This window comes from Chlorobaculum sp. 24CR (assembly GCF_004118635.1).
Taxonomy (GTDB): domain Bacteria; phylum Bacteroidota; class Chlorobiia; order Chlorobiales; family Chlorobiaceae; genus Chlorobaculum.
Window position 1 is genome coordinate 55,562 of record NZ_SDGU01000026.1, and the last position, 56,254, is coordinate 111,815.

Below are 56,254 nucleotides of genomic sequence, written 5' to 3' on the forward strand. Positions count from 1 at the left end.
ACGAACCGTGGCTGAAGCAACTCCTCAAGCGCATCGACTACACCAACGTCAAGACCATCTACGAAGACGAATGGCTCTCGGCCCTGATCGAACCAAAAGACTGATATTCACCTATTCGTCCTATTCGACCTATGAGTCCTATTCTTAAAACCATGCCCAACGCAACCGAACGCATCGCCTGCATCGACGTCGGCACCAACACGGCGCTCTTGCTGGTCGCCGATCTCGAACCCGCCACCGGCAAGATCGTGACCGTCGATCACCGCCAGACCATCGTGCGCCTCGGCCAGAAGGTCGATGAGCACCGGATGATCCACCCCGAAGCGCTCGAACGGCTGACCGCCTGCATGACGGAGTACCGAAAGCTGTGCGACGAGCTTGGCGTGCAGCGCATCCTCGCCGTCGGCACCAGCGCCCTGCGCGACGCGGCCAACCGCGACGAAGTGATCGCGGCGGTGAAAAGCGCGACCGGCATCGAAATCAGGTGCATCAGCGGCGAGGATGAGGCCGCGCTCACCTTCTTCGGCGCGGTGGCCGGACTGCCGGAGGCGCCGGAGCCGTTCACGGTGATCGACATCGGCGGCGGCAGCACCGAGATCATCATGGGCACCGCCAACGCGCTCGAAAGCGCGGTCAGCATGAACGTCGGCTCGGTGAGAATGACCGAGCGCTTCTGCACCTCGCAGCCGCCGTCGCCGGAGGAGTTCGAGGCGGCGCGCGAGGAGATCGACCGGCAGCTCGCCGCCGCGCTGCCGCCCTTCTTCGCGGGTCGTCAGCAGGTGTTCGGCGTGGCGGGCACGCTGAACACCATCGCGCAGGTCTGCCTCGGTGACCGGCAGTTCGACGCCGGGCGGGTGCAGGGTTTCCGGCTTGAGTACGACGCGGTGCATGAGCTCGTCGAACAGCTCCGCGCGATGACGATCGACGAAATCGTGGCATTCGGCATTCCCGAAGGCCGCGCCGACGTCTTTACGATGGGCGTGCTGATTTTGCACCAGTTCATGCGGATGCTCGGCGTTGGCAGCCTGACGGTCAGCATCCAGGGCCTGCGCTACGGCGTGGCGCAACGGGAGCTTCAGAAGCTTCGCCGTCGGAGCTGAGAGTCACGGCTTGCGGCACGACAGCCAGACGAGGTCGCCCGACGAATCCTTCGTGAAGAATAGAAACCGCTCGCTGCTCTCGCCGAGCTTGCAGCGCTTGCGCAGCTCTTCGACGGAGAGCGGAAAATCGCGCCGCTGAATGGCCGCATTCGTGATTCCCAGTTCCGCAAGCTCTTTCCGGAAGCTCTTTGGCCTGAACGGGCGACACGCCTCGATCCGAAAACTCCGTCCGGGAAACGATTCAACAAGCCGATCCGACGTGAGATAATCGACCGTGCGATTCAGGAATTCGAGCTGCATTTGCCGCGCAAGTTCGCCGGTGAGTCGCGCCTTGATGATGGCCGCATCCGGCTCGTAGAGCCACGCGCCGGGCGTTTCCGCGACAACACGAGCGGGAGGCTCGCCACCGGATGAGGCGATCTCGAACGGCTTGTCGCCCAGACACGCCGCGCGAACCTCCGGCGTCCGGCCAGCTTCGCGCCCGCGATCCAGCAGCAGCAGCACCTCCTTGCACTCGCCCTCGACCGACACCGCGATAACCGTCGAGAGCGACGGAAGCGACCGCTCAAGCCCGCTGATCTCCAGCGCGGGCGACGCCTTGATGCAGACCTGTCGCGCCTTGCGCAACATCAGGTCGTGCAGCCGCACCACATCGGGACTCGACGCCACGAGGCTCGCTGAGCGCCCGCCATGCTCCCGCCGCGCCGGATCGACCAGCAGGCAGTCGAACGAATCGTCGTCGTATCCGTCGAGCAGCTCCGCGCTGTCGCCGACGTGCGTCTCGACGTTCGTCACGCCCATCGTTCGCCGGTTCGCCTCCGCCAGCCGCGCCAGCGCCTCGCTTCGCTCGCACGACACCACCTCGCCGAAGCGCCGGGCCAGGAAGAGCGTGTCGATGCCGAGGCCGCCGGTCAGCTCAATCGCCCGCCGCCCCTGCATGAGCGAGGCTTTCCACGCCGCCGCCCGCTCGCCCGAAGCCTGTTCGAGCGCGAGCCGCGTGTAGAGCAGCGGAAAGCGCGACAGCGACGGCAGCTTCACGGCGGCCTTCTTGCGGCAGGCAATCTGCTCGGCTATCGCCCGTACCGGCAGATCGCTCCGCCCGTGAAAGCGCAACGCAAACGCCGCCGGATCGTCGCTCGCGTGAGCATCGATCAAGGCAAGCACCTGCGGATCGAAGAGGCTGTGGAGTTCATCGAGGGTCATGGGGGGAATGGGACAGTTCGGCTACTCGAACTTATCGAGATATTCGCTGAAGGCAAAAATCCGGTAACGGGTCTGGCCGCTGACCTCTTTCAGAATGCCTTCGTCATGAAAAAAGGTAACCAGATCGTTGGCGGATTTTGCGCTCAAACCGCAGATTTGCTGCACCTGCTTGACGGTGACGACCGGGTTGACGAACAGATGAGAAAGCAACGTCAAGGCCGTTTTTGCTCGCCTGCCGCTGGATTCGGTAAGATGCCGCTCGGTATCCTGTTTCAGGACAAGCACTTCCGACAAGGTTTGCGCAGCCTTCCGCGCCGTTTCATCGACGCCGACGAGAAAGTATTTCAGCCAGTGAAGCAGGTCGTTTTTTTCTCTCACCCGCGTCAGGTTTTCGTAATAGAGCATCCGGTTTTTCTCGAAAAACGAGGACAAATACAGCAATGGCTTGTGAAGGATTTTTTCACTCACCAGATACAGGGTAATCAGAAGCCTCCCGATACGGCCATTGCCATCGAGAAAAGGATGAATGGTTTCGAACTGGTAATGAGCTATGCCAATACGAACCAACGAAGGAACGACAATCTCCCGGTTATGCAGGAAATTTTCGAGGTCGCCCATCAATGGATCGATATAATGGTGGGCTGGCGGAATAAACGCTGCGTCTTTCAACGACGAGCCGCCAATCCAGTTCTGGCTCCGGCGAAATTCTCCGGGCTGGCGGTGCTGGCCACGGACGCCAGACAGCAGCAATTCATGCGCCTGACGGAGCAGCCGCGAGGATAGTGGCAGATGCTCCAGTTGTTGAATCGCGCCATTCATCGCCGCCATGTAGTTCCTGACCTCAAGCCAGTCATTGCGCCGTTCAGGCAGCACCTCTTCTTCCGGCAAAAGCGCTTCATCGAGCTGGGTCTGCGTACCTTCAATTCGGCTTGAAATAACCGCCTCCTTGGTGACGTGCAACTGAATGAACAACTCAGTGTTTGGAACCAGACGGGCGTATGAGTTCAGCTCTCCGAGGCTGATGGACGCCTTTTCAAGCAACACACCCAACTGCACATCTTTCCATTGCCACTGAACATTGACCAGCTCAGGAACAAAATAGAGATATTCAAGTCCTTTTTCTTTTCTTCCAGCAAGGAATGCCTCGATGTCTCGAACAGGATTGGACATAACAAGAAGCCTCCAAGAGATTCTAAGTTTACTTTCAGGCTCAAAAGTAAACTTAAGAAATTCTAAGTTTACTTTCCTTCCATTTCCATCCATCTGCCTCCAACCGTCACCCCGCGTTATGCTCCCCGGCGAGCACGCGGCGTAGTACTTTGCCTACCGCCGACTTCGGCAGCGTGTCGCGGAATTCGATGTGTTTCGGGACTTTGTAGGCGGCGAGTTCCTTGCGGCACCAGGCTTTCAGGTCGGCGGGGTCGAGCGTCTGGCCCTCGCGCAGCACGATCCAGGCTTTGACCGCTTCGCCCTGGTAGTCGTCCGGCACTCCGGCTACGCCGGTTTCGAGCACGGCGGGGTGCCGGGCGATCACCTCCTCGACCTCGCGCGGCCATATCTGGAAGCCGCTCGCCTTGATGACATCCTTCTTGCGATCCACCACGAACAGGTAGCCCTCCTCGTCGAGATAACCGAGGTCGCCGGTGTGAATCCAGCCGTCGCGCAACACGGCGGCACTCTCATCGGGATTGTTCCAGTAGCCGCTCATATTCTGGGGCGAGCGGATGAGAATCTCGCCGACCTCGCCCGACCCCAGCGCCTCGCCGCCCGCTTCGGCATCGACGATGCAGAGTTCGACGTCGGGCGCGGGCAGGCCGACCGAGCCCGGTTTCTGGCGGCCCCGCGCCGGGGAGAAGACGGGCGAGACCAGCGCTTCGGTCAGGCTGTAGGCCTCGATGATGCAGCCGCCGGTGAGCTGCTCGAAGCGGTTCCGGGTCTCCTGATGCAGCGAGGAGGCTCCGGAGACGATCAGCCGCAGCGAGCGCAACGCCTGCGGATCGCGCTGGAGCCGGGGGTGCGCGACGAGCGCGTTGAAGAGCGTCGGCACGCCCGGCAGCATCTCCACCTTGTGGCGCTTGATGGTGGCGATCAGCGCTCCGGTGTCGCGCGGGTCGGCCATGAGCACCATCGGCGAGCGTCGCACGAAACCGCTCGCCATGATGCCGACCTGCGAATAGACATGGAAGAGCGGAAGGTTGAGCATGATGACAATCCGGTCGTCGCCGAGGGTGGTGCGGAACCAGGCGTTGGTCTGCATGGCGGTCATGATGAGCGCTTCGTGCCGCCCGATGACGCACTTGGGGCTGCCGGTAGTGCCGCCGGAAAAGAGAAAGAGCGCCGGATCCGGGGGCGCAACCGTCACCTCCGGCGCTGCCGAATCGCGATGCCTTTCGATCACGTCGGCCATCGACAGGTCGCCGGGGCGCAGCTCGACGCGGTGACCGCCCTGCCGCTCCTTGAGCGCGGTGAACAAGAGGCGCTTGAGCGTCGGCAGATACTCCTTGATGGAGGTGGTGACGACCCGTTTGAGCGGGGTGCTGGCGCGGATGCGGTTGAGCTTTTCATAGAACGGGGTGAGCAGCACGAGCGTTTCGGCTCCGCTCTGGCAAATCGCCCGTTCGAGTTCAGGTTCCGTGTAGAGCGGGTTGAGCGGCACGGCGATGCCTCCGGCCTTCCAGACGCCGAACTGGGCCACGATCATCTGCGGCGAGTTGGGCATCAGGAGCGCCACCCGGTCGCCTTTTACGACGCCCAGCTCCCGCAATCCCGCCGCGAAGGCCGTGCTTTGCTGATCGAGTTGCTGATAGCTGAGCGAGCGCCCCATGAAGAGGAAAGCGTCGTCGCCGGGAAGCTCCCGCGCGCAGTCGCGCAGAATATCAAGCAGGGTGATCGCCGGGTAGGGCACCAGGGTGTGCGGCACGCCATCGTCGTAGTGGCGGAGCCAGGGCCTGTCGGACATGAAAAATCCTCCGGAAGTTATCGAGCGTCTCGCGGAGCCACAGGCTGCGACAACCAACCGCGCATGAGATAAACATCAGAATCCATCGACGAATATAAGGCTTTCACCCCGATTCTGTCTGGATAACGCCACCCGCCGTCGCTGCCGTGGCGGGAGGGAGAAGAGAACGCCTTCATGCGTTATCGATGAGCTACATTTTTGTAATTTGCGCCTTTCGTCACAAGCCTCTTCGATCATCCGAATTTTTCATCATGAGCGCAGACCCGATCACCATCTTTCGCAAAACCTGGGGCACCTACCAGAAAGTCATCAGCCACAACCTCATGTTTCACCGGGAGATAACGGCTGCCGTGGCGACGGTGTTCGAACGCCGCTCCGGCCCGCTGCGCTTCATCGACCTCGGCTGCGGCGACGCTTCGCACATTCTGAAGCTCCTCAAGCCCGATCAGCTTGCTGAATACTGCGGCTGCGACCTTTCGCAATTCGCCCTCGACGAAGCCCGCAAAAACCTCGAACCGTTCGGCGCGGTCATCAATCTGTGCTGCAACGACATGCTCTCAGTCTTGCGGCAAGCAACTGCAAACCATTACGACATCGTCTATTCGAGCTACGCCCTGCACCACCTGCCCACTGAAGCCAAGCAGGCGGTCTTCACCGAGTGCCGCCGCGCCCTTGGCGACAACGGCGTTCTGATTCTCGTGGATGTGATGCGTGACGAGGAGCAGGCGCGGCAGGAGTATCTCTACCGCTACAACAGAGCCGTCAGAACGCAGTGGGAGGCGCTTACGCCCGACGAACGGAATCAGGTGCAGGAGCACATCCGCAACTGCGACTTCCCTGAATGCGCCTCAACGCTTGAACAGTTTGCTCGGAATGCGGGGTTCACGACCTGTCGGAGGCTGGAAAAACAGACCTGGCACGAAGCCTGGCGTTTCGAGGCGTAACGCTCGAAAGCGCTTCATCGGGCGTTGGGCAGAGCTTTTGCGGCTGTCGGGCGCGGCCCTGGCAAAAAAAGCAATGCCTGCGCATGTTGACGGTCGATGCGCAGGCATTGCTGAAATCAAACGGGCTGAGCCAGCCGGTTATTCGAGATCAATGGAGCCTCTGGTCTTTTCGCGGCGGTTCTGCTCTTTGCGGTTGTACTGATCCATGCAGCCGCTGTTTTTGCCCTCCACGAGCGAGCATTGCAGATAGTCGGTGATTTCGATGATGCAGGCGCGGATCGCTTTGCCGACAGGGGTGTTCTTGTACTCGCTCAGGTGGCCGCCAAAGCCGTCGCGGTAAACGCCGACGCTGACGCCGCTCGACTTCGAGGTCGCCTCGACCGTCCGTGCGTCGTAGATTTCGCCGGTCTCCACGTCGATCACCTTCAGATCGACCGCCATGTAGGCCTTGTCCTGCCTTCCGCCAAGACTGATCCCGCGGAAAGAGAGTCCGCCGCCGCCACCGCTCGTGTTTTGTTCAAATGCGGAAACCGTCGCGGCCACAAGGTACTGGGCGCCGGTGATTTTGCCCAGTCGGGCGCGTGTTCTCGGATTGATCCGGCCAGACCTGCCGAGATCCTGCTCGTCGAGCACCGCATCGAGTTCCCGCCTTTCGAGTACGCGGAAGCTGTTGGTCGATGCAAGTTCCGAAATGAGCATGTCTTGCAGGTCGGCGCCGACGCCGCCGTTCCACCATGCCGCACCGGAGTGGTTGGTGAACCTCAGGACGCCGATCCGGGGTTTTCCGGCGGCCAGTCCATCCTGGACGAGGGCGATGGTGCAGAAAAGCAGAAAAAGCAGCAGTGCTTTGATCTTCATAATAGAATCTCCTTGAGCGTTATGGTGATGGTTATGTTTCAGAGACGACAAAATACAATACGAACCGGAGTGACCTTTTCCCGGCCTGGCCTTCAGGCGTCGCGCCATATACAAAAATTGGCAATGAACCTGTACGGGGCTAAGCACAAGTAAAGTATCACTGTAAAGAGTAAAAGCAATGGCTGCAAAGTTACTCCGGTAAACTTGCTCCTCGCTTTTTCCGTTCCGGATCGTGAGGTTGCCAGGCGTCGGTTTTCGCAGGCGCGCAGGACAAACGGAGGGATATTGGTATATTGGTCAGCAAATTACCGGGCATGACCGCCACCCTTGCCGTTTCATGAACGCCTGAAACAACGAAGATCATCATGAGTCAGCAGCTCGTCACGAGGGACGAAACGCGGGAAGACTTTCGCGCGACGGGCGACGTGACCGTCGCGGCTTTCGCGACGCTCGAAATAAGTCGGCATACCGAACAGTTCGTCATCGAGGCGTTGCGCGCCGCCGGAGCGCTGAGTGTTTCGCTCGTCGCGGAGATGAACGGGCGCGTGGTCGGCCACATCGCCTTTTCGCCGGTGAGCATGTCTGATGGAACCACCGGCTGGTTCGGTCTCGGCCCGGTGTCGGTGCTGCCGGAGTTTCAGCGGCAGGGCATCGGCAAGGCGCTCGTCCGCGAAGGCCTCGCCCGGCTTAAGGCGCTCGGCGCGAAAGGCTGCTGCCTGGTGGGCCATCCGGAGTACTACCGGCAATTCGGCTTCACGAATCCGCAGGGGCTGGCGCACGAAGGCGTGCCGCCGGAGGTCTTTTTCGCCCTCTCGTTCGGAGGGCAGGTTCGGCAAGGCGCGGCGACGTTCCACGAAGCGTTCATGGCGAGCGGCCCCGCGTCGTAAATCGATAACTTTCATCAGAGCAAACTATGGCTGACAATTTTCATTACAACGCCAACAACGAACTGACCACGCAGGAGTACGAAGAGCTGGAGGATTTCCTGCTGCACGAATCCGGCCTGAAGCATCCGATGAACCTCGATGCGCTCGACGGCTTCCTGACCGCGCTCGTCATCGGGCCGGACACGATCGCCCGTGACGAATGGCTGCCGTACGTCTGGGGTTCGGCTGGCTCCGCCGAAGCGCCGGTTTTTCAGTCCGGCAAGCAGGAGGAGCGGATCGTGGGGCTGATCGTGCGGATGATGAACGCGCTTGCGCATCAGTTTGAAGAGAGTCCCGCCGACTACGCGCCGCTGCCGAACCTGACCACCTTCGACAACGACGAGGCGCAGCGCCACGCCGCCAGATCGTGGTGCCTCGGTTTCATCGAGGGAGTGAACGTGAGGCCCGCCTCCTGGCAGCCATTGCTGAGAGACGAAAAAGGCTCCAAGACCATCTTCGCCATCTCCGCGGCCTCCGGCCTGTTGCGCGACAAGCTCGGCCTGGATGAGGAGAAGGAGTACGAACTCTGGAAACTGATCCCGGAAGCCGTGCTTGAAATCAAAAGCTTCTGGATGCCCGCGCGGAACCAGGCGGCGGAAAGCGCGAAACAGCCCAAAGCCGAAGACCCCGGCAGAAACGACCTTTGCCCCTGCGGCAGCGGCCAGAAGTACAAAAAATGCTGCGGAAAGTGAGGAGAATGACGAATGATGAGTTATGAGTGATGAATGCTGAATTGAAGAAGGGGGATCAAGAGACTACTGTTTGTGGGGGGGTTTTTCCGCATTGAGCTGACTTGACGATGCTGGTCAGAATGCGAACCAGCTCGTCTGACTCTTTGAGCAACTCGTCGATTTTGGATTGCTGAACGACATCCGATGCGACAAGCACGCGAAGCCAGTAATGGGTTTCGCGCGCCTCTTTGCGGGCAATGGACATTTTGGCGGTGAAATCCGATTTGCTTTGCCCGGCTTGCGCCTCCTCGACATTGGCTCCAATCGATGTCCCCGATCGCAATAACTGGCCAGCCAGCGTACGAGAAACACTGCCCTGCTGTTCAAGAAATCGGCAGAACCGAACGATACGAACAGCAAACAGGAACGACCGTTCAGTAATTTTCAGACCCTCACCAGACATTCATAATTCATAATTCATAACTCATCATTCATAATTCTCCCTACCGGTACACCGATTCGATTTTGACCCTTGCGGTGCCTTTGCCGTAGAAGCCGAGTTGTCTGGCGGCTTCGGCGCTCAGGTCGATGACCCGGCCATTGATGAAGGGGCCGCGGTCGTTGACCCGCACAATGATCGAGGCTTTGTTTTCGAGGTTCGTGACTTTGACGATCATCGGAAGCGGCAGGTATTTGTGGGCGGCGCTGGGCAGGCCGGGATCGAACACTTCGCCGTAGGCGGTGGGCTGGCCGTTATGCTGGTCAAGCGTCTCCTGGCCGTACCACGAGGCCAGGCCGGTCTCCTCGTAGGCATAGACCTGGTCGAAGCTCATGGGTACGTAGAGGCGCCCGTCGATGAGATAGGGCGTGTTCTTGAGCTTGCCGAGCCGGTACGCCTCTTCGGGCGATATTGGCTGGAGGCTGCGCGATGTGGTTGTGGCGCCCTTGTAGGTCGAGCAGGCCTGAAGAGTCATGAGCGTCATGAGCAGAAGGGCGCCAATCCGTTTTTGCGTTTTCATCGTTTTGTCTGTCTGTGATGATCGGGGGCTGCATATCGACATGGTATCGCTATCCTTTCCGTCAAAAAATAGCCATTTCAGCAGAATATTCCTGAGCCCCTTGTATATTTGGGGGCTGAGTATTTTCTGCCGTATGTCTGCAAGCGCTGTTGCAGCACATCGTTAAATCTTGCCACATGACGAATCGGATGACAAACAAGCCGCCGGAAAGGCGTTTGACGGGCATCGTCATTCTGCACGGGTTCACGGCGAATCTTGAAAGCGTCCGGGAGTTGTTCGGCCCGCTTGGTCGTTTCGATCTCAAGCTGGCCACGCCACTCTTGCGCGGTCATGGCGCTGATTCGCCGGAGCGGCTGCGCGGCGTGACCTGGCAAGAGTGGCTCGATGACGCCGGGCGGGCGCTCGAAGCGCTGACCGGCGTCGATGGCAAGGCGGTGGTGCTTGGTCACAGCATGGGCGCCTTGCTCGCCCTGCAACTTGCCGCGCGCCGTCCGGAGCTGGTCGATTCGCTCATTCTCGCCACGCCGCCGATCAGGCTGACCTCGCCGCTCGGCCCCGGACGGCCACTCCATTTCCTTGCGCCGCTCGTCAGCCGTTTTGTTGACCGGTGGGGCATGGAGGCCAAATTTGCCGATCCCGGCAACGCCATCATTGCGGAGCAGTATGAGTGGGCGCCGACAAAAACCATTCTCTCGATGTTCGATCTTCTGGAGGATACGATGCGGATCGCCGGTCGCGTCCGCCTGCCCGCGCTGATTCTGCAAGCTCGCCACGAAAGCATCGTGCGGCCCGAGAGCGCCGAGATTCTGTCGCGAATTCTCGCCACGCCGCCGGCGGCCAGGTCCATCGTCTGGTTCGATAAAACCGACCACCAGATTTTCTGCGATTGCGAGCGCAAGGCCGCCGTCGAGGCCGCCGTGAAGTTTGTCGCCAGCCGTATCAACTCAAAACCACACAATCCGTAACACTATGAAAAAACAGTTGTTCCGTTTATTCATGCCGCTGATGCTTGCGTGCGTGTTCACTCCCGCCAAACTCAATGCTGCGGCTACCGATGCCCATGACGGCGTCTATCTCGACGAAATCGCCATCGGCTCCGGATACGCCTGGGGGCATCTGAAGTTCACCGAAGCGGATTTCAACGCCGTGCCGCTCTTTGTGCGCTTTGGCTTCAACATGAACTCCGTGTTCGGGATGAAAGAGAGCAAAGGTACGCTCCAGCTTGCGCTCGAACCGTTTTGCAACCCCGTTACCGAACCCGATTCGGGCGTCGAGACCGGGCTCGATGTTTTCATCCGCTACCTCCACCCGGTTGCGCCATCGGTGAAGCTGGTCGGCGAAATCGGTTCCGGCCCGATGTACCTGAGCATCGACAGCCGGGAGCAGGGCGAGGCGGGATTCAATTTCCTGAACCAGTTCGGCCTCGGCGCGCAGGTCGCCGTTTCCAATAACAGCGCCATTACCGTCGGCTACCGTTTCCGCCATCTTTCCAACGCGGGCGCCAGCGAGCCGAACCGGGGAATCAACAGCAACGCAGTGGTTGTGAGCTATTCGCTGCTCTACTGAGAGCGCCCTCTTTGTTCATTCGTCGAAGTGTCGTCATGCGCATCATCGATCTCTCTCACCCGATTTCGCCCGACATGCCGCTCTGGCCGGGTACGCCGCAGCCGAAGTTTTCCGACCTCTGCACGATCGGGCGTGACGGCTTTGGCGAGCGCTGGCTGCAACTCTCGTCGCACACCGGCACGCACCTCGACGCTCCGGCGCATCTCGTCGAGGGCGCGGCCTCGCTCGATGGCTTGCCAGCGAATCACTTCGCCGGCAAGGGCGTGATGCTCGATCTGCGGGAAATTCAGAACGGGCCGGTTTCGCTCGCCCGATTGCTGACCAGCCGGGCCCGGATCGAGCAGGCGGAGTTTCTGTTGCTGCATTCCGGCTGGAGCCGTTTCTGGGGCAGCGATGAGTACAGCCGGGGTTATCCGGTGCTTTCGCCGGACGCGGCGGCGTGGCTCGCCGGGCTTGGGCTGAAGGGGATCGGCATCGATGCGCCGTCGTTCGACCCGGCGGACTCCGAGGCGCTGCCCATCCATCGCGCCCTGCTCGGCGCGGGCCTCGTGCTGATTGAAAATCTTACGGCGCTCGGCCAGCTTTCCGGCAGCAGTTTTCTTTTCTCCGCCCTTCCGTTGCCTATCGCCGGAGCAGAAGCCTGTCCCGTGCGTGCGGTTGCTTTGTTACTGCGGCAACAATAAATCGCAAAAGTCACCGCAGAAAGAGATTGGGATCAAGTGACGAGCCCCCCCCGGTTTTTAGACAGCGGTTTAAGGTTGGTAACTTGCTCGAAAGAGGAGCAGGTACATGCACGCATATCGGGTAGCTCCTTTTTTTGGTTGGTGTACTCCGGGTTTGTCGATTCCGCAGCACGCACGCTCTCTTGGCATGGTGCTTCGGATTCGGGAGGGAAGTGTTATCTTCTGCTTTCGTTGAATAGCAATCCCCTAAATATTCAGGTATGAAAATCCTCGTTATCGGCGGCGCAGGGTATATTGGCAGTCATGTGGCTCGCGAGTTTCTCGACCGGGGCTACGAGGTTACGGTGTTCGACAACCTCTCTACAGGGCGGGAGGAGAATTTGTTCAGCGATGCTGAGTTCGTGCGTGGCGATATTTTCGATGCGGCAATGCTGGCGTCCGTGATGAATCGCGGGTTTGACGGCTGCGTGCATCTGGCGGCGCTGAAGGCTGCCGGGGAGTCGATGCAGAAGCCGCAGGAGTACTCCGTGCACAACATCTGCGGCACGATCGGCACCATCAACCAGGCGTTGGCGAGCGGCATCAAATGCTTTCTCTTCTCCTCCTCGGCGGCCATCTTCGGCAGCCCGGCCTATCTGCCCATCGACGAGAATCATCCCAAGGAGCCGGAGAATTACTACGGCTTCACCAAGCTTGAAATCGAGCGCATCCTCGAATGGTACGACAAGCTCAAGGGGCTGAAGTTCGCAGCGGTAAGATATTTCAACGCTGCCGGTTATGATGTGCGCGGGCGCATTCACGGGCTGGAGCAGAATCCGGCAAACCTCTTGCCGGTTATCATGGAGACCGCCGCCGGCTTCAGATCGTCGCTCTCGGTATTCGGCACGGACTACCCGACCAGGGACGGCACCTGCATCCGCGACTACGTTCACGTCAACGATCTCGCCACCGCGCACGTGCTGGCGTTCGAGCGGGTGATCGAAACCGGCGAGAGCCTGTCGGTGAACCTCGGCAGCGAGACCGGCGTCACGGTGCTCGAAATGCTCGAAGCCGCCCGCCGCCTGACCGGCCGGGAAATACCGGCTGAATTCGCGCCGCGCCGCGAGGGCGACCCGGCCAACCTGGTGGCGACCTCCGCCATGGCTCGCGAGCTGCTCGGCTGGGTGCCGCAGCACAGCGATCTCGATACGCTGGTCGAATCGACCTGGAACGTCTATCGGGACGTGAGCGCTGGTGGCGATGGGCGATAAAGCTGTTTTGCTGCGAGTCGGCCTGATAACCGGATACGCCCCCAAAGGAGAGAGCCATGTTCGACAATGACAGGGATGAAGAGAGATTCGTAGATAAATTTGGCGAGTCGGTCAGGGCGATGTCTGATTATTTCGGACTCGGTTTGCAGATTGCCGCGAGTTTCGCTTTCTTCGTTTTCATTGGCTACTGGGCGGATTCCAGGCTCGGCACCTCGCCTCTGTTTTTTCTGGTCGGAGTGCTGCTCGGCATGGTCGGCATGGTGCTCGTGCTCATCAAAACCGTGCAGAAAGCGAACCGCGACCACGATAGCTCGCATCATCAATCCACAAATAACCATGAAAAGGATCGACGGACATGAAGGCTTTGTTTGATTTTCTTGTAAAGTTATTTATCTTGTCGGTCATTTTATGGGGGGTTGTGTACTGGGGCGCGGCAAGGTATCCGATCGACATTAACTCGGTTTTTGTCGCCTGGCTCATGGTCATCATCAACAGCCTCACGGGATACCTGCTCTTTGAGTACGGATTTGACAAGGAGTCGAAGATTTTCACGCTGGTCGTTTTCGGCGGCGTGGCCCTCAGACTTCTGATCGTCATGGCGCTGGTACTGGTCATCAATCTGCTGGGCATGGTCAAGTCGATCGATTTCGTCGTATCCTTCATCTCATTTTACTGTATCTATCTGGTGCTTGAGATTCTCGCTTACCAGAAGAAGAATCAACTGAAAAAAAACGCTGCAAAAAACTGACAAGACGGTATGCGAAAGAAAGCGATTTCAAGAATTTTGGCACTTGTCGTGCCTGTTCTCCTGAGCCTTAACAGTCAAGCATTCGCCACTTCCGTCCAGGGTGAGTCTCCGGTCACGGGGTCTGCGGTCGAAGCCATTCATGCCGCGCCGTCAACCGTTGCCGCGCCAGCCGCCGAGGCCGCAGCCGGTCATGCCGAAGTGGCAGCAGCCCACGGCGAGGCTGCGCATGGCGAAGAGAAGCCGGGCGACCTTATCATGCACCACATTCTCGACAGTCACACCTTTGTGTTCGAGCCGTTCGGCGAGGTTCATCTGCCGCACCTCGAAATCGCCGGTTTCGACATTTCGATCACCAAGCATGTCGTCATGCTCTGGATCGCTGCAATTCTCCTTATCATTATAGCAAGCGCTGCCGGAGCCGCAGCCAAAAAGATGTCCGCCAAAGATGCTCCGAAAGGGGTCGCCAACCTTCTTGAATCGTTGGTTGATTTTATCGCAAACGACGTCGCAAGGCCCAACATCGGTCACGGTTACGAACGGTTCATGCCTTACCTGCTTTCGGTATTCTTCTTCATTCTGCTTTGTAACCTGCTCGGCCTCATTCCTTACAGCGCGACGGCGACCGGCAATATCAACGTTACGCTTACCCTTTCGATTTTCACTTTTATCGTTACCCAGTTCTCCGCGTTCAAAGCACAGGGCGTCAAGGGTTATCTTCAGCACCTGACCGCCGGAACGCACTGGGCGCTCTGGATCATCATGGTGCCGATCGAGGTTCTCGGTCAGTTCACCAAGCCGTTCGCGCTGACCATTCGACTCTTCGCGAACATGACGGCGGGACACATCATCATTCTCAGCCTGTTCTTCATCAGCTTCATTCTGAAGAGCTACATCGTGGCCGTGGCGGTTTCGATTCCGTTCGCAATCTTCATCTATCTGCTTGAACTCTTCGTGGCGTTCCTGCAGGCGTACGTGTTCACCATGCTCTCGGCGCTCTTCATCGGTCTGGCGACAGCGCACTCCGACGGTCACGACGGCCACGAGCTGGAGGCTTCGGGTCATCATTGATCCTTGCTTCGATGAACTGAAGAAGTCTGTTTGACAAAGATTTTTAGAACTGCTACAAGGAGTAGCATTCATTTTACAACAACAATCAATGGAGGCAATTTAAAGATGGAAGGTTTGGGTTATTTGGGTGCGGGCATCGGCGCAGGTCTGGCGGCTATCGGTGCAGGTATTGGTATCGGAAACGCCGCTGCTTCGGCAGCAGAAGGCACGGCCCGTCAGCCTGAGGCTACTTCGGACATCCGTACCACGATGATTATCGCCGCCGCTCTTATCGAGGGTGTCGCGCTGTTCGGTGAGGTTATCTGCGTGCTTCTCGCCCTGAAGTAAGGCCGTCTCGCCATAGCATCAATCCGTCTGCAGTATCTCAGGGAAACCGCAGACGGTTTTTTATCAAACTGTTAAAGGACTGCGTTCATGCTAACGTCAGGGATTATTCTGCTCGAAGGCGGGCTTCTCAACCCGAATCCGGGCCTCATATTCTGGACAGCGCTTACTTTTCTGATCGTTCTCATTATTCTCAGGAAAACCGCATGGGGCCCGATTGTCTCGATGCTCGAAGAGCGGGCCAAAGGCATTCAGTCGGCAATCGACCGCGCTCACACGGCCAAAGACGAGGCTGAGGCGATCCTGAAGAAAAACAGGGAAACGCTGGCCATGGCCGATGCCGAAGCAGACAAAATCATCAGGGAGGCCAAAGAGGTGGCCGACAAGGTTCGCAACGAGCTGACCGAGAAGGCCCAGGAGGAGTCCCGCAAGATGATTGCTTCCGCCAAGGATGAGATCGAGCAGGAGAAGCGTCGCGCGCTGGATGTGCTCAGGAACGAGGTTGCCGATATGGCGGTGAAAGGCGCTGAAAAGATCATTCGCACCACCCTCGATGCAGAAAAGCAGAAAGCGGTGGTCAACGATATGATCAAGGAAATGGCCTCCAGTCGTAACTGATTAATAAAACCTCGGAACTATGTCAAGTGCAATTGCAGGCCGTCGATACGCGGTGGCCTTGCTCGAAGTGGCCGTCGAGGCCGGCTTTCTGGAGAGAGTTACCGAAGACCTGCGGAAAATACAGGAAGTGATCGCCGGAAGCCACGAGCTTGTTCTGGCCCTGAAAAGCCCGCTCATCAATGTCGATCTCAAATCGAAAATTCTCGAAGAGATATTCAAGAACGAGGTCGGCGAGAAAACGATGCTCTTTCTCAAGCTGCTGGCCCACAAAAAGAGGGCAGGGCTGCTTGTCGGTGTGGTTAATGAATTCAACGCATTGATCGACGAGCGCAACGGCGTTATCAATGCCGACGTAACGAGCGCCGTCAAGCTCGGCGACGATCAGGCCAAAGAGCTGGTCAACAGCCTCTCGGCCCGCACCGGAAAGAAAATCCGCGCCAGAATGCTGCTCGACGAAAAACTGATCGGAGGCGTGGCTGTCAAGATCGGCGATACGATTATTGACGGCAGCATCAGCCATCAGCTTGAGATGCTCAGGCATTCCCTGGTCGCTGAACCGGCTTGATTCCGCAGCATTATGTTCAAAAAAAGCCTGCCGTCAAGCAGGCTTTTTTTGCGTGCGCGAAAAGATTATATTGTGCCCGCGCCAAATAGCTGTAAATTGTTCTTCTTTTTGGGGCTTTAGCTCAGTTGGTAGAGCGTCTCGTTCGCAATGAGAAGGTCAGGGGTTCGACTCCCCTAAGCTCCACAAACCCCGCAGGTTTCATCTGGTTGGCGGAGAACGTGACCCGATACCGGGCACAGACTCTCTTCTCCGAATGGACTGAAGCCTTTTCGGGTGTTCCTTCGCAAATCGAGCCGGATTGCCCGGGCAGCTCAGCCTCGCGGAATCAAATCGTCCGGTTCGCAAGATTCTGCTGTAAACCCGCGCCAGGCCGCGGTCTCTTTTTTCCCGCTCGTGCGCCGGTTTACGAAAGTCTGACGGCTGGCCGTCAGGCAAGGTTGGATAGTTATTTTTTCACCTGCTTCAAGGGAGTCTCTATGTCTCAATCGGTCATGAAAAAGTCGGTGCTCAGGATTCTGCCCGGACTGCTCTGTCTTGCATTGCCGCTCTCCTCATGTTCGTCGTCGAAATCGCCAAAAGCCTCCATGACGGTCACGCCGGTCGAGCTGCGCTACCGCGAGGCCTCCGAAAAGATCGCCACAAAGAAATACGGAGACGCCATTGAAATCCTTGAAACGCTCATGTTTTCGACCAGGGCGACCGATCTCGAAGACGATGTGCTGAAGGGCCTGGCCGACTCCTATTACAAAAAGAAGGAGTACATCCTTGCCGCCGACACCTACCGCCGGTTGCTTCAGCAGACACCGGACTCTCCCTACGCCAGGGACGCGCAGTTCATGCTTGCCAAGTCATACGAAAAGCTCTCTCCATTCCATGAGCTTGACCAGGAGTACACCGTCAAGGGTATCAACGAATTCGCAACCTACCTCGACCAGTACCCGTTGGACGACTCCGCGCAGGCCGCCAGCGATCTGGAGCTGTACAAAAATCTGATGGAGGTCAACCCGGACAACGCCTCATACCGGGACAAATACGAAGCCGCGAAGGCAGCGCTCGCAAACGGCTCTCCGGCGCGATACAGCCAGCAGGCCGTTCCTGCGCTCCGGGAGAAGCTCGCCAATAACCGCTTCTCTATCGCCCGGCAATATTTCAAACTCAAGAAGTACCGCGCCGCGGAGATTTTCTACGATGTGGTCATCAACCAGTATGCCGACACCAAATGGGTCGAACCTGCCTGGATCGGCAAGATCGATTCGGAGATCAAGCATCAAAACTGGTTTGAAGCTCGCCAGTCGATAGAGGCCTTCCAGCAGCTTTTTCCGGGAAAGGGCAAACAGGTTGAAGATGCTGCCAGAAAAGTTACCGCCCACTACTCAAACGAGCGCGATCCGAAAACGAAAGAGTGAGAACTGCTGTTTTCGGAGGAAGTTTCGACCCGCCACATAACGGTCATCTTGCCCTGTGCCTCTTTGCAAGAGAGCTTGCAGGGCTTGACCGGCTCATGGTATCAGTTTCAAAAAATCCATTCAAAGCCACTGCCGCCGCCTCCGATGACGACCGGGCCGCCATGGCGCGTCTGCTCACCAGGGAGATCAACAGCGCGGGCGCGTTTGCGGAAATGAGCACGTGGGAGTTGCAGCAGCCGGGGCCGTCGTACACCATCGATCTGTTGCGCCACGTCGCGGCGCTCCATCCCGGCGACGAGCTGGTGCTGCTGGTCGGGGAGGACAGCTACCGCCAGATGCCGCAGTGGAAATCGGCTCCGGAAATTCCGAAGCGCTGCTCGATTGCCGTTTTCGGCAGATCCGGTGGTGAAACTGCCGACCCGCCTGTCAACGATCATCTTTTTCCCGCGCACCACTACGATTTCGACATGGCCGTTTCAGCGACGAAAATTCGGCAGCGAGTTGCCGCCGGTCAGCCGATTGACCACCTCGTGCCGCCGTCCATTGCGGCATACATCGCCGAACACGGTTTGTATCGTTCGTGACGCATCGCGTTTAGTTGCCGATTTGATTGCCGGGCGTACCCAATCAGTGAGGTGACATCAATCGGCTCATCTCTTTCCCTTTCAAAATCTTATCGCGCCCTCACATCGATTCCGGCGCGGAAATCCCCAGAATCCTGAAGCCGTTGCGCAGCACCTGGCGGACGGTGAGCGATAGCTCAAGACGTGCCGTACGGATGTTCTCGTCCGCTTTCAGAATCGGGCACTCCTGATAGAATTTGTGGTAGCGCTCGGCGACCGTGTGCAGGTACTCGACCATCTTCTGCGGTTCGAGCAGGCGCAGGCAGGACTGAATGACATCCGGGAAGTCGAGCAGCGAGGAGGCGAGGTCGATCTCTGGCTCGCTGTCAAGCAGCGGGAGGCTCTCGCCGCTGGCCAAAGCTTCGTCGAAGCCGACCTCTTTTTCGGCAAGGCGCATAAGGCTGCAAATCCTCGCGTGGGCGTACTGGAGGTAAAAAACCGGGTTGTCCTTCGACTGCTTCTTGGCCAGCTCGACATCGAAATTCAGGTGCGAATCCTTGCCGCGCATGATGAAGAAGAGGCGCGTGGCGTCCGCGCCGACGTCGTCGATGAGGTCGTCGAGCAGGTCGGCGTTGCCCTTGCGGGTGGACATCTTGACCGTCTGGCCACCCACCGTTGTGGTGACGAACTGGTTGATGGCGATCTTGACCTTCGAGGCGTCGTAGCCGAGAATTTTCAGCGCTTCGAGCACGTCGGGGTACTCGTCGATGTGATCCGCGCCGAAGACGTTCACCATGAGGTCGAAGCCGCGCTCGAACTTGGTGACGTGGTAGGCGATGTCGGGCAGGCGGTAGCTCGGGTCGCCGGAGGATTTGATGAGCACCTTGTCCTTCTCCTGGCCGAGTTTGGTGGTCATGAACCAGGTCGCGCCGTCGTAATTGCCGATGAACCCCTTGGCGTCGAGCGCGTCGATCACCTGCCGGTTTGGCGATGGCTCGCCCTCGCGCGACTGGTAGAGCGTGTGCTCGTTGAAGAAAGAGTCGTGGGTAATCGAGAGGCGTTCGAGCGTTCTGCGGATCGAGCTGAAGATGACCGCTTCGGCACTCTCCTTGAAGATCGCCAGCTCTTCGGTCGAGGCCAGCTCGTCGCCGTGTTCGATGAAGAGCGTCTCGGCGATTTCGCCGATGTAGTCGCCCTGGTAGTGCGTCGTCGGAAACTCGATTGCCTGCCCGCACTTTTCGAGGTAGCGGAAACGCACCGATTCGGCCAGAATCTGCATCTGGCGACCGGCGTCGTTGAAGTAGTACTCGCGCGTCACCTCGTAGCCCTGCGTTTCGAGCAGGTTCGCGATGCAATCACCAAGCACGCCGCCGCGTCCGCGCCCGATGGTGAGCGGCCCGGTCGGGTTGGCACTGACGTACTCGACAATCGCTTTCTGTCCCTTGCCTGAATCCGTGCAACCGAACTTTTCTCCCTGCGTCAGGACTTCTTGAGCCGAGCGCATGAAGAAGGCCGGATCGAGATGGAAGTTGATGAATCCCGGCCCTGCCACCTCGGTTTTGGTCACCGTGCCTTCCGGAAATGCGAAGAGGGCGATCAACTGCGTGGCCAGTTCGCGCGGATTTTTCCGGGCCTCCTTGGCCAGGAGGAAGGCGATGTTGGTCGAGAAGTCGCCGAATTTCTTGTCGTTCGGCTTGTCAATCTGAATCTCCTTGTCGGTCTCGATGCCCGCTTTGTGCAGGGCGTCCTGAATGAAGGGAAGGAAAAAGGCTCGCATCGGTATGAATCGTTAAGACATGGTTTTGGCGGTGCCGCTCAGTTCCAGCAGCGTTTCGGGCATGAGGCCGTCGAAATGGTCGATGGTGGCGATGACGTTGTCGAACGCCGAGAACGCTTCGGGCCGGTTGGTCGTCGTGACCGCCACGCAGCTCATGCCTGCTGCTGCGGCGGCCTCAGCGCCGGGAAGCGCATCCTCGAAGACGATGCACGAGGCCGGGTCAGCGCCGAGACGTTCGGCAACCTGAAGGAATGTCTCCGGATGGGGCTTGCCGCGGCTCACCATGTGCGCGCCGACCACCGCCTCGAAGCGCGGCGTCAGGCCGGTCAGGCCGAGCACGTAGTCGATGTTCTTCGGCCCGGCTCCCGTGCCGATGCCGAGACGGATGCCAGCTCCGGCGGCGCGGTCGAGGAACGCTTCGAGGCCCGGCATCTGCACGATGGCGTGGCGGTTCATCACGCGGTAAAGAATATCCTTCAGCTCGGTCAGCTTGTCAGCCTCTTCGTGCGAAATCGAGGGATCGAGAAAGTAGCGCAAGACGTCGAGTCCTTTCATGCCGGCGGTTTCGACCAGGTAGCGCTCCGGATCGAGGCCCGACAGGCCGTAGTCGGCGAACAGATCGACCCACGACTGCGCGTGCATTCTCATGTTATCGACCAGCACGCCGTCCATGTCGAAAATGAAGGCTTTCGTGCTGTTATCGTTTTGTTTCATCATGTGTTACTCTCCCCGAGGCTCATCGCCTCTCTCACCTCTTTCATGGTTTCTCCGGCGATCTTTCGCGCTTTTGCTTCGCCTTCGTGCAGAATCTCTTTGACCATCTCCGGGCGCTCTTCGTAGTGCTTGCGCCGTTCGAGAATCGGAGCCAGCTCCGCCGAGATGTTCGCCGCGCACCTCTTCTTGCAGTCAACGCAGCCGAGAGCGCCGGAGCGGCATCCCGCCTCGACTTCGGCAAGCTGCGGTTCGGCGGTGAACTTCTGGTGGTAGCTGAAGACCAGGCACACCTCCGGGCGGCCCGGATCGTTGCGGCGAACTTTCAGCGTGTCGGTCACGGCGGGGCGCATCTTCTTGAGCACCTCGTCCGGGCCGTCGGAAAGCAGGATCGTGTTGCCGAGCGATTTGGACATCTTCGCCTTGCCGTCGAGGCCGACGAGGCGGGCGAACTTGGTGATCTTCGGCGAAGGCTCCGGAAAGACGTCGCCGAGCGCCGGATGCTGGTAGTGGCTGTTGAACTTGCGGGCGATCTCGCGGGTGATCTCGACGTGCGGAATCTGATCCTCGCCCACGGGAACCACATTGCCCTTGTAGAGCAGGATGTCCGCCGCCTGCAACACCGGATAGCCGAGGTGGCCATAGACCAGCGACTCCATGTTCAGGTCGCGCACCTGCTCCTTGAGCGTCGGGTTGCGTTCGAGCCGCGCCGTGGTGATGAGCATCGAGAAAATCAGGAACAGCTCCGAGTGCTCCTTGACCTGCGACTGCCGGAAGACCGGGCTTTTCTCCGGATCGACCCCCGCCGCCAGCCAGTCGGTCAGCATATCGAGCGAGTGCTCGTAGATCATCGATGTGTCGAGCGACGTGGTCAGGCTGTGGTAATCGGCGACGAGAAAGCAGGTCTGGTAGGCGCGGCTTCCGTCGGGGTGGAGAAGGTTCTGCTGGGCGATCCAGTTTTCGAGTGCTCCGGTGTAGTGGCCGAGGTGCAGCTTTCCTGTAGGCCGCATCCCGCTTAAAATCCGTTGTATCGACATGAGGTCGGGTTTGTTGCTCCTGTGTTGCAGGAGGTCTCGATAGTGTTTATGGTAATGCTCAACTCTCCCGGCTTGAAAGCCGGGGCAATGTGAATGTAAGAGTTCTGAATGTCCGGAGGGCTGAACCCCTCCTGAATGCAGGAGCCGGTTTCCGAGCTTTATCCAGCGCTTGCGGAGGCGGTTGTCCGGGACGGTTACGAAGTTATAACAGTTGTAACAAAGAAAAAAGCTTTGTTTTTGTATTTTAATTTCAGAACGCTATATTAGGCGACTTGTTTTACATTGCGTCGCCAGTACAGCGGCAATTTAAGACAAAACAATATTGAGTTTAGGAGAGTAAGTCCTATACAGCATTCTCTTGCCCAACCATGTCAGGTCCGGAAGGAAGCAGCATCCGGTAATGTGAGTGTGTGATATAGTCAGCTTGCTCTCCTTTTTTTATTGGAATTTTTGAAATCTGAATCCGAACACTAACGATACAGGAGTCAACAATGGATGAGAACATGACAAAAAAAGCGGAATTTCTGCGGGAGCCGATCCGGCATATCGAGATCAAGAAACACAACGTCGTGCCGATGGTCGAGCAAATGGCCGACATGGCCTTCCAGGCGCGCAACCTGGCCCGCGCGGCCTCCATCGTCGATCTGATGCAGAAAGACAAGGAGTGCGCCGTCATTCTCACCCTCGCCGGTTCGCTCATCAGCGCCGGTCTGAAGCAGGTCATCATCGACATGCTCGACAACAACATGGTTGACGCCGTCGTCTCGACCGGCGCGAACATCGTCGATCAGGACTTCTTCGAGGCGCTCGGCTTCAAGCACTGGAAAGGCTCGCAGTTTGCCGACGACGCGGAGCTGCGCGAGCTGGCCATCGACCGCATCTACGACACCTACATCGACGAGGACGAGCTTCGCGTCTGCGACGATACCATGGCCATCATCGCCAACTCGATGCAGCCCGGCGCGTACTCGTCGCGCGAGTTCATCGTCGAGATGGGCAAGTACATCGAAGAGAAGGGACTCGACAAGAACTCCATCGTCTATAAAGCCTACGAGAAGGGTGTGCCGATCTTCTGCCCGGCATTTTCGGACTGCTCCGCCGGTTTCGGTCTGGTGCACCACCAGTGGCACAACCCAGAGCAGCACGTCTCCATCGACTCGGTCAAGGACTTCCGCGAGCTGACCAGAATCAAGATCGAGAACGACAAGACCGGCATCTTCATGATCGGCGGCGGAGTGCCGAAGAACTTCACGCAGGACATCGTCGTGGCTGCCGAAGTGCTGGGCTACGAGGATGTGTCGATGCACACCTACGCCGTGCAGATCACCGTGGCCGACGAACGCGACGGCGCGCTCTCCGGCTCGACGCTCAAGGAGGCCAGCTCGTGGGGCAAGGTTGACACGGTTTACGAGCAGATGGTCTTTGCCGAAGCCACCGTCGCCATGCCGCTCATCGCCGGATACGCTTACCACAAGCGCAACTGGGAGGGCCGCCCGGCACGTAACTTCAACGCCATGCTCGACGCAAAACCGGTCAACGCCTGAGGAGGCCCCATGAAATTCTTTATCGACACCGCCAGTCTTGACGAAATCAACGCAGCCGCCGAACTCGGCGTGCTTGACGGCGTCACGACCAATCCGTCGCTGATCGCCAAGATCGTCAAAGACCCGGCCAACTTCACCTACGCCGACTTCAAGGCGCACATCGCCAGAATCTGCGAAATCGTCGATGGCCCGGTCAGCGCCGAGGTCACCACGCTCAAGTCGGAGGAGATGATCGCTCAGGGCGAAGAGCTTGCGGCCATTCACAAGAACGTCGTCGTCAAGTGCCCGCTCACCGTCGAAGGCCTCAAAGCGATCCGCCACTTCTCGCAGAACGGCATCAAAACCAACGCCACGCTGGTCTTCTCGCCCACGCAGGCGCTGCTCGCCGCCAAAGCCGGAGCCGACTTCGTCAGCCCGTTCGTAGGCCGCCTCGACGACGTCAGCACCTCCGGCATGGAGCTGGTGCGCCAGATCGTCACGATTTACGACAACTACGGCTACCTCACCGAGGTGATCGTGGCCAGTGTGCGCAACCCGCTGCACGTCGTCGAATCCGCGATGGCCGGCGCGGACATCGCCACGCTCCCGTACAGCGTCATCAAACAGCTCGCCAACCACCCGCTGACCGACAAAGGGTTGGAGAAATTCATGGAAGACGCCGCTGTGATGAAGGGGTGAGCGGTAAGTTATTTCGGAATTGAGTCTTGAAGCCGGATGTGCAGCGCATGTCCGGCTTTTTTTGTGGGGGGTTGGGTCAAGCCATTGCTCGTGAGCTGTCGATTATTTACGTTGTATGTGGCGATCATGCGCCTATCCGCGTTGTGCATCAGTCGTAGCCACTGGTGAACCACTTAACGCCAAAGGCCATGAGCGGGACGCCACAATGACCAGAAATAGGGCGGAGATACTGAAATCATGAGCGATCCGACAAACCAGGCACCTCAATCGAAGGGGCAATTCCTTGTCTATACCACCGAAGAGGGACGAACCAAAATCGACGTGCGCCTTGAGGGAGAAACGGTTTGGCTGACTCAGCAACTCATGGCTGATCTGTTTCAGACGACGCAGCAAAACGTCAGTTTGCATTTGCAGAATATTTATTCCGAGGGCGAGTTGCAACGAGAGGCAACTCACAAGGAATTCTTGTCAGTTCGTCAGGAGGGTTCTCGGCAAGTGCAGCGGACGCTGGACTATTACAACCTCGACGCCATCATTTCGGTCGGTTATCGAGTCAAAAGCGCGTTGGCAACCCGGTTTCGCATCTGGGCTACCCAAAGGCTGAAGGAGTATATCATCAAAGGATTCGTGCTTGATGACGAACGTTTGAAGAATCCCGATCAGCCGTTCGATTACTTCGACGAGCTGCTTCGCCGGATTCAGGACATCCGAACCTCCGAGCGGCGTTTCTACCAGAAGATCACTGACATCTACGCCACCAGCGTTGATTACGACCCGATGCTTTCCGAAAGCATCGAATTTTTCCAGACGGTGCAGAACAAGATGCACTGGGCCATTACCGGGCAAACAGCCGCCGGGATTGTCCACTCCAGAGCCGATGGCAGCAAGCCGAACATGGGACTGACCAACTGGCGAGGCGTGAAGGTTCGGAAAGGTGACGTCGCTGTCGCCAAGAACTACCTCGACGAAGAGGAGTTGGCGGCGCTGAACAACCTGGTCGAGCAATATCTCGTTTTCGCCGAAGGTCAGGCAATGCGCCGGGTTCCGATGTACATGAACGACTGGATCGCCAAGCTGCATGCCTTTCTCACGCTCAACGACCGCGAAATCCTGACCAACGCCGGAAAGATTTCGCACCAGTTAGCGAAGGAGTATGCCGAGAAGGAGTACGAAAAATTCAATCGACAGCGAATTGCCGAGTCCGATGTTGCAGGGGGTGATTTCGACAACGCGGTCAGACAGCTCTCGCCAAAACCGCCGCAAAAGAAAGCGTGAAAACGATGAATGCGGAACCCCGGGTGCGCAGCGCATGTTCGCGATTATTGTTGATGGTGCGCCTCATACGCCATCCTTGTTTGTTCTGTGAATTTTTTGTAAAATTCATGAAAATAATTTCCCCTGTAAATCGGTTGAACTATTCGTATGGCAATACATAGTCATAGCGATGAGTTATATATAATTGATTACAAATTAATGTATAGGCGCAGCATATATCTTTATTAAGGTAACGTGTTCGGTTTTACTTGTTATACTGGTTTTTTGTTTTCGGTACGACTTTGTGTTGAGCAGTATAGTTAGGCTATATATAAGCGGAGAGTGTATCTGGTTGAGCTGAATTGGTTGGGTATTTTTTCTATCTCTTCACATAAAAGGAGGTTATTGTGAAATGCTTTATCACGAATAAGGAATGTATATTTGAAGGGCCAAAAACTGATAAAAATAAAATAAGGAGTGTATTCGTAATAGCGCCTTTTGGTTTCCCATATGATGATTTGTATGAATTGGGTATAAAGCAGAACATCAAGCAAGTGATTAACGTGAAAAGGGAAAATGTTATGCGTGCCGATAAATCACTTCAGCTTGGCTATGTTATGTGCCACAGGATTTGCCAGAGCATAAAAAACGCAGAATTTATTTATGCAGATATTTCTGAGGCAAACTGCAATGTATATTACGAGCTTGGCTTGGCGTTCGGATTGGATAAAAAAATTGGATTAATAAAAAATGAGAACTCAAGAAATCGCTATGTTAGTATATTTAGTAATTTTGTCAGCAATTCTGAAAAAAATAACGATCCAGAGCAATGCCACAGTGCATCGGTCGGGAAAATTATACTATATAACAGCCTTAAAGATTTTGATGAAAAAAATGTTTTATCAGATGGCTTTTATTCCTGTTTCAATAAAATAAAAAATGATTTTGAGGACTGTTTAGATAAAAAAAACATATCGAATCCTGATAAAAAAGCCTCTGATGAAGACGCTCTGAGAATTCATAACTTTGTCAATCAATATGGCCAGAGCATGGACTTGCATGAGCGTGCGATTAATGGCGCTAATCAGAACTTAAATAATAGATGGCATATTGATAAAAGCTCTTATGTTAGTGATATTATGAACATCTGTGATATGTGTAAGATGTATGAGAGTATTGTCGCCTCCAAAATATGCGTTCTTGATATGACCCATTATGAAGACCCGGTTAACGTATATATGTTTTTTCTGCTTGGCCTTGCTCATGCTAAAGGAAAGGCTGCCATTCCTCTAATAAACAGAAAAAAAAATATGAGTATGCCTTTTGATGTTGGTGGATTATGGCAGGTGTATTATAATGATTATAAAGATTTGGAAGAGGAACTTCATCCAACTATAAAAAAAATTGATTCCGATATAGAAAAGGGCAAAAACGAACGAAACTATAGATTGATATGGGATAATTTTTTAATGGCCAAAGAATTGCATGTATTCACTTGTGCCCGACCAGGAACCCCTGGATCAGAATCCATAACAAGAACAAATATTGATAAATGGGATTATATGAGCATAAATGAATTGACTTTTTTTATAGCTCAAAAGTATGAGACATCACAAGTAACGGCAGAAGAGCCAATGGATAAGATGAGAAAAAAAGAGATCGAAGACCATAAACATGAAACAAGTTATTTTTGTGACAGCGTACGGAATAAAATAATAAATAAGAGCTGTGTCATTGTCGGCTCTCCAGATGTTAGCGATTATGCTGAAATAATTCTCGCCGATATCCATGGGATTCAACCGTATAATCCCATCCAAAATAATAGATTACCTTTTCTCTTTTATAAGAAAACCGAGCGGGATGAGCATCCCAGAAAAATAAGCTCGTTTTACAAGGAACCCTGTGATGAATACTCAAACAAGGATGGTGTATTATTTAATAATAAGTTTAAAGCATTAGAGGAACATGACGATCCGAATACAAATAGTGGTGAGGCAAAAATAACAGGAGAAACCTGTATAATCCTAACAATTGCCAAAAATCCTTACCCATCTCCGGATGGAAAATCTGATTATGTTATGGTTCTTTCAGGCTTTACTGGTGTCGGCACATATGGAGCCATAAAATTATTTACTGAACCCACAAAAAAACCCGACCCCAAAGAAGATGACAAGTCAAAAGAAGAGGCTGAAAAGAAGGTAAGGAATTATATCGATGAGCTGAAAAAATATTTACACGATATTAACAAAATCAAGATTAAAGATAATATTGTTGGATGGAATACACTATTAATGGTAACCTACACTTCTGATAAAAATAAACCAGGCGATACAAGACATTTAACTTCGATCAAGTATATAGATACAAAAGAAATACCACTTAAAAACGAGTAATTCTATACACTACCGCCTATACTTCTAAAACAGAATCTGTATAGATTGAAAGAGTTATCTATTATCACAGAAACATGCCACACCCCTTCTGCAGGTCAATTTCCAGCCATTTCATAACCATCGCGGGACGGCTCGCGACCTGCATCGATGCGGTCGATGAGGCGCGGCTTTGGGATGATTTCGCGCCGAACCTTGCCAGTCCCGGCAATCTCGTGCTGCATCTTGTCGGCAATCTGAGCCAGTATGTGCTGAAAACGCTCGGCGGTCGGGAGTACCATCGTGCGTGAGCGGTCGAAAGAGTTTGCGGGCAAGCCTTCGCTTGACAGGGAGGCGCTGAAAAGCCTGCTGCTTCACGCCGTCGATGAGTGCCGGGCGGTTATCGACAGGCTCGGCGAAGAGGAGCTTTGCCGCAGTTATGTCGTTCAGGGCCAAGTGCGCACGGGATATGAAATTCTCGTGCTTGCCATCGAACATTTCGGCTATCACACCGGGCAGTTCGCATGGTTCGGCAAGTACCTCTTCGGCGGCGAGATCGATCTCTTCAAAAGCCGGAATCTCGAAATTGAGTGACTTCTCCGGTCTTGCATCGAGCCAGAACGGAAAACAGCTTTTTGCCGATGCGGTTTCCCTTTATCATCAATCAACTCCTTGCCAAAATTGACCTTACGGTTCACCCTCTCTCGTTGTTCCGCTCGGATTGGTCTTGCCGTTACTCTGTCGCAGAGGCTGGCGTTCACTCCGCCTTATTACCGGGAGGGATTGGCGGGCACTGCGCCAGAAAAATTGACTTCCGAAGCCCCCCGCATCTTTGCCGAGATGCCCGTCTTTTGCAAAACGCACAAGCCTGACTCATCCCCCCCCCTAAATCGTGAACCCTCCGGTTTGCTCCTTTTCGGCGGCGAATTTGGCGGCGAGGAATTCGCGGTTCATTCGGGCGATGTTGGCGATGGATATTTCTTTGGGGCATTCGGCCTGGCAGGCGTAGGTGTTGCTGCAGAAGCCGAAGCCGAGAGCGTCCATTTCGGCGACCATCTTCTGGACGCGGCGCGCGGCTTCGATGCGGCCTTGCGGCAGGAGCGCCAGATGGGAGATTTTCGCGCCGACGAAGAGCATCGGCGAGGCGTTGGGGCAGGCGGCGACGCAGGCTCCGCAGCCGATGCAGGCCGCGGCGTCGAAGGCCGAGTCGGCGTTGGGTTTGGGCACGGGGATGGTGTTGGCGTCGGGTACGCCGCCGGAGTTGACCGAGATGTAGCCTCCAGCCTGGATGATGGTGTCGAGCGCACTGCGATCCACGATCAGATCCCTGACCACCGGAAACGCGCCGCTTCGCCACGGCTCAATATAAATCGTCTCGCCATCGCGGAAGGCTCGCATGTGGAGCTGGCAGGTGGTTGTGCCCTTCAACGGGCCGTGCGGGCGACCGTTGATGTAGAGTCCGCAGGCTCCGCAGATGCCTTCGCGGCAGTCGTGGTCGAAGGCGACCGGCTCTTCGCTCCTGCCGATAAGCTGCTGGTTAAGCTGATCGAGCATTTCGAGAAACGAGCTGTCGGGCGAAATATCATCGACCTTGTAGCTGACCAGCCGACCTTTGTCGTCGGCGTTTTTCTGTCGCCAGATTTTGAGGGTGAACTTCATGATCGGGCGTTATTTGTAGGATCGTTGCGTGAGCTTCACCGTGTCGAAATGCAGCTCCTCGCGGTGCATCTCCGGCGCGGCGTCGCGGCCTTTGTGCTCCCAGGCGGCGACGTAGGCGAACTCGTCGTCGTTGCGCAGCGCTTCGTGGTCGGGGGTCTGGTACTCCTGGCGGAAGTGGCCGCCGCACGACTCCTTGCGATGCAGCGCGTCGCGCACCATGAGGTCGCCGAGTTCAATAAAGTCCTGCACGCGCCACGCCTTCTCCAGCTCTGGGTTGTACTCCTTCAGCCCGCCCGAAATCTTGACGCCCGAGGCGAACTCCGCCTTCAGCTCTGCAATCAAGCCGAGCGCTTTGGTCAGCCCCTCCTCGTTGCGCGACATGCCGCAGTGCTCCCACATGATTTTGCCGAGACGCCGGTGGAAGTGGTCAACAGACTCCTTTCCGCCGCTCTTTTTGAGCCGCGCGAGCCGGTCGGTGACGTCGCGGGCAGCGAGGTGGAACTCCGGCAGGGTGGTCGGGATCGGCGGCGTGTTGATTTCGTGCGAGAGATAGCCGGAGATGGTGTAGGGCAGGACGAAGTAGCCGTCAGCAAGCCCTTGCATCAAGGCTGATGCGCCGAGGCGGTTCGCGCCGTGGTCGGAGAAGTTGCACTCGCCGATCGAGTAGAGGCCCGGCACGGTGGTCATCAGCTCATAATCGACCCACAGGCCGCCCATCGTATAGTGCACCGCCGGATAGATCATCATCGGCGTGCGGTAGGGATTGTCATCGACGATGCGCTGGTACATCTGGAACAGGTTGCCGTAGCGGGCGGAGATTTCGGCACGTCCGAGGCGCTCGATGGCGTCGCTGAAGTCGAGATAGACCGCCAGCCCGGTCGAGCCGACGCCGTAGCCCGCGTCGCAGCGCTCCTTGGCCGCCCGCGATGCCACGTCGCGCGGCACCAGATTGCCGAAGGCCGGGTAGCGGCGTTCGAGGTAGTAGTCGCGCTTCGACTCGTGAATCTGCTCCGGGCGCAGCTTTTTCTGGCGGATCAGCTCGGCGTCCGACTTCTCCTTCGGCACCCAGATGCGCCCGTCGTTGCGCAGGCTTTCACTCATCAGCGTGAGCTTGGACTGGAACTCGCCATGCACAGGAATGCAGGTCGGATGAATCTGCGTAAAGCATGGATTGGCGAACGCCGCGCCCTTTTTGTAGGCGCTCCACGCCGGCGTGACGTTCGATCCCATCGCGTTGGTCGAGAGGTAGAAGACGTTGCCGTAGCCGCCCGTGGCGAGCACCACGGCATGGGCCGAGTGGCGTTCGATTTCACCGGTCACGAGATCGCGCGCGATGATGCCCCGCGCCTTGCCGTCAACGATGACGATGTCGAGCACGTCGCGGCGGCTGTAGAGCTGCACCGTGCCTTCGGCGATCTGGCGGCTCATGGCGCTGTACGCGCCGATCAGGAGCTGCTGGCCGGTCTGCCCCCGCGCGTAGAAGGTGCGCGATACCTGCGCGCCGCCGAAGGAGCGATTGGCGAGCAGGCCGCCGTACTCGCGGGCGAAGGGTACGCCCTGCGCCACGCAGAGGTCGATGATCTCCGGGCTGATCGAGGCGAGCCGATAGACGTTCGATTCGCGCGAGCGGTAGTCGCCCCCCTTGATGGTGTCGTAGAAAAGCCGGAAGACGTTGTCGCCGTCGTTCTGGTAGTTCTTGGCGGCGTTGATGCCCCCCTGCGCGGCGATGCTGTGCGCCCGGCGCGGCGTGTCCTGGTAGCAGAAGGACTTGACGTTGTAGCCGAGCTGGCCGAGCGTGGCCGCCGCCGCAGCGCCCGCAAGCCCCGTGCCGACCACGATAATGTCGAGCTTGCGCTTGTTGTTCGGGCTGACCAGCTTGCACCCGGCCTTGTAGGCGTCCCACTGCTCCGAGAGCGGCACGCCCGGCGAATTGGCGTTCAGTTTTATCATCGGCGGTCAATCTCCATGCGGCGCGGCGTTAGTTGAACAGGGTGAAGCGGAGCGGAATCGCCATGAACCCGCCCGAAATGACGATGGCGTAAAAAGTGCTCGCCGCTTTGATTAGGGCGGCATGACGGGTATGGTTCAGGCCAAGCGTCTGAATGGCCGCCTGAAGCGCGTGGTTCAGGTGAAATCCGAGAAAAAGAAACGCGACCATGTAGATCGACGACGAGGTCTGATCGGTGAACAGCACCACCGCGCGACGGTAAAAGTCGTGCTGCTCGATGCCCGGCGGCGGAGCGACAATGCCGAGCTTGATGAAGTAAAAATCGATAAAATGGAGCGCGAGAAAGATGAGCACCACCACGCCGCTGTGCAGCATGTACTTTGAAAACGGCGAGGTTTCGGAACGGCTTGCGTGCCGGTAGCGCGTCGGGCGCGACATGCGGTTCCGGATGCTGACGATCAACCCGAAGGCGATGTGCAGGGCAAAGCCGCTTAAAAGCACAATCTCAAAAATCCGGATCACCGGATGGGTGCCCATGAAGCCCGCCGCCGCCGAGAACGATTTGCCGCCATCATCGACAAGCAAGAGCATATTGATGCCGAGATGCACAGCAAGAAACACGAGCAGAAACAGGCCCGCCAGTGCCATCGTCACCTTGCTGGTGATGGATGAGAATGTTCTCTCGGCGGAATTGTCCATAATTCGTGAACCTGAAGTGACAGGGGAAAAGGCTGCGCAACCTGCGAAATTGACAAAAGCTAACGCAGTGCTCCGGATTTGGCAAGTTAAATCGGCGGCTTCGCCTCAAAAGAAGGAATTATTGCTCCGCCTGAAGAGGATCACGGTTTTTAGACAGAGCCTGAAGTTGGTAACTTGCTCAAAAGAGCAGCACGTCGATGCACAAAATGAAATGCCAGAGTTTCAGCAGTGAATGCAAGGCCGCCATTCACCCTTCCCGAAAATCGCAACCGAAATGTTATGCCCCAGCCTCCAAAAATTGAGCCTCTTTACCCATCCATCTTTCACAACATACCGGGATTGGTGGCGCTTCAGACCACCCGCACCGGCGGGGTGAGCGGTGCGCCGCTGGATTCGCTGAATATCGGGACGCATGTCGGCGATGATTCGGCGCGTGTTCGGGAGAATGAGCGGCGGCTTTGCGCGTTTCTGGAGATCGATCCGGAGAGCATTGTGACGACCGGGCAGGTGCATGGCACGGAGATCGCCGTCGTTACCGCGCCGGGCAAGCTCGACGGCTATGACGCGCTTATCACCAATGTTCGCGGCGTTTTCGTCGGCATCATGACGGCGGACTGCTACCCGATCCTCGTCCATGACCACCGGACGGGTGGCTGCGGCGCGGCTCATGCGGGGTGGCAGGGTACGGCGGGGCGAATCGCCGAAAAGACCGTCAACGCCATGCGCGACGCCTTCGGCACACGGCCGGAGGAGTGCCTCGCCTGGGTCGGCACGGGAATCTCCGGCGAGCGCTACGAAATCGGCGGCGAGGTCGCGGGCCGCTTCGACAGCCGGTATCTCAAGCCGTCGCCATCCGGTGAAGGGAAGTTCCTGCTCGACCTCTCGGCGGCCAGCCGCGACCAGCTCATCGAAGCGGGCATCCCGCCGACGCAGGTGCAGTGCTCGGAGTTCTGCTCATACCGCGACAGCGACCGCTTCTTCTCCTACCGCCGCGACAACGGCAAAACCGGCCGGATGCTCGCGCTCGTCGGGGTGAGGGAACAATGAAACTCTTGAACAATTGCCCCGGACTTCAGTCCGGGGTACACAGATAAAGCAAAAATACATCGGGGCTTTAGCCCAATCTCATCCGTTATTCAGTCGGCAATAAAGAAATTGGGCTGAAGCCCGGAAAAGTAAACAGCTATCAACACACCCCGGCCTGAAAGCCGGGGCGACTGAATGTAAAGAGCCAAAAAGTTCGACGGGTTAAAGCCCGTCTGAATGCAAGGTACTGCTCCGGCGCTTTCTCTGTTTTCAACCCCGTTGCAACCCCCTGACCGCCACGAGCATTGTGCCAAGTTTTTCTTCGAGGGCTTTGAGGGTGGCGAGGTCGGCTTCGCTGATGTCATCCGATACGACGTCGTAGCTTGAAAACGACAGCAGCGTTTTGCCGAGTTTCTGCTCGAGGGAGCGGATCTCTTCGAGCTGCTCCGGGGTGAGTTTTGACAGGCTTGATAACATGATGAACTCCATTGTTTATGCGCCTTCCGCGAACGGGAGAGCGCGGTTGACTTCAATCCAGAGAACATCCCGCCCAGGCGGGCGGTAACAACGATTTCTTGGCCTCGCTGTTGGTTAACAGCTCTTTTTGGGATAAATTAGCGTGACAAATTTACGTGCGCCAGCACTCGCGTTTTTTCTACTCGTCTCTCATATCAAATAAAGACAATTATCGACAATGAGCAACAATGACCTCCTGAACTACTACCACAGGGCCAACGAGCTGGTCTTCAAGGGCCTCATTGAGTTCAGCTGCATGAAAGCCGCTATCGAACTCGACCTTTTCAGCCGCATGGCCGAAGGCCCCAAGGACCTCGTGACGCTGGCAGCCGACACCGCTTCGGTGCCGCCCCGTCTCGAAATGCTCCTCGAGACGCTCCGCCAGATGCGCGTCATCAGCCTTGAGGATGGAAAATGGTCATTGACTCCGTTTGCCGAGTACATGTTCTCGCCGAACCCGAAAGAGCCAAACCTGTACCAGTTGCCGGTTGCCAAGGCGATGGGCTTCCTTGCCGATGATTTTTACATGGGTCTTTCCCAGGCCGTCAGGGGTCAGAAAAACTTCAAGGGCCAGGTGCCCTATCCGCCGGTCACGCGCGAAGATAACCTCTACTTCGAGGAGATTCACCGCAGCAACGCCAAGTTCGCCATCCAGCTCCTCGTCGAAGAGGCCAAGCTCGCCGGCGTCAAGAAGATGATCGACGTAGGCGGCGGCATCGGCGACATTTCTGCCGCCATGCTCAAGCACTTCCCGGAACTCGATTCCACCATTCTGAACCTGCCGGGCGCCATCGACCTGGTCAACGAGAACGCCGCCGAGAAGGGCGTGGCCGACCGTCTGCGCGGCATCGCGGTGGACATCTACAAAGAGTCTTACCCCGAAGCCGACGCGGTGATGTTCTGCCGCATCCTCTACTCGGCCAACGAGCAGATTTCAACCATGATGTGCAAGAAGGCGTTCGACGCCATGCAGCCTGGCGGTCGCCTGCTGATTCTCGACATGGTGATCGACGATCCGGAAAACCCGAACTTCGACTACCTCAGCCACTACATCCTCGGTGCCGGAATGCCCTTCTCGGTGCTCGGCTTCAAGGAGCAGGCCCGCTACAAAGAGATTCTCGAAAGCCTCGGCTACACCGACGTCACCATGGTGCGCAAGTACGACCACCTGCTCGTTCAGGCGGTGAAGCCGTAAGAAAAGAATAGGTCGAATAAGTCTTATAGGACTTATAGGTCAAACAGGATTAAACGCGAAACGGCTGCCTTTTCCGGGGCAGCCGTTTCGCGTTTGTGGGAGTGGCAATTTCCGGGGAACCCGCAGCATAATCTTCTGTTTTTTACATCTGCGTCCTGTTTGACCTATTCCCCGCAAAAAGAGGGCAGGCGCGAGGCCTGCCCCTACAAATGCCCCCATTGTCCATTGTCAATTATCAATTAAACAATTGCTCTTCCTGCCGTACAGCTCGTGGGCCTGGCGGAGAATATCTTCCCGGAAGTCGGGGTGGGCGATGGTGGCGAGCGCTTCGGCTCGCTGGCGGAGGTTCTTGCCGTGGAGGTTGACGATGCCGTATTCGGTGACGACGTACTGCACGTGCGCTCTGGTGGTCACGACGCCCGCGCCGGGCTTGAGCTGCGGCACGATGCGCGACGCGCCATGGCGCGTCGTGGCGGGCAGGGCGATGATTGGTTTGCCGCCGGGGGAGAGCGCCGCACCCCGGATGAAGTCCATCTGACCGCCAACGCCGGAGAAGTGCTTGTGTCCTATCGAATCGGCGCATACCTGGCCGGTCATGTCGATCTCGATGGCGCTGTTGATGGCCGTCACCTTCGGGTTCTTGCGAATCTCCTTCGTGTCGTTGACGTAGTCCGAGCCGAACATCTCGACCAGTGGATTGTCATCGACGAAATCGTAGAGCTTGCGGCTGCCGATCAGGAAGCTGGCTACGATGATTTCGTTGTGCGTCCGCTTGTGGCGACCGGTAATCACCCCTTTTTCAACCAGATCGACCACGCCGTCCGAGAACATCTCCGAGTGGATGCCGAGGTCTTTATGCCCGGCCAGAGCGGCGAGGGTGGCGTCGGGAATCGCGCCGATGCCCATCTGCAAGGTCGCGCCGTCCTCGACAATCGAGGCGATGTGCTGGCCGATACGGCGCTCGACGCCGGTCAGTTCGTGCGGCGGAATCTCCGGCAGCGGATCGTCAACCTCGACCAGCGAGTGAATCTTGCTGACGTGCAGCAACCCCTCGCCGTGCGTGCGCGGCATGTTGGGGTTGATCTGCGCGATGACGTGCCGCGCGGTATGCACGGCGGCGCGGGCCGCATCGACCGACACGCCGAGCGAGCAGTAGCCGTGGCTGTCGGGCATGGAGACGTGCACCAGCGCCACGTCGAGTGGCATGACGCCGTCGTAGAACATCGCGGGCACGTCGCTCAGGAAGATCGGAATGGCGTCGGCGTAGCCGCACTGCACCGCCGAGCGGACGTTCCTGCCGACAAAAAAGGCGTTGAGCCGGAAGCTCTCCTGGAGTTCAGGCCTGACGTAGGCAGCATCGCCCTCGGTGTGCAGGCTGACGATCTCGACGTCGCGCAGGTGGCTGGCCCGGCTGACCATCGCGTCGATCAGCCGACGCGGCGTGGCTGCTGCGGTGTGGAGAAAAACCCTGTCGCCCGACTTGATGGCCATGACGGCCTTTTCGGCTGATATTGTCCGGTAATTCATGATGATGGAATATGTTTTGAGGTGGGCGCCGCTTCGCCGTTTCCCTGAAATTCAGGCAACCGTGCCCGGAGGGCGGCAAAGCTTGCGGAAAGTGTCAACGACAGGAAGCGCGCCGGGAAAAGCGGCTGCGCCCTTTTCCCGGGTTGCATCATTGCAGTGGCGGATTGTTTTTCCGGCGGAGAAATGCCGGGGTGTCGGCTGAGCCTTTCTGTATCTGCTCGTTGTCGTCGCTTTGGCCCGGCGACGTATTCGAGCCGCCCGCCCGACGGGAGGCGTCGCTGCCGACGCGGCCAATATCGAACGGCTCCTGAATGGAGCGGCTTTTCCGGATATAGGCCGGAATTCTCATGTCCTCGACCACCTGTTCGGGATAGCCGGAGGAGTGCATGGGGCGTCCGAAGCATTGCGTGGGAGGCGCTTTCGGGGCGACCTTTTCCTGCTGCCCGGCCTGCAAGCCGCTTTGCCGCGCCTCGCCCGGATCCAGCCGTTTGAAGCCGGTGACGATGACCGTGACGCGGATTTCGCCCGACACCTGCGGTTCATCGACGTAACCGTTGATGATCTTGGCATCGCAGCCGACCTGCTCCTCGATGTAGTTCATGGCGTCGGCGATGTCGCGCATGGTCACGTCGCCGGTGATGTTCACCAGAACACCCTTCGCACCGCGCATCGCGACGCCCTCCATCAGCGGGCTGGTGACGGCGTCGGAGGCCGCCTTCAGGGCGCGGCGCTCTCCGGCGGCGGCGGCGGAGCCCATGACCGCGTCGCCCGCGCCCTGCATAATGCTGCGGACGTCGGCGAAATCGACGTTGACGTGACCGTGGTGGGTGATGATGTCGGCGATCCCTTTCACCGCCCGGAACAGTACGTCGTTGGCCATGTTGTACGCCTCGGTGGCGCTGACCCCCTCGTCGGCGATGCTCAGAATCTTTTCGTTCTCGACGATGATGAGCGTATCGATATACTTGCGCAATTCGACGATTCCCGTGTCGGCGATACGCGCCTTGATCTGGCCTTCGAAGCTGAAGGGGCGGGTAACGACGCCGATGGTGAGAATGCCCATATTGCGCGCGATGGAGGCGACCACCGGCGCGGCTCCGGTGCCGGTGCCCTTGCCCATGCCGGCGGCGATGAACACGAGGTCGGCCCCGCGCAACTGCATGGCGATCAGCTCGCGGTCATCTTCGGCGGCGAGCCGTCCCTTGCCCGGATCGGCCCCGGCGCCGAGTCCGTTGGTCGCCTTCTTGCCAATCTGCACCCGGATAGGCGCTTTTGAGTTCAGCAGCGCCTGGCGGTCGGTATTGAAAACGACGAATTCCGTGCCGCTGATCTTCCGGTCCATCATATTGTTGACGGCATTACCGCCGCATCCGCCAACGCCGACGATCTTGATGTTGACTCCGCTGCTCTGCTCGCTGTCGAACAGGCCCGGATCGAGTTCAAATGCCATACTGTCTGTTCCCTGTTTATCCTGTCGTGACCTTCTCTTTTGTTACGAATCCCGATGAGGCGTTAATCCCTCCAGCAACCAGAATACTGACGAAAATAAATCGAGACGCCCTTTTATCTTATAACTGATCCCAGAATTTTTTCAGCCGGTCAACAAACTTTTTACCTGCAGGAGGGGCGTCCGGAGTCTGCTCGGTTTCCTGAGCCTTCGATGTTTCGGGAGGCGGAGCCGCTTTTGCATCCGGCTCGGGCGCTTCCGGGGTGATCTGTCCGTAATCCTGATACTGGTTGTTTTGGAGCGAGTGGGCGACCAGCCCCATGACGGTGGCGTACATCGGGTTGTTGATCGCCTCCTTGATGCCGCCCGATACCCCTTCGGGGTAGCCCGTGCGCACGTCGAGGCCGAGGATGTCCCTGGCCAGCTCGCCCGTGCCGGGCAGAAGCGCGCCGCCGCCGGTGATGATGACCCCGGCGTTGAGGTAGTCGTAATAACCCGAACGCTTGATGATGTCGCGCACCAGCTCGAAAATCTCCATCATGCGGGCTTCGATAATCACCGTCAGGGAGCTTTTCTGGAACGACTTGCGGGGCCTTCCCTCGATGCCCTCGATCAGAATCTCCTCCTCCTTGTCGAGCGCCTTCGACCAGGCGCAGCCGTAGCGGATCTTGATCTCCTCGGCCACGTCGTTGAGCGCCTTGATGCCGTAGGCCACGTCGTGCGTCACGTCGTTGGCGGCCACCTTGATGACCTCGGAGTAGCGGATCGCGCCGTCGATGTAGATGGCCACCTCGGTAGTGCCGCCGCCGATGTCGATCACCACCACGCCACTCCGCTTCTCGCTCTCCTTCATGACGGCCAGGCCGGAGGCGACCGGCTCGAAGGTCATGGCGCTCACTTCGAGGCCCGCCTTTTCGATGCACTGCTTGATGTTGCGGATCTTGGTACGCAGCCCCACGACGATGTAGGCGCTGCCGCGCATGATGGTTCCGGCCATGCCAATCGGATCGAGCACCCCCTCCTGGTCATCGACGATGAACTCCTGCGGAATGACATGGATGATCTCGTGGTCGATATCGAGGTAGCGGATGTTGGTCTTGGCCTTTTCGAGGAAGCGCCGCACGTCGGACTCGTTGACGATGCCCGACTGGTTGACGCTGATTTCGGAATTGCTGTAGATGCAGTGGACGTGCGCGCCGGAGATGCCGACGTTGACTCCCTTGATCTTGATCGACGATTCGCGCTCCGCGTCGGCCAGCGCCTTGCTGATAGCGTCAACGGTCTTGTTGATGTTGACCACCGTGGCCCGTTGCAGCCCCTCGGAGTTGGCGCGACCCTTGCCGAGCACGTTGAGCTTGCCGACGTCATCCTTTTCGGCGACAACGACGCATACCTTGGTTGTACCTATATCGAGACCGATTACAATATTGCTCTTCGGCATGAGGAGTTCTGGGTTCAATGATGTTCATCGGAAAGTTGGCCGCCCGCTGGCGGGGCTGCCGGTGCCGCTGAAGAATCCGCGGACGCTGCTTCGGTCACGGGCGATGTGGCGAACACTCTGTGCCGGAAACGAAGATCGACCGATTCATAACAATCGATACCTTTTTTTGCAACAACCTTTTGCCAGAATATCTCGAATTTTTTCAATTTTTCCTTGAAATTCCCGTCGTTTCCGACAACAAAGCGTATTGGCGACCCCGCCACGGAGAACCACGTCCTGTTGTCGCGATCGAGGTGAATGCCTGAAACCATCAACCGGGCATAGGCGCTTTTGTCGAAGGCGTCAAGCAGATCGAAAAGCAGACTTTTGTCTTTATCGTTCAGTTGCCGCAGGCCTCCTGCCCTCGTCGGCCCCACGCTCCTCGCGCCATAGACCGGCACGAGCCGGAACCGTCCCGAAACCTTTTCGTCGGGCAACAGATTGCCCTCAGTATCGATAATGAGGTTCCGCCCCTCATCGGCCATGAGCGCCGCCGGACGCCGCTCTTCGATATCGATCCGCAGAATGCCGTTCAGCTCCTTGCCGATTCGCATCTGTTTGATGTACGGTTCCGGGGCGAGCGCCCGGCGGACATCGTTGAGGCTGACTTCGTCCAGATTCTTTCCCTTGAACCGTTTCAGGCGACGCTCGATGGCGGAATCGGGAATCAGGTTCGCGCCGCTGACTACCACCCGGTTGAGCGTCACCTGTTGCTTCCACTGCGTCGCGTACCATGAGAGCGCCGCGACCGCCGCGAGCAGCAGCGCGGCGAAGGCCATCATCACCGGCGTGGCGCTGAAAAGACGGCGCAGCTTGCCCTTGCGCGGGCGGGTAGGCTCAGGCTCGCCGAACTCCGGCTGGCCGGAACCGGTCATTGGCTCCTTTGCCCACCGCTCATTTTCAGGACGAACCATGCCTCTTGCTCCCGTTATGCCTGTCAACGGCGAAGATCACGACGCCGACGGATTTGCATTGTCGCGCCCCTCTGCGCACCACGCGGCGAATCGCGCGGCCAGGTGCGTGATGTCCCCCGCGCCCATGAAGAGAAAGAGCGTCTCCGGCGCGGCCTCTTGGCGAAGCGCCGCCGTCAGTTCGTCGCTGTCACCGGCGAAAACGACCTGTTTCGCTCCGGCGGTTCTTGCCCCTTCCGCCACCAGCTCGCCGGTGATGCCGGGGTAGTCTTCCGACTTCTCGCGCGACGGGTAGATGCCCGCCACGTAAACCGTGTCGGCGCGGGAGAGCGCCCAGCCGAACTCACCGGCGAACTCCGCCGTCCGGGAATAGAGATGCGGCTGGAAGACCGCCACGATGCGGTGCTCTTTCCACCCCTCGCGGGCCGCCTTCACCGTCGCCTTCACCTCCGACGGGTGGTGCGCGTAGTCGTCGATGACGAAGAGGCCGTCGCTGCCACGGAACTTCGTCTGGAAGCGTCGGCGCATTCCGGTATAAGCGCCGAGACCGGCGATAATCTTCTCCGGCGACAGGCCGATTTCGAGGCCGACCGAGAAGGCCGCCAGCGCGTTGAGCACGTTGTGCCTGCCGGGCACGTTGAGCCGCACGCCGTCGTAGCGCTCGCCGAACGCCTCAACCGTGAAGGTGCTGCCGCCCTCGCCGGGTTCGATCCCGGAAGCCATCACATCGGCGTGCTCCTCGATGCCGAAGGTGGTGTAGCGGCGGTTCAGGCGCGGGATGATGCGCCGGATCTCCGGCCAGTCCGCGCAGCAGATGACGCGCCCGTAAAAGGGAACCTTGTTGGCGAACTCCGCGAAGCTGTCGCGCAGATTGTCCATCGTGCCGTAGGTGTCCATGTGCTCCGATTCGAGGCTGTTCAGCACGGCGATGGTGGGCGTAAGCTTGAGGAAGGCGCGGTCGTACTCGTCGGCCTCAATCACCATGTACTTGCCCTCGCCGACCACCGTGCTGCCCTTGAGGTAGTCCGAGACGCCGCCGATCATTACCGTCGGCGACTGGCCCGCTTCGATCAGGATGGTGGCGGCCATCGCCGTGGTGGTGGTTTTGCCGTGGGTGCCGGAGACGCAGATGCCCGATTTGTGGCGCATCAGCTCGCCGAGCATTTCGTCGCGCTTGATGACCGGAATGCCGAGCTTCTGGGCGGCGAGAATCTCGACGTTCTTCTCCGGGCGCACCGCCGAGGAGTAAACAACCACGTCGCTCGCGCCAACGTTTTCGGGCTGGTGCCCTTGGTGAACGACCGCGCCAAGCTCACGCAGCTTCTCGATCACCTCGCCGGACGCGAGGTCGGAGCCGCTGACCGAAAAGCCGGATTTCAGCAAGAGTTCGGCGATGGCGCTCATGCCCGCGCCGCCGATGCCGACGATATGCACATTCCTCGTTTTTCCCAGTTCCATTGAGTTTCACTCCTTTAATGAATCACAACATTCGTCAAAGAAAGATATTGGGCTAAAGCCCTTTTTTATTTTGTCTTAGTCCATGATCCCCGGACTAAAGTCCGGGGCAATTGTCCATGCGTTTTGGTGGCCGGAACATGAATACATCCACTCCGCCGCCCAATTCTCCAAATCCAAATCGATCCCCCGCCTCGCCCGGCAATCAGCGTCCGCCCTGTTTCGAGAGCGCGATTATTCTTTCCGCAAGCTCCGCCGCCGCGCCGGGATGGCCCTGTCGCCGGGCCGCCGCGCCCATCCGCGCGAGCTTGTCGCGGTCGCGGAAGAGCGCGAGGATCGCCTCGAACGACGCCTCTTCGCCGACTTTCGAGTCCTCGATCATGACGGACGCTCCCGCGCTGACGAGCGCCTGCGCGTTGTGGCGCTGGTGATCCGCCGCCGCGTAGGGGTAGGGAATCAGCACCGAGGGCTTGCCGAGGTTGGTCAGCTCGGCGAGGCTCGACGCGCCCGCGCGGCACAGCACCAGGTCAGCCGCGCCGTAGGCCTTGCCCATCTCCTGAATGTAGGGGCCGATCCAGCGGGTCGCCGAGGGGCCAGCCTCCGCCTGCACCCGCTCGGCGTCGAGCGAGCCGGTCTGCCAGATGAGGTTGACTGCGCCTTCGAGGCGGCGGCAGAGCTTCAGCACGGCGTTGTTGATCGCCCGCGCCCCCCGGCTTCCGCCGAAGACGAGCAGCGTCGGCAGGCTGCGGTCGAGGCCGAAAAAGTCGAGGCACGACTCGCGGCTCTCGCCGCCGAACTCCCGCGCCGGGTTGCCGGTCACGAACACCGTCGCCTTGCCGCCGAAAAACTTCCGGCTCTCCTCGAAGGACAGATGCACCTCCGAGGCCATCCGCGCCAAAAGCCGCGTCGTCACGCCGGGGAAGGCGTTCTGCTCCTGGATGAGCGTCTTTTTCCCCGAAAGCTGCGCGGCGAGCAGCAGCGGCGCGCTGACGTAGCCTCCCGTGCCCACCACCACGTCGGGCTTCTCCTTTCGGATGAACGCCATCGCCATCGAGAGCGCCTTGGCGAAGTCGGCGAGAATGGCCGCGTTCTCCGCCAGCGCGCGGAGCGACAGACCACGCTTCAATCCCCGCACCGGCAGCAGCACGAGCGGGTAGCCGAGGCGCGGCGCCTCGGTCGCCTCGATTCCTGCGGAGGTGCCCGCAAAGGAGATTTCGATGCCGGGCACGCGCTTCTTCAGCTCCGCCGCCATCGCCACGCCGGGGTAGAGATGGCCGCCGGTGCCGCCGCCCGCGAAGAGCGCTTTCATAACGCGACCTCCTTCGATTCGAGCAGCGCCAGCGCCTTCTGCATCGTTTCGCTTTTTTTCCGGAATCGCGAAATGCTGACGAGAATGCCGATGCCGAGCGAGTTGAAGAGCAGCGCCGTGCCGCCGTAGCTGATGAAGGGCAATGCCACGCCGGTGGTCGGCATGAGGTGGCTCGACACGGCGATGTTGATGAACGCGAAGAAGACGATGGCGAAGGTGACGCCCGTGGCCACGTAGCGCCCGAACAGATCGGGCGCGCGCTTGGCGATGATGATGCCGCAGACGAAAAGTCCGCTAAAAAGCAGCAGAATCGCCATTGCGCCGATAAAGCCGTACTCTTCGCCGATGACAACAAAAACAAAATCGTTATACGACAGAGGCAGGTAGAGTTCCCGCTGCTTGCTCGCTCCGAGGCCGAGGCCGAACAGGCCGCCGTTGCCGAGGCCGAGCAGCGCCTGCCGCACCTGGTAACTGAACTCCTTCTCGCCGCCGCCGAACGAAACGAGGCGGGCGACGCGGTAGGGCGCGGCGATGGCGAAGACCGCCGCGATCGGAATCAGCGGCAATGCGGTGGCGAGCAGATACTTGATGCGGATGCCGCCGATGAACATCAGCGTGAAGCCGATGATGGCAATGAGCGAGGCGGTGCTGAAGTTCGGTTCGAGCGCCACCAGCGCGACCACCAGCATCAGGAGCACCAGCATCGGATAGTAGCCGTCATGCAAATCCTTGATATAGGAGCGCTTTTCGGCGAGCAGCCGGGAGAAGTGAAAGATGATGGCGTATTTGGCCAGGTCGGAGGCCTGAAACTTCAGCGGCCCAAAACCGATCCAGCGGGCCGCGCCATGAATGACGTGCGCCAGCTTGAGCAGGAGCAGAATGGCTAACAGGCCGATGCTGACGAACAGAAACAGTTTACTGATTTTCCGGAAGATGTGGTAATCGAGGGTTCCCACCACGAAGATCACCACCATACCGGCGATGGCGAAGGAGAGCTGCCGCCACAAAAAGTACTGCGGATCGGAAAATTTCTGTTCCGCCCAGCCCGCGCCGCTACTATAGACCACCACCACGCCAATACACATCAGGAAGGCGACGATCAGCAACAGCAGCTTGCCGGCGATGCTTTCGCCCCGCCCGGTCGAGGCGGGCAGCAGCTCCATCGAATCGGCGGGCGCGTCGTCGAGGGCGAGGTCGAAATTCAGCTTCAGATCACTCAGCTTCATGCCAGCTCCCGGACAAGTTGCTTGAACTGGCGCCCGCGATCCTCGAAGTCGCGGAACATGTCGAAGCTCGAACAGGCGGGTGAAAAGAGCACGCTCGCGCCGGGCCGGGCTTGCTGGCGAGCCAGCTCGACCGCCTCCGCGAGCGACGCGGCAGAGTGGACGGTAACGACGCCCCGGAAGGCGTCGGCGATCTTCTCGCGTGACTCGCCAATCGCCACGATGCAGGCGACCTTCTCCCGCACGATGTCGGCAATGGCGCTGTAATCGTTGCCTTTGTCGCGCCCGCCCGCGATGAGCACCATGCCCGCCGGAACCGACTGGAGCGCCTGGCGCAGAGCGTTGACGTTGGTGGCTTTGGAGTCGTTGATCCAGTCGAGACCGCAGGCAGTTCCGGCAAACTCCTGCCGGTGCTCGACGCCGCCAAACCCGGCGAGCACACGCCGCATCGTCTCCGGCGAAACGCCAGCCGCCGAGGCCGCCGCCACGGAGGAGAGCACGTTGTAGAGATTGTGGTCGCCTCGAAAGCCCGGTTTCATGATCTCGTCAATCTGCATCAGCTTTTCGGTCGAGCCGGAGGTTCGGACGACAAGCTCGCCCCCCGCGACCGAAACGAAGTCACCCGGCGCATCGGCGAGAGGCGCGGCCCGCAGGCCGACGCGCACCACCCGGAAGGGCCACGGCTCCCGCCGGTCGAAGTGCGCCCGCAGGATCGGATCGTCGTGATTGCAGATCAGCGTATCGCCCGTGCTCTGGCGCGAGTGGATGCGGAACTTCGCCGTGGCGTAGGCCTCGATGCTGCCGCCGTAGCGATCCATGTGGTCGGGCGTGACGTTGGTCAACACCGCGATATTGGGCCGGAACTCGAAGCACCCTTCGAGCTGGTAGCTGGAGAGTTCGAGCACGGCGATGTCCGCCGCCGTCATGGCGGAGACCTCAAGCGAAAACGGAATGCCGATGTTGCCCACGCTGAAGGCGCGGAATCCGCGCCGCTCACCCTCCGCCTCGCAGATGCGGTGGAGGAGCGTGGCCGTGGTGGTTTTGCCGTCCGTGCCGGTGATGCCGATGATGCGAGCCGGGCAGAACCAGCTCGCCAGCTCGATTTCACTCACCACCGGAATGCCGCGCTCGCGCATCTGTCGGATGACCGGCGCTGTTTGCGCAATGCCGGGGCTGACGATGCAGAGCGCCGCCTCAAACACCCGCGCCGAGTGGCCGCCCTCCTCGAACGGCACGCCGAGCTGGCGCAGCGTTTTCGCCGCCTCCGGGCTGATGGCGCCAAATTCGCTCACGAATGGCCGCGCCCCGGCTCGCGCGAGCAGGCCTGCCGCCGCCACGCCGCTCTTTCCCGCGCCGATGATCGACGCCGCTTTTTCTTTCAGCTCTTCCGGTTTCACGTTATCGCAGTTTCAGAGTCATAAGACTTGTCAAAAAAAGCAGGATCGAGATGATCCAGAAGCGGATGACGATCTTCTGTTCCGCCCATCCTTTCAACTGAAAATGGTGGTGCAGCGGGGCCATCAAAAAAATGCGCCGCCCTTGGCCGTACAGTTTTTTCGTGATCTTGAACCAGCCAACCTGCATCGAAACCGAGAGGGTCTCGACGAAAAAGATTCCGGCCAGAATCGGCAAAAGCAGCTCCTGCTTTATCATGAGCGCGATCACCGCGATGGCGCTGCCGAGCGAAAGCGAGCCGGTGTCGCCCATGAACACCTCGGCGGGGCTGGAGTTGAACCACAGAAATCCGACGCAGGCCATGACGATGGCCATGCTCACCACGGTAACCTCGCCCGCGCCGGAGATGAAGGGAATGCTGAGATAACCGGCATAAACGGCGTTTCCGGCAAGATAGGCGAAACCGCCGAGGGCGAAGGTGACGATGGCGGCGTTTCCGGCGGCCAGGCCGTCGAGGCCGTCGGTGAGGTTGACCGCGTTGGAGACCGCCGTGATGATGAAGATCACCACCGGAATGTAAAAGATGCCGTAATCGACCGAGAGCTTCTTGAAAAAGGGCACGGTGGTGTCGGAGAGCAGCACCGAAAAGGCAGGGTCGTTCCAGGTGTAGAAGCCGATCACGAGGCCGAGCGTGACCTGCCCGATCAGCTTGTAGTGACCGGCCAGACCGCCTTTGACCTTCAGCACCACCTTCTGGTAGTCGTCGATGAAGCCGATCAGTCCCATCCAGAAGACCGCCAGCATGATGAGCCAGACGTGCGGGTCGTCGATTTTCGCCCAGAGAAAGGCCGAGATTTCAATCGCGAAAATAATCATGAGGCCGCCCATCGTGGGCACATCCTTTTTCTTGCGATGCTCCGGCGGGGCCTCCTCCTTGATTGGCTCGACGAATTTCGATTTGAGAAAGCGGATGAATCCCGGCCCGGCAACGAGAGTAATGAACAGGGCGGTAATCGCCGCCGCGCTGGCCCTGAAGGTCAGGTATTCGATGACCCGCAGACCAGGCACCGTGTAGAGTTCGTTGATATACCGGAGAATGTAATAGAGCATCGTCGGTTCAGATCGTGTGCTTTTGTTGCTGTTTGATAAGATCGTCCGCCGCCAGTTCGAGCCTCATGCCGCGCGACCCCTTGAAGAGCACCGCGTCGCCCGGCTGGACGTACTCCACGAGGAAGCCTCGCAGCTCGTCCATCGTCTCGAAGTGGCCCAGGCAGCGCTCGCCCGCTTCGCGGCAGACGAGCCGGGCAGCCTGGCCGATGGTGAGGCACGCATCGACCGGAAGCTGGCGAATATAATTGCCGATGATCTCATGTTCAAGGGGCGAATTGTCGCCGAGTTCGAGCATGTCGCCGAGCACGGCGATCCGGCGGCCACGGCACTCGATGGCGGCGAGCGTGTCGAGGGCCAGGCGCACCGAGTCGGGGTTGGCGTTGTAGGTGTCGTTGAGCACCACGATCTCGCCGTCGTCGAACAGCTCCATGCGCTTCCAGCCTTTGGCGGGCTGGAGCGAGCCAAGCCCGTCGGCGATCCGCGCCGGATCAAGGCCGAAGTGCGCGCCAACCGCCGAGGCGGCCACGGCGTTGATGACATTGTGCCGACCGACAAACTGCATCGCCACCGGCTGTCGGACGTTGGCCTCCGAGCAAAGGGTGAACGAAATGCGGCCCACGCGGTCAGCGCCGATCTGTTCGGCCCACCACGCGCGACCTGCTTCCGGCGTCGCCCCGTAGCCGGTTTTGCGTGACAGCTCGGCTCCGGCGGCGGCGAGGCGATGGTCGTCGAGATTGACGAACGCCTTACCGCCATGCGCTTCGAGGTAGCGAAACAGCGCCGCCTCGGCATCGGCCACGCCGTCGAGGGAGCCGAAAAATTCGAGATGCTCGTGGCCGATGTTGGTCAACAGGCCGTGCGTCGGGCGGACGAGCGAACAGAGAAACTCCATCTCGCCGGGGTGGTTGATGCCCATTTCGACGACCGCCACTTCGGTGTCGCGGCGCATCTGCAAGAGCGTCAGCGGCACGCCGAGGTGGTTGTTGAAGTTGCCCTGCGTGACGAGGACGTTGAAGCCGGTCGAGAGCACAGCCGACACCATCTCCTTGGTGGTGGTCTTGCCGTTGCTGCCGCCGATGCCGATCACCGGAATGTCGAAGCGCTCCCGGTAGCTTGTGGCGAGCTGCTGGAACGCCGCGACCGGATCGTCGGCGACCAGAAAGCGGTGGCCGGGGCCGCTGAACTCCGCCCCCTTTTCGGCGAACCACTGCCGCGACACCACGGCCCACGCGGCTCCGGCGGCGAACACCGCGCCGACGAAGCGGTGGCCGTCGGTGCGCTCGCCCGGTAGCGCCACGAACACCGAACCTTCGACCGCCTTGCGGGAATCGATCACCACCACCGGATCGTCGAGCCGGTAGCCCTCGTCCACGTCGCGGGCGATGATGGTTCCCGCCCGGCTGAAATCGCTGAAAATCAGCGCACCTTTCATCGTCACTTCCTCACTTCCTTTATTATTACTCCAGCGATTAAAACGCTTAAAACAATTGCCCCGGACTTCAGTCCGGGGGTTGGTATGGATAACACAAAATAAATCAGGGCTTTAGCCCAATTTCTTATTTCGGAGACTTTTGTGACGTATTGTCGCCGACTCAATTACGCTCATTGCCTTTGCGCGAAGCACGCCTCCACGCACTCGCGGTCGGAGAAGTGGTGCTTGACGCCCTCGATCTCCTGGTACGCTTCGTGCCCCTTTCCGGCTACCAGCAGAATGTCGCCCTCGCCGAGTCCCGCGACCGCCCGGCGGATCGCTTCGGCGCGGGCGGCGATGCGCAGGTGCGCCCGGCCCACCATGCCCGCTTCGACCTCGTCGAGAATCGCTTCGGGATTTTCATCCCTCGGATTGTCGGAGGTGAGGATCACCCGGTCGGCAAGTTCGGCGGCGATGCGGCCCATCACGGGGCGCTTCTGCCGGTCGCGGTTGCCGCCGCAGCCGAACACCACCGCGAGCTTCGCGTCTGCGGGCGTCACCCTTCGCAGGGCTTCGAGCGCCTTTTGCAGCGCGTCAGGCGTGTGGGCGTAATCGACCACGGCGCAGCGGCTGCGGTCGCGGCTCCAGATGCGCTCCATCCGCCCGGCTACGCTCTCGGCTGCGGCAAGCCCCGCAAGCGCGGTGGCGGAATGGATGCCGAGACCAACGCCGATGGCGAAGGCTTCGAGCATGTTCATCACGTTGTAGGCCCCCGGCAACGGCACGTCCATCGTCATCGTCCGGCCCCGGAAGGCAACCTCGGCTTTCGATCCATCGACGCTCATCTCCGAAACTTTCGCCTCGAAGCGCCGGTCGGGATCGCAGAACGATTCATCACGAGTCGAACAGCAGAACACCCGCTCTGGCGAAAGTTTGGCAGTCATGAACTTCGCACGGGGATCGTCGGCGTTGAGGACGGCGAAGCCTTCGCTGTCGAGGCGGTCGAAGAGCAGGCGCTTGGCTTCGGCGTACTCCTCCATCGTTTTGTGAAAATCGAGATGCTCCGGCGTCAGGTTGGTGAACACCGCTGCTCGGAAGAAGAGCCCGTGTACGCGGTCGAGCACCAGCGCGTGGGAGGAGACCTCCATAACCGCCGCTTTGCACCCGGCATCGGCCATCTGCCGGAAGAGCGCATGAAGCCTGTTCGATTCGGGCGTGGTGCGTTCGAGTTCAATATCGCGGTCGCCGATGCGGCACAGCCCCGTGCCGATGTATCCTGCGGGAATGCCTGAAGCGTTGAGCATCGAGGCGATGAGTCGCGCGGTGGTGGTTTTGCCGTTCGTGCCGGTGACGCCAATGAGCATCAGCTCGTCCGAGGCGTTGCCGTAAAACGCCTTCGAGAGTTCGGCGAGCGCTTTGCGGGCATCAGGCACGACGAGATACGTGACCGAATCGCGGCGTTCCGCCGGAAGCTCTTCGCACACCACTGCCAACGCGCCCGCCTCGATTGCCGCGTCGATAAAGCAGTGGCCGTCGGCGCAGAGGCCGCGTACCGCCACGAACACTGCGCCCGGCGTGACTGCCCGCGAATGGCAGGTCACGCCGGTGACGGCTTGCGCTCCGTTGCCGCCCCGGCGCTCGACCAGCAAGCCGAGTCCGGAAACCAGACGGTCGAGCTGCACCATCGGCGCTCCTGCGCGGTTTTCCTCCATCACTTCTCCTGGACTCTCCTTGTCAGGCTCACCCTGACTTTTGTCTCTTTACGAACCATCGTGCCGGGTGCGATGCTTTGCGAGGTCACGCTTCCGCCGCTGCTCCCGGCAGGCTCCAGTTTCAGGCCGCTCCATTCGAGTAGCCTGGCGGCTTCGCTTTCGCGCAGCCCCTTCAGATCGGGCACCACCACCGTCGAGACGCGGTCGAGCAGCTCCTTTTCGGGGGCCTTCATGCTCAGCCGTTTCTGCATTTCGAGAGAACAGGCCAGCGCCCGGCCACAGACCCTCGAAAAAACCGGGGCCGCGACGGCTGAGGCATAATACGCTGTCTGCGGTTCATCGACAACGATAATCGCCGCATACTGAGGGTTGTCGTAAGGAAAAAATCCGACGAACGACGCCACGTAGTAGCGCCACCCCTGATAGCTTCCGTTATGCAGCTTCTGCGCCGTGCCGGTCTTGCCCGCTACCGGAACTCCCTCGATTGCCGCCGACATGCCGGTGCCCTTTTCGACCACCGCGCGAAAATACTCCTTCGCCATGTACCGGGCCGTTTCGGGCTTCAGCGCCTGCGCTACCTTCAGCGCCTCATGCTCCGTGATCGTCTTGCCGTCAGGCCCGGTCACGCTTTTGATGATGAAGGGCTTCATGCGCGCTCCGTCGTTGGCCAGCGTGGCGTAGGCCTGAATCACCTGGAGCGGCGTTGCCATGACCTGGTAGCCGTAACCCATCCAGGGAAGCGTCATGCTGCCCCAGCGCGAAACCGGCTTGAGCATCCCTGCTGACTCGCCGATGAGGTCAACCCTGGTCTTTTCTCCAAAGCCGAGGGCGCGGGCGTAGCGGTAAAAGGTTTGCGCTCCGAGCCTCATGGCGGTGCTCGCCGCGACGACGTTGCTCGACTCGGTGATCGCCTTCTGAAAATTCATCGCCTCGAACGGCTCGTGATCCCGGATGAACTTTCCATGAACCATGAGTGAGCCTCCGTGGCCATCAACCGGCGTCTGTGCCGTCCAGTGCAACGCCTCGGTGGCCGCCGAGGCCATGACGATCTTGAAGGTCGATCCCGGCTCGAACATGTCGGTGATCGCCCGGTTGCGCATCTGATCGATGGTCAGCCCCTTCCGGCGGTTCATGTCGAAGGTGGGGTAGTTGGCCATTGCGATGATTTCGCCGGTCCGCACGTCCATCACGATGCCCATCGCGTTCCGAGCCTTGAACTCCGCGACCGCCTGTGCGAGTTCCTCTTCGAGGATGCCCTGCACGTCGGCGTCGATGGTCAGCATCACGTCATTGCCGGCAAGGGGTTGCACCTGCTCGGCGTCGGGCGCGGGGTAGCTTTCGCCGGTTGCCGAACGCTGAAAAATCCGCACGCCGTCGCGGCCCCGGAGCTTTTCGTCGAAGCTCTTCTCGATGCCGCTGACCCCCTTGTTGTCGCGGTCGGTCAGGCCGATGAGCTGCGCGGCCACGTTCAGGTAGTAGCGGTGCTGCTCGCGTTTGAAGCCCACCCCCTTGATCTTGAGGCTCATCAGTTGCCCGGCGCGCGCTACCGGCACATTGCGCTCAAGCCAGACAAAGCGCTTCTTCTTGCGGAGCAGGTCGAGATAGTTGCGGCGGCTCTTGCCGAAGGTGTCCGAAAACAGCTTTGCGGTGGCTCCTGCATCTTGCACATGTTTGGGATCGGCATAAAAGGAGATGCTCTCGACGCTCTCGGCAAGCGGACGGCCCTGGCGATCCAGAATGCGTCCCCGGCGGGCCGTTTCGGTCACCATCACCTCGTATTGGCGGTTTGCCTTTGCCCGGTACTTTTTGACATCGAACACCTGGATGCCCAGCAGTTTCGAGACAATCGCCAGACAAAACAGCAGCATGATCGCCGCCATGACCCCCAGGCGCAGGCCGAACTCACGGTCGCTGGTGCCGCCTTGTTCCGGTGTTGTTTGCTCGTCGTTCATGCGCTCGTCGATGAAATCACGGTTCGGTCAGGGTTCGATCTCGACCGGCGGAATGAACGAGGAGTCGAGGTCGAGTTTTTTGGCATAGCCGGAGATGTAGCGGATGCTTTGAAGCTCGCGGCTTTTCAGCTCCTCGGCGGTGCGGATGCTGGTGCTGATCCTGAGCTGCTCCCGCAAGCGCTCGTTGCGCCGAGCCAGGTCGTTGATGGCGAGGGTATTGTTGATCTGCACCAGGAACAGCGCCGTACCGATGACAAGGTACACGAAGGTTCTCAGCCGCAGCAGCGAGCCGATATCGAAAATTTCCGGCGAAGGCTCCTTTTGCGAAGAATGGTAGCGAACTTCCGGATCGAAGCCGAATGGCCGCCCGTCAAGCGCTTCGATGCCGCCGCCGTTCTCCTGCCCGAAAAGCCTGGCCGCCATTCCGGTAAAACCGGCAAACTGCTTTCCGGCGGATTTCAACACGTTCACGGCACACCTCCCCTGATGTTTAAAGTTTCTGAATGACTCTGAGTCGCGCGCTTCTCGCTCTCGGATTGCGCCCGGTCTCCTCCGGCGTTGCCTCGACCGGCTTTCGCGTGGCCAGCATCGCCTCGGCAGGTTTCAGCGGCTCGCGAAGTCCTACCCCTTTCGGCCCCCAGTCCGCCGCACATCTGGCGCTGAAAAAGCGCTTGACGATCCGGTCTTCCAGCGAGTGGTAGCTGATGACCGCCAGCCGTCCGCCGGGAGAGAGCAGCTCGAAACCATCCGCGAGCGCCTGTTCGAGCACGCCGAGTTCATCGTTGACCTCGATACGCAGCGCCTGGTAAATCCGCGACAGCGTCTTGATGGCGAGGTCTTTGCGCGGGCAGGCGGCCCGCACCACCTCGGCCAGCTCGCCGGTCGTCGAAAGCGGCGAGGCGCTTCTTGCCGAAACGAGCGCTTTGGCGATTCTGCGGCTGAGCGGCTCCTCGCCGTAGCGGAAAAAGAGCCTCGCCAGCGCGGCCTCGTCGTATTCGTTGACCACATCGGCGGCGGTCAGCGCCCCCTCCGGATCCATCCGCATGTCGAGCGGGCCGTTCCGGAGATAACTGAATCCTCGTTCCGGCGTATCGATCTGATACGACGACACACCGAGATCGAGCAGAAAACCCATGACCGGCAACGCCTCGCCTCGCACGATTGGAGTCACCAACTCTTTGACCATGCCGAAATTGCCCCTGAGCAACCGGTAATTGCCGCCGGACTTCCCGAGCTTTTCGGCCGCCGCTTCGAGCGCGTGCGTGTCCTGGTCGATGCCGACAAGAAGCGACTCGCCGCCGAGCGTTTCGAGACGGCGGAGCAGCAGCAGCGAGTGGCCCCCGCCGCCAAGCGTGCCGTCGATGTAGAGGCCCGGAAGCGTGACCAGCAGCGAAACGGATTCACTGACGAGCACCGGCTCGTGGTAGTCCTGGTAATCCATGGCCTCAGATATACCGGTTTGCAAGCGGCGCGAACCGGCCTGCGTTATCGCTCAGCAGCGTTTCAAGACGGAGCGGCTCCCAGACGACCATTTTCGCGTTCGCCCCGATGATGACCGCATCCTTGACGATACCGGCATGATCGAGCATCTCCCGCGACAGGGCGATCCTGCCGGAGCGATCAAGCTCCGTCTGGTCGAGACGCGCATAGATCATGGTGGTCAGCAGGCGTTCGTCGGGGTTGAAATCGGAAAGCTTGAGCAGTTGCTGCTCCTTTTCGTTCCAGACCGACGGTTCGTAGAGTTCGAGCGAGCCATCGTCGGCCTTGAAGACATAGAGCGCCGGAGAGCGGCTCGGAGCGCCCGTGCCGGAGTTGTCCTCCTGCAAGAGGAACTTGCGTCGAAACCGGGCCGGAATCAGAAGCCTCCCCTTCTCATCGACGCTATGCTGCTCTCTTCCGATAAATCCGGGCATAAATTCCCCACTTTTTCCCACTTTCCCCCACCTTGAATGTAGGTAATCGAAAGTTCAAAAAAAATAGAAGGTTCAATGTAAAATGGGCGGAAAAGCGTTCTGTAAGCGCCGAGCGTCCTCGCGGCAGAGCCAGAAAATCGAGGATGCCCAACGCACAGCGCGAGCAACGGATTACGCTGAATTCCGGGCTTACGGCATCCAGGGCTCTCAAATGGAACTCGAAAAGCTGTATCTTGACCTTTTGAAGGATGGCAAATGGATCGTTCACGACGCCCTTGTCACGAGTCAGCGAGGTTAGAAAAATCAAGAAGGTGATTACTGATGGCTACGCATAATGCTTTGAAAAAAAGAGATATACTTCATTATCAGCAGGAGCTTTTTTCAGCTAACAAGCGCGCTGTCGCGCCGAAAAAAAACAGTTTGGCAAACAAGCTCGATCAAAACGACAGGGCGTTTCATGATTGGTACCGGTTTGTTTTATCTTTTCCACCGCATCTGGTGCGAGACTACATTGCCCGCTTTTCTTTAACCCCTGGGCAAACCCTTCTCGATCCATTCTGCGGTACAGGCACAACGTTAGTCGAAGCAAAAAAACAGGGCATTCATACCATTGGCATTGAAGCCAATCCTGTTGCGCATTTTGCAAGTTCTGTAAAAGTCAACTGGCAGGTTGATTCGGGCAAGTTTCTTGAACATGCGGAGATAATTGCCGAAAAAGCTGAGAGAAAAATAACCCGGCACAGCGGAGGGTTTTTACGACGATTACCGGAAGAAACGGAAAAACTGCTTTTAAAGGAGTCCATAAGCCCGATCCCTTTACACAAATCTTTAATACTGCTTGACGAAATACGCGCTTGTTGCGAAGAGCCTTTTTCCAGCCATGAGATGATTGCCCTGTCGAAAGCGCTCGTTTTTTCGATAAGCAACTTGCATTTTGGCCCGGAGGTTGGCGTTCGCCGTGTAAAAAAACAGGACGCTTCCGTTATAGAATACTGGATGGAAGAAATAAGGGCGATAGCATCGGATATTAACAATCAGTCGCCATCCACGGCAATATCGGTTGTTTATAACGCCGATGCTCGTGAAATGGCTGGCGTATTGAAGCCGAATAGCATTGACGCTGTTTTCACATCGCCACCCTATCCAAACGAAAAAGATTACACGCGCACAACCCGGTTGGAATCGGTTTTGCTTGGATATCTGAACAATAAAGATGATTTGCGCAGATTGAAAAAAGGTTTGCTTCGTTCCAATACCAGAAATGTTTACAAGGGCGATACCGATGACGCTTGGGTTTCCCATCATCAGGAAATTCAGTCGATTGCTAATACAATAGAAAACCGGCGCATAGAACTCAACAAAACTTCAGGTTTTGAGAAAATGTACGGGCGTGTAACGAAGCTCTATTTTGGTGGCATGGCTCGTCACTTCGCTGATCTGAGGCAATTCCTGAAACCGGGAGCCTCTTTGGGTTATGTGGTCGGCGACCAGGCATCTTACTTGCGGGTGATGATTAAGACCGGAGAACTATTGGCTGAAATTGCTGAATCTTTAGGGTATGAAGTGGTGGGTATCGATCTGTTCCGTACCCGGTTTGCGACAGCCACTAAAAGAGATATGCGTGAGGAAGTTGTTATATTGAAATGGCCCGGATAGTCGTTAATCGGAGAACCTGAATGGCAAAAAGCAATAACAGATACTCTGCAATCATAGAAGATATTTTCAGAAAGAACTATCGAAAAGACGATACGGATGTTTCTTTTGAACGCGAAGATTTGGTCCGTTCCGCCAATAAATTAGGGATTGCGTTACCAAAAAATCTTGGTGACATTATCTACAGTTTCAGGTATCGAGCTATGTTGCCGGAATCGATAACAAGGATTGCGCCCGAAGGACTCGAATGGGTTATTCGTCCGACAGGACAATCAAAATACAAGTTTTCACTGACGACGCTATCCCGAATAAGCCCCAACACTCTGCTGGTTGAAACCAAAATACCAGATGCTACTCCGGGGCTTATTGAAAAGTATGCATTTAATGACGAGCAAAGCCTGTTGGCAAAGCTTCGATACAACCGTCTTATAGATATATTTACAGGAATAACCTGTTATTCACTGCAAAATCATCTTCGGACAACGGTTCCTGAAATTGGACAGGTTGAAACGGATGAGATATATGTCGGTATCGATAAGCATGGTGCACAATATGTTATTCCGGTACAGGCGAAAGGAGGCTCTGACAAGTTAGGTATTGTCCAGATCGAGCAAGATTTTGCATTGTGTTCTGCAAAGTTTCCGATGCTTGTATGTCGCCCTGTTGCTGCTCAAATAATGGAGGATAACCTTTTGGCATTGTTTTCTTTTGAAATGGATGAAAAAGGGGTTTCGATCAGCAGGGAGAAGCATTACCGTTTGGTGTTGTCTGAGCAAACGACGGAAGAAGATGTGGTGAATTATCGCAAAAGAGTCTTGTGAGTACCATTTATCTGCTTTTTTGGAATTCACTTATCTCGAATCGCGCTCGAA

At 58.3% G+C, this 56,254-nt stretch carries 56 protein-coding genes, 1 tRNA gene and 1 other RNA gene (1 of these 58 only partly in view); 30 read left to right on the top strand and 28 right to left on the bottom strand.

Annotation, left to right across the window (positions count from 1 at the left end):
• Together prmA and EST62_RS06210 are read left to right on the top strand one after the other, a co-directional pair.
• Positions 1 to 104, top strand: the 3' end of a protein-coding gene (gene prmA / locus EST62_RS06205) for a 50S ribosomal protein L11 methyltransferase (RefSeq protein WP_129051239.1). Its footprint begins 766 nt before the window's first position; only the last 104 of its 870 coding nucleotides appear in the window; its start codon lies off the left edge, out of view; its stop codon occupies positions 102 to 104.
• A 27-nt stretch (positions 105 to 131) separates the two neighbouring features.
• Positions 132 to 1,100, top strand: coding sequence for a Ppx/GppA phosphatase family protein (locus tag EST62_RS06210; protein ID WP_129051240.1), 969 nt, complete (start codon positions 132 to 134; stop codon positions 1,098 to 1,100).
• Positions 1,101 to 1,103: 3 nt separating this feature from the next.
• Here EST62_RS06210 and EST62_RS06215 read toward each other — a convergent pair whose 3' ends face one another.
• From EST62_RS06215 to EST62_RS06225, 3 genes are all read right to left on the bottom strand, one after another.
• A complete protein-coding gene (locus EST62_RS06215; protein WP_129051241.1) occupies positions 1,104 to 2,303 on the bottom strand; it encodes a class I SAM-dependent methyltransferase in 1,200 nt (399 codons plus the stop codon).
• Positions 2,304 to 2,324: 21 nt separating this feature from the next.
• On the bottom strand, positions 2,325 to 3,473 hold the full coding sequence (locus EST62_RS06220; protein WP_129051242.1) for a Fic family protein: 1,149 nt from the start codon (positions 3,471 to 3,473) through the stop codon (positions 2,325 to 2,327).
• A 106-nt stretch (positions 3,474 to 3,579) separates the two neighbouring features.
• Complete coding sequence (locus tag EST62_RS06225; RefSeq protein WP_129051243.1) at positions 3,580 to 5,262, bottom strand: long-chain fatty acid--CoA ligase; 1,683 nt, start codon at positions 5,260 to 5,262, stop codon at positions 3,580 to 3,582.
• Between the two features lie 251 nt (positions 5,263 to 5,513).
• On the opposite strand from EST62_RS06225, the gene EST62_RS06230 reads away from it, so the two are divergent.
• Positions 5,514 to 6,206, top strand: a complete 693-nt coding sequence (locus EST62_RS06230; RefSeq protein WP_129051244.1) for a class I SAM-dependent methyltransferase — start codon at positions 5,514 to 5,516, stop codon at positions 6,204 to 6,206.
• Positions 6,207 to 6,344: 138 nt separating this feature from the next.
• Here the strand turns inward: EST62_RS06230 and EST62_RS06235 are convergent, their stop codons facing one another.
• On the bottom strand, positions 6,345 to 7,064 hold the full coding sequence (locus tag EST62_RS06235) for a CsgG/HfaB family protein (protein WP_129051245.1): 720 nt from the start codon (positions 7,062 to 7,064) through the stop codon (positions 6,345 to 6,347).
• A gap of 365 nt (positions 7,065 to 7,429) precedes the next feature.
• Between EST62_RS06235 and EST62_RS06240 the strand changes: the two genes are divergently transcribed.
• Both EST62_RS06240 and EST62_RS06245 read left to right on the top strand, forming a co-directional pair.
• Positions 7,430 to 7,951, top strand: coding sequence for a GNAT family N-acetyltransferase (locus tag EST62_RS06240; RefSeq protein WP_129051246.1), 522 nt, complete (start codon positions 7,430 to 7,432; stop codon positions 7,949 to 7,951).
• A 26-nt stretch (positions 7,952 to 7,977) separates the two neighbouring features.
• Positions 7,978 to 8,682, top strand: coding sequence for a YecA family protein (locus EST62_RS06245; protein WP_129051247.1), 705 nt, complete (start codon positions 7,978 to 7,980; stop codon positions 8,680 to 8,682).
• A 55-nt stretch (positions 8,683 to 8,737) separates the two neighbouring features.
• Here EST62_RS06245 and EST62_RS06250 read toward each other — a convergent pair whose 3' ends face one another.
• Both EST62_RS06250 and EST62_RS06255 read right to left on the bottom strand, forming a co-directional pair.
• A complete protein-coding gene (locus tag EST62_RS06250) occupies positions 8,738 to 9,124 on the bottom strand; it encodes a four helix bundle protein (RefSeq protein ID WP_129051248.1) in 387 nt (128 codons plus the stop codon).
• 40 nt (positions 9,125 to 9,164) lie between these two features.
• Entirely contained in the window at positions 9,165 to 9,680 is a 516-nt protein-coding gene (locus EST62_RS06255) for a septal ring lytic transglycosylase RlpA family protein (protein ID WP_129051249.1), read from the bottom strand.
• Positions 9,681 to 9,868: 188 nt separating this feature from the next.
• Here EST62_RS06255 and EST62_RS06260 point away from each other — a divergent pair, with 188 nt between their 5' ends.
• From EST62_RS06260 to nadD, 13 genes are all read left to right on the top strand, one after another.
• Positions 9,869 to 10,645 (top strand): carboxylesterase, encoded by a 777-nt coding sequence (locus tag EST62_RS06260; RefSeq protein WP_245153498.1) that lies wholly within the window; start codon positions 9,869 to 9,871, stop codon positions 10,643 to 10,645.
• Positions 10,646 to 10,649: 4 nt separating this feature from the next.
• Entirely contained in the window at positions 10,650 to 11,246 is a 597-nt protein-coding gene (locus EST62_RS06265) for an acyloxyacyl hydrolase (protein ID WP_129051251.1), read from the top strand.
• Between the two features lie 35 nt (positions 11,247 to 11,281).
• Entirely contained in the window at positions 11,282 to 11,929 is a 648-nt protein-coding gene (locus tag EST62_RS06270) for a cyclase family protein (RefSeq protein ID WP_129051252.1), read from the top strand.
• 260 nt (positions 11,930 to 12,189) lie between these two features.
• Positions 12,190 to 13,179, top strand: a complete 990-nt coding sequence (gene galE / locus EST62_RS06275) for a UDP-glucose 4-epimerase GalE (protein ID WP_129051253.1) — start codon at positions 12,190 to 12,192, stop codon at positions 13,177 to 13,179.
• Positions 13,180 to 13,235: 56 nt separating this feature from the next.
• The gene (locus EST62_RS06280; RefSeq protein ID WP_129051254.1) at positions 13,236 to 13,538 is read left to right on the top strand and encodes an AtpZ/AtpI family protein; all 303 of its coding nucleotides are present in this window, start codon (positions 13,236 to 13,238) and stop codon (positions 13,536 to 13,538) included.
• A complete protein-coding gene (locus EST62_RS13450) occupies positions 13,535 to 13,927 on the top strand; it encodes a hypothetical protein (RefSeq protein ID WP_167599209.1) in 393 nt (130 codons plus the stop codon). The genes EST62_RS06280 and EST62_RS13450 overlap by 4 nt, the downstream gene beginning before the upstream one ends.
• A 9-nt stretch (positions 13,928 to 13,936) precedes the next feature.
• Positions 13,937 to 14,995 (top strand): F0F1 ATP synthase subunit A, encoded by a 1,059-nt coding sequence (locus EST62_RS06290; protein ID WP_129051255.1) that lies wholly within the window; start codon positions 13,937 to 13,939, stop codon positions 14,993 to 14,995.
• Between the two features lie 105 nt (positions 14,996 to 15,100).
• Entirely contained in the window at positions 15,101 to 15,322 is a 222-nt protein-coding gene (atpE, locus tag EST62_RS06295; protein WP_129051316.1) for an ATP synthase F0 subunit C, read from the top strand.
• An 87-nt stretch (positions 15,323 to 15,409) separates the two neighbouring features.
• Positions 15,410 to 15,937 carry a F0F1 ATP synthase subunit B gene (locus EST62_RS06300; protein WP_129051256.1) on the top strand — a complete coding sequence of 176 codons (528 nt, stop codon included), beginning with the start codon at positions 15,410 to 15,412 and terminating at the stop codon, positions 15,935 to 15,937.
• A gap of 19 nt (positions 15,938 to 15,956) precedes the next feature.
• Positions 15,957 to 16,502, top strand: a complete 546-nt coding sequence (atpH, locus tag EST62_RS06305; RefSeq protein WP_129051257.1) for an ATP synthase F1 subunit delta — start codon at positions 15,957 to 15,959, stop codon at positions 16,500 to 16,502.
• A 110-nt stretch (positions 16,503 to 16,612) separates the two neighbouring features.
• A tRNA-Ala gene (locus EST62_RS06310) sits at positions 16,613 to 16,685 on the top strand.
• A 293-nt stretch (positions 16,686 to 16,978) separates the two neighbouring features.
• Positions 16,979 to 17,908, top strand: a complete 930-nt coding sequence (locus EST62_RS06315; RefSeq protein ID WP_129051258.1) for an outer membrane protein assembly factor BamD — start codon at positions 16,979 to 16,981, stop codon at positions 17,906 to 17,908.
• Complete coding sequence (nadD, locus tag EST62_RS06320; protein ID WP_129051259.1) at positions 17,905 to 18,492, top strand: nicotinate (nicotinamide) nucleotide adenylyltransferase; 588 nt, start codon at positions 17,905 to 17,907, stop codon at positions 18,490 to 18,492. Before EST62_RS06315 ends, nadD begins: the two co-directional genes overlap by 4 nt.
• A gap of 100 nt (positions 18,493 to 18,592) precedes the next feature.
• Here the strand turns inward: nadD and argS are convergent, their stop codons facing one another.
• The 3 genes from argS to trpS are packed head-to-tail and all read right to left on the bottom strand — an operon-like array spanning position 18,593 to position 21,996.
• On the bottom strand, positions 18,593 to 20,248 hold the full coding sequence (argS, locus tag EST62_RS06325) for an arginine--tRNA ligase (RefSeq protein WP_129051260.1): 1,656 nt from the start codon (positions 20,246 to 20,248) through the stop codon (positions 18,593 to 18,595).
• Positions 20,249 to 20,260: 12 nt separating this feature from the next.
• Positions 20,261 to 20,965 (bottom strand): beta-phosphoglucomutase family hydrolase, encoded by a 705-nt coding sequence (locus EST62_RS06330; RefSeq protein ID WP_129051261.1) that lies wholly within the window; start codon positions 20,963 to 20,965, stop codon positions 20,261 to 20,263.
• A complete protein-coding gene (trpS, locus tag EST62_RS06335; RefSeq protein ID WP_129051262.1) occupies positions 20,962 to 21,996 on the bottom strand; it encodes a tryptophan--tRNA ligase in 1,035 nt (344 codons plus the stop codon). Before trpS ends, EST62_RS06330 begins: the two co-directional genes overlap by 4 nt.
• Positions 21,997 to 22,330: 334 nt before the next feature.
• On the opposite strand from trpS, the gene ffs reads away from it, so the two are divergent.
• The 7 genes from ffs (at position 22,331) to EST62_RS06370 (ending at position 28,435) form a co-directional block, all read left to right on the top strand.
• An RNA gene (gene ffs / locus EST62_RS06340) (signal recognition particle sRNA small type) lies at positions 22,331 to 22,429 on the top strand.
• Between the two features lie 58 nt (positions 22,430 to 22,487).
• The gene (locus EST62_RS06345) at positions 22,488 to 23,540 is read left to right on the top strand and encodes a deoxyhypusine synthase (protein ID WP_129051263.1); all 1,053 of its coding nucleotides are present in this window, start codon (positions 22,488 to 22,490) and stop codon (positions 23,538 to 23,540) included.
• A 9-nt stretch (positions 23,541 to 23,549) separates the two neighbouring features.
• Positions 23,550 to 24,218 carry a fructose-6-phosphate aldolase gene (gene fsa / locus EST62_RS06350; RefSeq protein ID WP_129051264.1) on the top strand — a complete coding sequence of 223 codons (669 nt, stop codon included), beginning with the start codon at positions 23,550 to 23,552 and terminating at the stop codon, positions 24,216 to 24,218.
• A gap of 237 nt (positions 24,219 to 24,455) precedes the next feature.
• Positions 24,456 to 25,493, top strand: coding sequence for a virulence RhuM family protein (locus EST62_RS06355; protein WP_129051265.1), 1,038 nt, complete (start codon positions 24,456 to 24,458; stop codon positions 25,491 to 25,493).
• A 386-nt stretch (positions 25,494 to 25,879) separates the two neighbouring features.
• On the top strand, positions 25,880 to 27,865 hold the full coding sequence (locus EST62_RS06360; RefSeq protein WP_129051266.1) for a hypothetical protein: 1,986 nt from the start codon (positions 25,880 to 25,882) through the stop codon (positions 27,863 to 27,865).
• Positions 27,866 to 27,939: 74 nt separating this feature from the next.
• Positions 27,940 to 28,152: a hypothetical protein gene (locus EST62_RS06365; RefSeq protein WP_129051267.1), complete on the top strand. Its 213-nt coding sequence runs from the start codon at positions 27,940 to 27,942 to the stop codon at positions 28,150 to 28,152.
• Positions 28,145 to 28,435, top strand: a complete 291-nt coding sequence (locus EST62_RS06370; protein ID WP_167599210.1) for a DUF1572 family protein — start codon at positions 28,145 to 28,147, stop codon at positions 28,433 to 28,435. The genes EST62_RS06365 and EST62_RS06370 overlap by 8 nt, the downstream gene beginning before the upstream one ends.
• Before the next feature lie 291 nt (positions 28,436 to 28,726).
• Here the strand turns inward: EST62_RS06370 and EST62_RS06375 are convergent, their stop codons facing one another.
• The 3 genes from EST62_RS06375 to EST62_RS06385 are packed head-to-tail and all read right to left on the bottom strand — an operon-like array spanning position 28,727 to position 32,096.
• Complete coding sequence (locus EST62_RS06375; protein WP_129051269.1) at positions 28,727 to 29,500, bottom strand: succinate dehydrogenase/fumarate reductase iron-sulfur subunit; 774 nt, start codon at positions 29,498 to 29,500, stop codon at positions 28,727 to 28,729.
• 9 nt (positions 29,501 to 29,509) lie between these two features.
• Positions 29,510 to 31,450, bottom strand: coding sequence for a fumarate reductase/succinate dehydrogenase flavoprotein subunit (locus EST62_RS06380; protein WP_129051270.1), 1,941 nt, complete (start codon positions 31,448 to 31,450; stop codon positions 29,510 to 29,512).
• A gap of 28 nt (positions 31,451 to 31,478) precedes the next feature.
• Positions 31,479 to 32,096: a succinate dehydrogenase gene (locus EST62_RS06385; RefSeq protein WP_371414682.1), complete on the bottom strand. Its 618-nt coding sequence runs from the start codon at positions 32,094 to 32,096 to the stop codon at positions 31,479 to 31,481.
• 7 nt (positions 32,097 to 32,103) lie between these two features.
• Here EST62_RS06385 and EST62_RS13455 point away from each other — a divergent pair, with 7 nt between their 5' ends.
• Positions 32,104 to 32,379, top strand: a complete 276-nt coding sequence (locus tag EST62_RS13455; protein ID WP_167599207.1) for a hypothetical protein — start codon at positions 32,104 to 32,106, stop codon at positions 32,377 to 32,379.
• Positions 32,380 to 32,489: 110 nt separating this feature from the next.
• Complete coding sequence (pgeF, locus tag EST62_RS06390) at positions 32,490 to 33,194, top strand: peptidoglycan editing factor PgeF (protein ID WP_245153500.1); 705 nt, start codon at positions 32,490 to 32,492, stop codon at positions 33,192 to 33,194.
• A gap of 249 nt (positions 33,195 to 33,443) precedes the next feature.
• On the opposite strand, the gene EST62_RS06395 is transcribed toward pgeF, so the two are convergent.
• A complete protein-coding gene (locus tag EST62_RS06395; RefSeq protein WP_129051273.1) occupies positions 33,444 to 33,650 on the bottom strand; it encodes a hypothetical protein in 207 nt (68 codons plus the stop codon).
• Between the two features lie 217 nt (positions 33,651 to 33,867).
• Between EST62_RS06395 and bchU the strand changes: the two genes are divergently transcribed.
• The gene (gene bchU, locus EST62_RS06400; RefSeq protein WP_129051274.1) at positions 33,868 to 34,884 is read left to right on the top strand and encodes a bacteriochlorophyllide d C-20 methyltransferase BchU; all 1,017 of its coding nucleotides are present in this window, start codon (positions 33,868 to 33,870) and stop codon (positions 34,882 to 34,884) included.
• A gap of 228 nt (positions 34,885 to 35,112) precedes the next feature.
• Here bchU and EST62_RS06405 read toward each other — a convergent pair whose 3' ends face one another.
• The 15 genes from EST62_RS06405 to mraZ all read right to left on the bottom strand — a co-directional run bounded on the left by EST62_RS06405 (position 35,113) and on the right by mraZ (position 53,729).
• The gene (locus EST62_RS06405) at positions 35,113 to 36,411 is read right to left on the bottom strand and encodes an acetyl-CoA hydrolase/transferase family protein (protein WP_129051275.1); all 1,299 of its coding nucleotides are present in this window, start codon (positions 36,409 to 36,411) and stop codon (positions 35,113 to 35,115) included.
• A gap of 148 nt (positions 36,412 to 36,559) precedes the next feature.
• The gene (gene ftsZ, locus EST62_RS06410) at positions 36,560 to 37,861 is read right to left on the bottom strand and encodes a cell division protein FtsZ (RefSeq protein ID WP_129051276.1); all 1,302 of its coding nucleotides are present in this window, start codon (positions 37,859 to 37,861) and stop codon (positions 36,560 to 36,562) included.
• A gap of 118 nt (positions 37,862 to 37,979) precedes the next feature.
• Complete coding sequence (gene ftsA / locus EST62_RS06415; protein ID WP_167599211.1) at positions 37,980 to 39,299, bottom strand: cell division protein FtsA; 1,320 nt, start codon at positions 39,297 to 39,299, stop codon at positions 37,980 to 37,982.
• Between the two features lie 14 nt (positions 39,300 to 39,313).
• Complete coding sequence (locus EST62_RS06420) at positions 39,314 to 40,252, bottom strand: cell division protein FtsQ/DivIB (RefSeq protein ID WP_129051278.1); 939 nt, start codon at positions 40,250 to 40,252, stop codon at positions 39,314 to 39,316.
• A 36-nt stretch (positions 40,253 to 40,288) separates the two neighbouring features.
• Positions 40,289 to 41,707, bottom strand: a complete 1,419-nt coding sequence (gene murC, locus EST62_RS06425; protein WP_129051279.1) for a UDP-N-acetylmuramate--L-alanine ligase — start codon at positions 41,705 to 41,707, stop codon at positions 40,289 to 40,291.
• Between the two features lie 202 nt (positions 41,708 to 41,909).
• Positions 41,910 to 43,013 carry an undecaprenyldiphospho-muramoylpentapeptide beta-N-acetylglucosaminyltransferase gene (gene murG, locus EST62_RS06430; protein WP_129051280.1) on the bottom strand — a complete coding sequence of 368 codons (1,104 nt, stop codon included), beginning with the start codon at positions 43,011 to 43,013 and terminating at the stop codon, positions 41,910 to 41,912.
• On the bottom strand, positions 43,010 to 44,176 hold the full coding sequence (locus EST62_RS06435; RefSeq protein WP_129051317.1) for an FtsW/RodA/SpoVE family cell cycle protein: 1,167 nt from the start codon (positions 44,174 to 44,176) through the stop codon (positions 43,010 to 43,012). The genes murG and EST62_RS06435 overlap by 4 nt, the downstream gene beginning before the upstream one ends.
• Before the next feature lie 59 nt (positions 44,177 to 44,235).
• A complete protein-coding gene (murD, locus tag EST62_RS06440; protein WP_129051281.1) occupies positions 44,236 to 45,633 on the bottom strand; it encodes a UDP-N-acetylmuramoyl-L-alanine--D-glutamate ligase in 1,398 nt (465 codons plus the stop codon).
• 1 nt (position 45,634) lies between these two features.
• Entirely contained in the window at positions 45,635 to 46,741 is a 1,107-nt protein-coding gene (gene mraY / locus EST62_RS06445) for a phospho-N-acetylmuramoyl-pentapeptide-transferase (protein WP_129051282.1), read from the bottom strand.
• Between the two features lie 7 nt (positions 46,742 to 46,748).
• Positions 46,749 to 48,173 (bottom strand): UDP-N-acetylmuramoyl-tripeptide--D-alanyl-D-alanine ligase, encoded by a 1,425-nt coding sequence (murF, locus tag EST62_RS06450; RefSeq protein ID WP_167599216.1) that lies wholly within the window; start codon positions 48,171 to 48,173, stop codon positions 46,749 to 46,751.
• Positions 48,174 to 48,343: 170 nt separating this feature from the next.
• Complete coding sequence (locus tag EST62_RS06455; protein ID WP_129051284.1) at positions 48,344 to 49,864, bottom strand: UDP-N-acetylmuramoyl-L-alanyl-D-glutamate--2,6-diaminopimelate ligase; 1,521 nt, start codon at positions 49,862 to 49,864, stop codon at positions 48,344 to 48,346.
• Positions 49,864 to 51,816: a penicillin-binding protein gene (locus tag EST62_RS06460; protein WP_129051285.1), complete on the bottom strand. Its 1,953-nt coding sequence runs from the start codon at positions 51,814 to 51,816 to the stop codon at positions 49,864 to 49,866. The genes EST62_RS06455 and EST62_RS06460 overlap by 1 nt, the downstream gene beginning before the upstream one ends.
• Positions 51,817 to 51,843: 27 nt before the next feature.
• Positions 51,844 to 52,287 (bottom strand): hypothetical protein, encoded by a 444-nt coding sequence (locus EST62_RS06465; RefSeq protein WP_129051286.1) that lies wholly within the window; start codon positions 52,285 to 52,287, stop codon positions 51,844 to 51,846.
• A 19-nt stretch (positions 52,288 to 52,306) separates the two neighbouring features.
• The gene (gene rsmH, locus EST62_RS06470; RefSeq protein ID WP_129051287.1) at positions 52,307 to 53,257 is read right to left on the bottom strand and encodes a 16S rRNA (cytosine(1402)-N(4))-methyltransferase RsmH; all 951 of its coding nucleotides are present in this window, start codon (positions 53,255 to 53,257) and stop codon (positions 52,307 to 52,309) included.
• A gap of 4 nt (positions 53,258 to 53,261) precedes the next feature.
• Positions 53,262 to 53,729, bottom strand: coding sequence for a division/cell wall cluster transcriptional repressor MraZ (gene mraZ, locus EST62_RS06475; protein ID WP_129051288.1), 468 nt, complete (start codon positions 53,727 to 53,729; stop codon positions 53,262 to 53,264).
• A 321-nt stretch (positions 53,730 to 54,050) separates the two neighbouring features.
• Between mraZ and EST62_RS06480 the strand changes: the two genes are divergently transcribed.
• Both EST62_RS06480 and EST62_RS06485 read left to right on the top strand, forming a co-directional pair.
• Positions 54,051 to 55,385, top strand: a complete 1,335-nt coding sequence (locus tag EST62_RS06480) for a DNA methyltransferase (protein WP_129051289.1) — start codon at positions 54,051 to 54,053, stop codon at positions 55,383 to 55,385.
• A gap of 20 nt (positions 55,386 to 55,405) precedes the next feature.
• Positions 55,406 to 56,203, top strand: a complete 798-nt coding sequence (locus EST62_RS06485; protein WP_129051290.1) for an endonuclease — start codon at positions 55,406 to 55,408, stop codon at positions 56,201 to 56,203.
• Positions 56,204 to 56,254: the final 51 nt, after the last annotated feature.

Bases quoted from the DNA above. Each gene is read 5' to 3' on its own strand.
- murC (WP_129051279.1), bottom strand. From the start codon at position 41,707: ATGGAACTGGGAAAAACGAGGAATGTGCATATCGTCGGCATCGGCGGC.
- EST62_RS06300 (WP_129051256.1), top strand. From the start codon at position 15,410: ATGCTAACGTCAGGGATTATTCTGCTCGAAGGCGGGCTTCTCAACCCG.
- EST62_RS06210 (WP_129051240.1), top strand. From the start codon at position 132: ATGAGTCCTATTCTTAAAACCATGCCCAACGCAACCGAACGCATCGCC.
- EST62_RS06315 (WP_129051258.1), top strand. From the start codon at position 16,979: ATGTCTCAATCGGTCATGAAAAAGTCGGTGCTCAGGATTCTGCCCGGA.
- EST62_RS06375 (WP_129051269.1), bottom strand. From the start codon at position 29,500: ATGAAGTTCACCCTCAAAATCTGGCGACAGAAAAACGCCGACGACAAA.
- murF (WP_167599216.1), bottom strand. From the start codon at position 48,173: ATGAAAGGTGCGCTGATTTTCAGCGATTTCAGCCGGGCGGGAACCATC.
- atpH (WP_129051257.1), top strand. From the start codon at position 15,957: ATGTCAAGTGCAATTGCAGGCCGTCGATACGCGGTGGCCTTGCTCGAA.
- EST62_RS06395 (WP_129051273.1), bottom strand. From the start codon at position 33,650: ATGTTATCAAGCCTGTCAAAACTCACCCCGGAGCAGCTCGAAGAGATC.
- EST62_RS06455 (WP_129051284.1), bottom strand. From the start codon at position 49,864: ATGGAGGAAAACCGCGCAGGAGCGCCGATGGTGCAGCTCGACCGTCTG.
- EST62_RS06215 (WP_129051241.1), bottom strand. From the start codon at position 2,303: ATGACCCTCGATGAACTCCACAGCCTCTTCGATCCGCAGGTGCTTGCC.
- EST62_RS06280 (WP_129051254.1), top strand. From the start codon at position 13,236: ATGTTCGACAATGACAGGGATGAAGAGAGATTCGTAGATAAATTTGGC.
- EST62_RS06385 (WP_371414682.1), bottom strand. From the start codon at position 32,096: ATGGCACTGGCGGGCCTGTTTCTGCTCGTGTTTCTTGCTGTGCATCTC.
- EST62_RS06330 (WP_129051261.1), bottom strand. From the start codon at position 20,965: ATGATGAAACAAAACGATAACAGCACGAAAGCCTTCATTTTCGACATG.
- argS (WP_129051260.1), bottom strand. From the start codon at position 20,248: ATGCGAGCCTTTTTCCTTCCCTTCATTCAGGACGCCCTGCACAAAGCG.
- EST62_RS06260 (WP_245153498.1), top strand. From the start codon at position 9,869: ATGACAAACAAGCCGCCGGAAAGGCGTTTGACGGGCATCGTCATTCTG.
- ftsZ (WP_129051276.1), bottom strand. From the start codon at position 37,861: ATGGCATTTGAACTCGATCCGGGCCTGTTCGACAGCGAGCAGAGCAGC.
- EST62_RS06365 (WP_129051267.1), top strand. From the start codon at position 27,940: ATGCCACACCCCTTCTGCAGGTCAATTTCCAGCCATTTCATAACCATC.
- EST62_RS06220 (WP_129051242.1), bottom strand. From the start codon at position 3,473: ATGTCCAATCCTGTTCGAGACATCGAGGCATTCCTTGCTGGAAGAAAA.
- atpE (WP_129051316.1), top strand. From the start codon at position 15,101: ATGGAAGGTTTGGGTTATTTGGGTGCGGGCATCGGCGCAGGTCTGGCG.
- EST62_RS06265 (WP_129051251.1), top strand. From the start codon at position 10,650: ATGAAAAAACAGTTGTTCCGTTTATTCATGCCGCTGATGCTTGCGTGC.
- EST62_RS06380 (WP_129051270.1), bottom strand. From the start codon at position 31,450: ATGATAAAACTGAACGCCAATTCGCCGGGCGTGCCGCTCTCGGAGCAG.
- EST62_RS06345 (WP_129051263.1), top strand. From the start codon at position 22,488: ATGGATGAGAACATGACAAAAAAAGCGGAATTTCTGCGGGAGCCGATC.
- mraY (WP_129051282.1), bottom strand. From the start codon at position 46,741: ATGCTCTATTACATTCTCCGGTATATCAACGAACTCTACACGGTGCCT.
- EST62_RS06240 (WP_129051246.1), top strand. From the start codon at position 7,430: ATGAGTCAGCAGCTCGTCACGAGGGACGAAACGCGGGAAGACTTTCGC.
- EST62_RS06420 (WP_129051278.1), bottom strand. From the start codon at position 40,252: ATGGTTCGTCCTGAAAATGAGCGGTGGGCAAAGGAGCCAATGACCGGT.
- EST62_RS06405 (WP_129051275.1), bottom strand. From the start codon at position 36,411: ATGAATTACCGGACAATATCAGCCGAAAAGGCCGTCATGGCCATCAAG.
- EST62_RS06485 (WP_129051290.1), top strand. From the start codon at position 55,406: ATGGCAAAAAGCAATAACAGATACTCTGCAATCATAGAAGATATTTTC.
- EST62_RS06245 (WP_129051247.1), top strand. From the start codon at position 7,978: ATGGCTGACAATTTTCATTACAACGCCAACAACGAACTGACCACGCAG.
- EST62_RS06290 (WP_129051255.1), top strand. From the start codon at position 13,937: ATGCGAAAGAAAGCGATTTCAAGAATTTTGGCACTTGTCGTGCCTGTT.
- EST62_RS06225 (WP_129051243.1), bottom strand. From the start codon at position 5,262: ATGTCCGACAGGCCCTGGCTCCGCCACTACGACGATGGCGTGCCGCAC.
- EST62_RS06355 (WP_129051265.1), top strand. From the start codon at position 24,456: ATGAGCGATCCGACAAACCAGGCACCTCAATCGAAGGGGCAATTCCTT.
- mraZ (WP_129051288.1), bottom strand. From the start codon at position 53,729: ATGCCCGGATTTATCGGAAGAGAGCAGCATAGCGTCGATGAGAAGGGG.
- trpS (WP_129051262.1), bottom strand. From the start codon at position 21,996: ATGTCGATACAACGGATTTTAAGCGGGATGCGGCCTACAGGAAAGCTG.
- bchU (WP_129051274.1), top strand. From the start codon at position 33,868: ATGAGCAACAATGACCTCCTGAACTACTACCACAGGGCCAACGAGCTG.
- EST62_RS06435 (WP_129051317.1), bottom strand. From the start codon at position 44,176: ATGGAGCTGCTGCCCGCCTCGACCGGGCGGGGCGAAAGCATCGCCGGC.
- EST62_RS06235 (WP_129051245.1), bottom strand. From the start codon at position 7,064: ATGAAGATCAAAGCACTGCTGCTTTTTCTGCTTTTCTGCACCATCGCC.
- EST62_RS06460 (WP_129051285.1), bottom strand. From the start codon at position 51,816: ATGAACGACGAGCAAACAACACCGGAACAAGGCGGCACCAGCGACCGT.
- EST62_RS06480 (WP_129051289.1), top strand. From the start codon at position 54,051: ATGGCTACGCATAATGCTTTGAAAAAAAGAGATATACTTCATTATCAG.
- fsa (WP_129051264.1), top strand. From the start codon at position 23,550: ATGAAATTCTTTATCGACACCGCCAGTCTTGACGAAATCAACGCAGCC.
- EST62_RS06255 (WP_129051249.1), bottom strand. From the start codon at position 9,680: ATGAAAACGCAAAAACGGATTGGCGCCCTTCTGCTCATGACGCTCATG.
- EST62_RS06250 (WP_129051248.1), bottom strand. From the start codon at position 9,124: ATGTCTGGTGAGGGTCTGAAAATTACTGAACGGTCGTTCCTGTTTGCT.
- ftsA (WP_167599211.1), bottom strand. From the start codon at position 39,299: ATGCCGAAGAGCAATATTGTAATCGGTCTCGATATAGGTACAACCAAG.
- EST62_RS06230 (WP_129051244.1), top strand. From the start codon at position 5,514: ATGAGCGCAGACCCGATCACCATCTTTCGCAAAACCTGGGGCACCTAC.
- murG (WP_129051280.1), bottom strand. From the start codon at position 43,013: ATGAAAGCGCTCTTCGCGGGCGGCGGCACCGGCGGCCATCTCTACCCC.
- EST62_RS13450 (WP_167599209.1), top strand. From the start codon at position 13,535: ATGAAGGCTTTGTTTGATTTTCTTGTAAAGTTATTTATCTTGTCGGTC.
- EST62_RS06270 (WP_129051252.1), top strand. From the start codon at position 11,282: ATGCGCATCATCGATCTCTCTCACCCGATTTCGCCCGACATGCCGCTC.
- rsmH (WP_129051287.1), bottom strand. From the start codon at position 53,257: ATGGATTACCAGGACTACCACGAGCCGGTGCTCGTCAGTGAATCCGTT.
- galE (WP_129051253.1), top strand. From the start codon at position 12,190: ATGAAAATCCTCGTTATCGGCGGCGCAGGGTATATTGGCAGTCATGTG.